54 protein-coding genes and 3 tRNA genes are annotated in these 56,578 nt (G+C 72.3%); 34 read left to right on the forward strand and 23 right to left on the reverse strand.

Annotated features, from left to right (window positions below; all coding sequences use genetic code 11):
- The first annotated feature begins 321 nt into the window (after positions 1–321).
- The 11 genes from dnaA (at position 322) to BCAV_RS00050 (ending at position 12,522) form a co-directional block, all read left to right on the forward strand.
- Positions 322–1,791, forward strand: coding sequence for a chromosomal replication initiator protein DnaA (dnaA, locus tag BCAV_RS00005; protein ID WP_012725047.1), 1,470 nt, complete (start codon positions 322–324; stop codon positions 1,789–1,791).
- A gap of 539 nt (positions 1,792–2,330) precedes the next feature.
- Positions 2,331–3,467 (forward strand): DNA polymerase III subunit beta, encoded by a 1,137-nt coding sequence (dnaN, locus tag BCAV_RS00010; protein ID WP_012725048.1) that lies wholly within the window; start codon positions 2,331–2,333, stop codon positions 3,465–3,467.
- 57 nt (positions 3,468–3,524) lie between these two features.
- On the forward strand, positions 3,525–4,418 hold the full coding sequence (gene gnd, locus BCAV_RS00015; RefSeq protein WP_012725049.1) for a phosphogluconate dehydrogenase (NAD(+)-dependent, decarboxylating): 894 nt from the start codon (positions 3,525–3,527) through the stop codon (positions 4,416–4,418).
- Positions 4,419–4,428: 10 nt separating this feature from the next.
- The gene (gene recF / locus BCAV_RS00020; RefSeq protein WP_012725050.1) at positions 4,429–5,622 is read left to right on the forward strand and encodes a DNA replication/repair protein RecF; all 1,194 of its coding nucleotides are present in this window, start codon (positions 4,429–4,431) and stop codon (positions 5,620–5,622) included.
- A complete protein-coding gene (locus tag BCAV_RS00025) occupies positions 5,612–6,133 on the forward strand; it encodes a DciA family protein (protein ID WP_012725051.1) in 522 nt (173 codons plus the stop codon). The genes recF and BCAV_RS00025 overlap by 11 nt, the downstream gene beginning before the upstream one ends.
- A 328-nt stretch (positions 6,134–6,461) precedes the next feature.
- A complete protein-coding gene (gene gyrB, locus BCAV_RS00030) occupies positions 6,462–8,519 on the forward strand; it encodes a DNA topoisomerase (ATP-hydrolyzing) subunit B (RefSeq protein ID WP_012725052.1) in 2,058 nt (685 codons plus the stop codon).
- A gap of 90 nt (positions 8,520–8,609) precedes the next feature.
- Positions 8,610–11,267: a DNA gyrase subunit A gene (gyrA, locus tag BCAV_RS00035; protein ID WP_012725053.1), complete on the forward strand. Its 2,658-nt coding sequence runs from the start codon at positions 8,610–8,612 to the stop codon at positions 11,265–11,267.
- The gene (locus tag BCAV_RS21955; RefSeq protein ID WP_012725054.1) at positions 11,264–11,980 is read left to right on the forward strand and encodes a DUF3566 domain-containing protein; all 717 of its coding nucleotides are present in this window, start codon (positions 11,264–11,266) and stop codon (positions 11,978–11,980) included. Before gyrA ends, BCAV_RS21955 begins: the two co-directional genes overlap by 4 nt.
- A 130-nt stretch (positions 11,981–12,110) precedes the next feature.
- Positions 12,111–12,184: transfer RNA gene (locus tag BCAV_RS00045), tRNA-Ile, on the forward strand.
- A gap of 28 nt (positions 12,185–12,212) precedes the next feature.
- The gene (locus tag BCAV_RS23095) at positions 12,213–12,335 is read left to right on the forward strand and encodes a DLW-39 family protein (RefSeq protein WP_012725055.1); all 123 of its coding nucleotides are present in this window, start codon (positions 12,213–12,215) and stop codon (positions 12,333–12,335) included.
- Between the two features lie 111 nt (positions 12,336–12,446).
- Positions 12,447–12,522: transfer RNA gene (locus BCAV_RS00050), tRNA-Ala, on the forward strand.
- A gap of 79 nt (positions 12,523–12,601) precedes the next feature.
- Here the strand turns inward: BCAV_RS00050 and BCAV_RS00055 are convergent.
- The gene (locus BCAV_RS00055) at positions 12,602–12,961 is read right to left on the reverse strand and encodes a YciI family protein (RefSeq protein ID WP_012725056.1); all 360 of its coding nucleotides are present in this window, start codon (positions 12,959–12,961) and stop codon (positions 12,602–12,604) included.
- A gap of 135 nt (positions 12,962–13,096) precedes the next feature.
- On the opposite strand from BCAV_RS00055, the gene BCAV_RS00060 reads away from it, so the two are divergent.
- Positions 13,097–13,498: a VOC family protein gene (locus BCAV_RS00060; RefSeq protein ID WP_012725057.1), complete on the forward strand. Its 402-nt coding sequence runs from the start codon at positions 13,097–13,099 to the stop codon at positions 13,496–13,498.
- Between the two features lie 10 nt (positions 13,499–13,508).
- On the opposite strand, the gene BCAV_RS00065 is transcribed toward BCAV_RS00060, so the two are convergent.
- The gene (locus BCAV_RS00065; RefSeq protein WP_012725058.1) at positions 13,509–13,895 is read right to left on the reverse strand and encodes a cupin domain-containing protein; all 387 of its coding nucleotides are present in this window, start codon (positions 13,893–13,895) and stop codon (positions 13,509–13,511) included.
- Between the two features lie 150 nt (positions 13,896–14,045).
- On the reverse strand, positions 14,046–14,252 hold the full coding sequence (locus BCAV_RS00070) for a hypothetical protein (RefSeq protein ID WP_012725059.1): 207 nt from the start codon (positions 14,250–14,252) through the stop codon (positions 14,046–14,048).
- A gap of 38 nt (positions 14,253–14,290) precedes the next feature.
- On the opposite strand from BCAV_RS00070, the gene BCAV_RS00075 reads away from it, so the two are divergent.
- The 4 genes from BCAV_RS00075 (at position 14,291) to BCAV_RS00090 (ending at position 18,963) form a co-directional block, all read left to right on the forward strand.
- Positions 14,291–15,325, forward strand: coding sequence for a LacI family DNA-binding transcriptional regulator (locus tag BCAV_RS00075; RefSeq protein ID WP_012725060.1), 1,035 nt, complete (start codon positions 14,291–14,293; stop codon positions 15,323–15,325).
- 317 nt (positions 15,326–15,642) lie between these two features.
- Positions 15,643–17,055, forward strand: coding sequence for an extracellular solute-binding protein (locus tag BCAV_RS00080; protein WP_012725061.1), 1,413 nt, complete (start codon positions 15,643–15,645; stop codon positions 17,053–17,055).
- Between the two features lie 70 nt (positions 17,056–17,125).
- Entirely contained in the window at positions 17,126–18,061 is a 936-nt protein-coding gene (locus BCAV_RS00085) for a carbohydrate ABC transporter permease (protein WP_012725062.1), read from the forward strand.
- Positions 18,061–18,963: a carbohydrate ABC transporter permease gene (locus tag BCAV_RS00090; protein ID WP_012725063.1), complete on the forward strand. Its 903-nt coding sequence runs from the start codon at positions 18,061–18,063 to the stop codon at positions 18,961–18,963. Before BCAV_RS00085 ends, BCAV_RS00090 begins: the two co-directional genes overlap by 1 nt.
- A gap of 153 nt (positions 18,964–19,116) precedes the next feature.
- Here the strand turns inward: BCAV_RS00090 and BCAV_RS21275 are convergent, their stop codons facing one another.
- Positions 19,117–19,905 (reverse strand): hypothetical protein, encoded by a 789-nt coding sequence (locus tag BCAV_RS21275; protein WP_012725064.1) that lies wholly within the window; start codon positions 19,903–19,905, stop codon positions 19,117–19,119.
- Positions 19,906–20,056: 151 nt separating this feature from the next.
- On the opposite strand from BCAV_RS21275, the gene BCAV_RS00100 reads away from it, so the two are divergent.
- Entirely contained in the window at positions 20,057–20,578 is a 522-nt protein-coding gene (locus BCAV_RS00100; protein WP_012725065.1) for a peptidylprolyl isomerase, read from the forward strand.
- Between the two features lie 150 nt (positions 20,579–20,728).
- On the opposite strand, the gene BCAV_RS23560 is transcribed toward BCAV_RS00100, so the two are convergent.
- Positions 20,729–20,908: a hypothetical protein gene (locus BCAV_RS23560; protein WP_342617033.1), complete on the reverse strand. Its 180-nt coding sequence runs from the start codon at positions 20,906–20,908 to the stop codon at positions 20,729–20,731.
- A 40-nt stretch (positions 20,909–20,948) separates the two neighbouring features.
- Here BCAV_RS23560 and BCAV_RS00105 point away from each other — a divergent pair, with 40 nt between their 5' ends.
- Positions 20,949–21,578 carry a rhomboid family intramembrane serine protease gene (locus tag BCAV_RS00105; protein WP_342617035.1) on the forward strand — a complete coding sequence of 210 codons (630 nt, stop codon included), beginning with the start codon at positions 20,949–20,951 and terminating at the stop codon, positions 21,576–21,578.
- 578 nt (positions 21,579–22,156) lie between these two features.
- On the opposite strand, the gene BCAV_RS00110 is transcribed toward BCAV_RS00105, so the two are convergent.
- A complete protein-coding gene (locus BCAV_RS00110; RefSeq protein ID WP_012725067.1) occupies positions 22,157–22,402 on the reverse strand; it encodes a cell division protein CrgA in 246 nt (81 codons plus the stop codon).
- A gap of 123 nt (positions 22,403–22,525) precedes the next feature.
- Between BCAV_RS00110 and BCAV_RS00115 the strand changes: the two genes are divergently transcribed.
- The 4 genes from BCAV_RS00115 to BCAV_RS00130 are packed head-to-tail and all read left to right on the forward strand — an operon-like array spanning position 22,526 to position 24,885.
- Positions 22,526–23,257 carry a DUF881 domain-containing protein gene (locus tag BCAV_RS00115; RefSeq protein ID WP_012725068.1) on the forward strand — a complete coding sequence of 244 codons (732 nt, stop codon included), beginning with the start codon at positions 22,526–22,528 and terminating at the stop codon, positions 23,255–23,257.
- The gene (locus BCAV_RS00120) at positions 23,244–24,074 is read left to right on the forward strand and encodes a class E sortase (protein ID WP_012725069.1); all 831 of its coding nucleotides are present in this window, start codon (positions 23,244–23,246) and stop codon (positions 24,072–24,074) included. The genes BCAV_RS00115 and BCAV_RS00120 overlap by 14 nt, the downstream gene beginning before the upstream one ends.
- Before the next feature lie 2 nt (positions 24,075–24,076).
- Positions 24,077–24,241, forward strand: a complete 165-nt coding sequence (locus BCAV_RS22830; protein ID WP_012725070.1) for a hypothetical protein — start codon at positions 24,077–24,079, stop codon at positions 24,239–24,241.
- On the forward strand, positions 24,238–24,885 hold the full coding sequence (locus tag BCAV_RS00130) for an anthranilate synthase component II (RefSeq protein WP_012725071.1): 648 nt from the start codon (positions 24,238–24,240) through the stop codon (positions 24,883–24,885). Before BCAV_RS22830 ends, BCAV_RS00130 begins: the two co-directional genes overlap by 4 nt.
- 113 nt (positions 24,886–24,998) lie before the next feature.
- On the opposite strand, the gene pknB is transcribed toward BCAV_RS00130, so the two are convergent.
- Genes pknB through BCAV_RS00165 form a run of 7 tightly spaced genes read right to left on the reverse strand, consistent with a single transcriptional unit; the run spans position 24,999 to position 33,813 of the window.
- On the reverse strand, positions 24,999–26,804 hold the full coding sequence (gene pknB, locus BCAV_RS00135; RefSeq protein ID WP_012725072.1) for a Stk1 family PASTA domain-containing Ser/Thr kinase: 1,806 nt from the start codon (positions 26,802–26,804) through the stop codon (positions 24,999–25,001).
- A gap of 2 nt (positions 26,805–26,806) precedes the next feature.
- Complete coding sequence (locus tag BCAV_RS00140) at positions 26,807–28,246, reverse strand: serine/threonine-protein kinase (RefSeq protein ID WP_043346324.1); 1,440 nt, start codon at positions 28,244–28,246, stop codon at positions 26,807–26,809.
- Positions 28,243–29,724: a peptidoglycan D,D-transpeptidase FtsI family protein gene (locus tag BCAV_RS00145; protein WP_012725074.1), complete on the reverse strand. Its 1,482-nt coding sequence runs from the start codon at positions 29,722–29,724 to the stop codon at positions 28,243–28,245. The genes BCAV_RS00140 and BCAV_RS00145 overlap by 4 nt, the downstream gene beginning before the upstream one ends.
- The gene (locus BCAV_RS00150; RefSeq protein ID WP_012725075.1) at positions 29,721–31,205 is read right to left on the reverse strand and encodes an FtsW/RodA/SpoVE family cell cycle protein; all 1,485 of its coding nucleotides are present in this window, start codon (positions 31,203–31,205) and stop codon (positions 29,721–29,723) included. The genes BCAV_RS00145 and BCAV_RS00150 overlap by 4 nt, the downstream gene beginning before the upstream one ends.
- Positions 31,205–32,593: a PP2C family protein-serine/threonine phosphatase gene (locus BCAV_RS00155; RefSeq protein ID WP_012725076.1), complete on the reverse strand. Its 1,389-nt coding sequence runs from the start codon at positions 32,591–32,593 to the stop codon at positions 31,205–31,207. Before BCAV_RS00155 ends, BCAV_RS00150 begins: the two co-directional genes overlap by 1 nt.
- A gap of 4 nt (positions 32,594–32,597) precedes the next feature.
- The gene (locus BCAV_RS00160) at positions 32,598–33,083 is read right to left on the reverse strand and encodes an FHA domain-containing protein FhaB/FipA (protein WP_012725077.1); all 486 of its coding nucleotides are present in this window, start codon (positions 33,081–33,083) and stop codon (positions 32,598–32,600) included.
- A 22-nt stretch (positions 33,084–33,105) separates the two neighbouring features.
- A complete protein-coding gene (locus BCAV_RS00165) occupies positions 33,106–33,813 on the reverse strand; it encodes an FHA domain-containing protein (protein ID WP_012725078.1) in 708 nt (235 codons plus the stop codon).
- Positions 33,814–34,238: 425 nt separating this feature from the next.
- Here BCAV_RS00165 and BCAV_RS00170 point away from each other — a divergent pair.
- Positions 34,239–34,325, forward strand: a tRNA-Leu gene (locus BCAV_RS00170).
- A gap of 90 nt (positions 34,326–34,415) precedes the next feature.
- Here the strand turns inward: BCAV_RS00170 and BCAV_RS00175 are convergent.
- The 5 genes from BCAV_RS00175 to BCAV_RS00195 form a co-directional block, all read right to left on the reverse strand.
- Positions 34,416–34,676: a helix-turn-helix domain-containing protein gene (locus tag BCAV_RS00175; RefSeq protein ID WP_012725079.1), complete on the reverse strand. Its 261-nt coding sequence runs from the start codon at positions 34,674–34,676 to the stop codon at positions 34,416–34,418.
- A complete protein-coding gene (locus tag BCAV_RS00180) occupies positions 34,676–35,173 on the reverse strand; it encodes a DUF2975 domain-containing protein (RefSeq protein WP_012725080.1) in 498 nt (165 codons plus the stop codon). The genes BCAV_RS00175 and BCAV_RS00180 overlap by 1 nt, the downstream gene beginning before the upstream one ends.
- 70 nt (positions 35,174–35,243) lie before the next feature.
- Positions 35,244–35,966 (reverse strand): class E sortase, encoded by a 723-nt coding sequence (locus BCAV_RS21280; protein ID WP_050761524.1) that lies wholly within the window; start codon positions 35,964–35,966, stop codon positions 35,244–35,246.
- 117 nt (positions 35,967–36,083) lie between these two features.
- The gene (locus BCAV_RS00190; protein WP_144016658.1) at positions 36,084–36,929 is read right to left on the reverse strand and encodes a LacI family DNA-binding transcriptional regulator; all 846 of its coding nucleotides are present in this window, start codon (positions 36,927–36,929) and stop codon (positions 36,084–36,086) included.
- Positions 36,930–36,934: 5 nt separating this feature from the next.
- Positions 36,935–39,430 carry a glycoside hydrolase family 2 protein gene (locus tag BCAV_RS00195; RefSeq protein ID WP_012725083.1) on the reverse strand — a complete coding sequence of 832 codons (2,496 nt, stop codon included), beginning with the start codon at positions 39,428–39,430 and terminating at the stop codon, positions 36,935–36,937.
- 367 nt (positions 39,431–39,797) lie between these two features.
- Between BCAV_RS00195 and BCAV_RS00200 the strand changes: the two genes are divergently transcribed.
- From BCAV_RS00200 to BCAV_RS00225, 6 genes are all read left to right on the forward strand, one after another.
- A complete protein-coding gene (locus BCAV_RS00200) occupies positions 39,798–41,504 on the forward strand; it encodes an ABC transporter substrate-binding protein (RefSeq protein WP_012725084.1) in 1,707 nt (568 codons plus the stop codon).
- A gap of 109 nt (positions 41,505–41,613) precedes the next feature.
- Positions 41,614–42,603, forward strand: coding sequence for an ABC transporter permease (locus BCAV_RS00205; RefSeq protein WP_012725085.1), 990 nt, complete (start codon positions 41,614–41,616; stop codon positions 42,601–42,603).
- A gap of 10 nt (positions 42,604–42,613) precedes the next feature.
- On the forward strand, positions 42,614–43,576 hold the full coding sequence (locus BCAV_RS00210; RefSeq protein WP_012725086.1) for an ABC transporter permease: 963 nt from the start codon (positions 42,614–42,616) through the stop codon (positions 43,574–43,576).
- Positions 43,573–44,448, forward strand: coding sequence for an ABC transporter ATP-binding protein (locus BCAV_RS00215; RefSeq protein ID WP_012725087.1), 876 nt, complete (start codon positions 43,573–43,575; stop codon positions 44,446–44,448). Before BCAV_RS00210 ends, BCAV_RS00215 begins: the two co-directional genes overlap by 4 nt.
- A complete protein-coding gene (locus tag BCAV_RS00220) occupies positions 44,445–45,248 on the forward strand; it encodes an ABC transporter ATP-binding protein (RefSeq protein ID WP_012725088.1) in 804 nt (267 codons plus the stop codon). Before BCAV_RS00215 ends, BCAV_RS00220 begins: the two co-directional genes overlap by 4 nt.
- 6 nt (positions 45,249–45,254) lie before the next feature.
- On the forward strand, positions 45,255–46,520 hold the full coding sequence (locus BCAV_RS00225; protein ID WP_012725089.1) for an ROK family transcriptional regulator: 1,266 nt from the start codon (positions 45,255–45,257) through the stop codon (positions 46,518–46,520).
- Positions 46,521–46,562: 42 nt separating this feature from the next.
- Here the strand turns inward: BCAV_RS00225 and pdxR are convergent, their stop codons facing one another.
- The gene (pdxR, locus tag BCAV_RS00230; protein WP_012725090.1) at positions 46,563–47,999 is read right to left on the reverse strand and encodes a MocR-like pyridoxine biosynthesis transcription factor PdxR; all 1,437 of its coding nucleotides are present in this window, start codon (positions 47,997–47,999) and stop codon (positions 46,563–46,565) included.
- 68 nt (positions 48,000–48,067) lie between these two features.
- Between pdxR and BCAV_RS00235 the strand changes: the two genes are divergently transcribed.
- The gene (locus tag BCAV_RS00235) at positions 48,068–49,036 is read left to right on the forward strand and encodes an aldo/keto reductase (RefSeq protein ID WP_012725091.1); all 969 of its coding nucleotides are present in this window, start codon (positions 48,068–48,070) and stop codon (positions 49,034–49,036) included.
- Between the two features lie 183 nt (positions 49,037–49,219).
- A complete protein-coding gene (locus BCAV_RS00240; protein ID WP_012725092.1) occupies positions 49,220–49,780 on the forward strand; it encodes a nitroreductase family protein in 561 nt (186 codons plus the stop codon).
- Here the strand turns inward: BCAV_RS00240 and BCAV_RS00245 are convergent.
- Complete coding sequence (locus BCAV_RS00245) at positions 49,746–50,270, reverse strand: GNAT family N-acetyltransferase (RefSeq protein WP_012725093.1); 525 nt, start codon at positions 50,268–50,270, stop codon at positions 49,746–49,748. The genes BCAV_RS00240 and BCAV_RS00245 overlap by 35 nt on opposite strands.
- A gap of 71 nt (positions 50,271–50,341) precedes the next feature.
- On the opposite strand from BCAV_RS00245, the gene BCAV_RS00250 reads away from it, so the two are divergent.
- The gene (locus tag BCAV_RS00250) at positions 50,342–51,277 is read left to right on the forward strand and encodes a S66 peptidase family protein (protein WP_245528913.1); all 936 of its coding nucleotides are present in this window, start codon (positions 50,342–50,344) and stop codon (positions 51,275–51,277) included.
- 48 nt (positions 51,278–51,325) lie between these two features.
- Positions 51,326–52,558 (forward strand): MFS transporter, encoded by a 1,233-nt coding sequence (locus tag BCAV_RS00255; protein ID WP_012725095.1) that lies wholly within the window; start codon positions 51,326–51,328, stop codon positions 52,556–52,558.
- Positions 52,559–52,567: 9 nt separating this feature from the next.
- Here the strand turns inward: BCAV_RS00255 and BCAV_RS00260 are convergent, their stop codons facing one another.
- Positions 52,568–53,443 (reverse strand): hypothetical protein, encoded by an 876-nt coding sequence (locus tag BCAV_RS00260; RefSeq protein ID WP_012725096.1) that lies wholly within the window; start codon positions 53,441–53,443, stop codon positions 52,568–52,570.
- 144 nt (positions 53,444–53,587) lie between these two features.
- Between BCAV_RS00260 and BCAV_RS00265 the strand changes: the two genes are divergently transcribed.
- Complete coding sequence (locus BCAV_RS00265; RefSeq protein ID WP_083769896.1) at positions 53,588–54,091, forward strand: DUF4232 domain-containing protein; 504 nt, start codon at positions 53,588–53,590, stop codon at positions 54,089–54,091.
- 3 nt (positions 54,092–54,094) lie between these two features.
- Here BCAV_RS00265 and BCAV_RS00270 read toward each other — a convergent pair whose 3' ends face one another.
- A complete protein-coding gene (locus BCAV_RS00270) occupies positions 54,095–54,709 on the reverse strand; it encodes a GyrI-like domain-containing protein (RefSeq protein ID WP_043346339.1) in 615 nt (204 codons plus the stop codon).
- A 206-nt stretch (positions 54,710–54,915) separates the two neighbouring features.
- A complete protein-coding gene (locus tag BCAV_RS00275; protein ID WP_012725099.1) occupies positions 54,916–56,190 on the reverse strand; it encodes a glycoside hydrolase family 27 protein in 1,275 nt (424 codons plus the stop codon).
- Positions 56,191–56,578: the final 388 nt, after the last annotated feature.

Consider the following 56,578-nt stretch of genomic DNA (forward strand, 5'->3'; position numbering starts at 1 on the left):
TCGCTGGTTCCGAGGCCCCCGACGCCGGCATCCCGTTCACCTGACGGCGGTCGCCGTGGGAACGCCGCGGCACGACGGGCGAGATCGCTCGCTGTCTCCTACGGTGCTCGGAAGACCACCGGAACCACTCGAGTTCGACCCGCAGGGATGTGTACATGACCGGACAGCCCCCTCTCATGGGCGGGCCGCTCGACGGCGCTACGCCCCTCCTCGGGTCTGGTCCGGTGGCGCGTGTCGTGCCTCTGTGTTACGGGCAGGTCGCGTTGTGCGCACAGTCTGTGGACAACGGTGTGGACAAGCTCCGGATCGAGGGCTGAGACAGTGGCGGCGGCCGACTCCTCCAACGGCGACGTCCCTGGTGAGGACTCCCTCGAGGGCAACTGGGCCCGTACGGTCACCGTGCTCGGAGAGTCCGGCTCGCTCGGCGCGCCGCAGCTGGCGTTCGTCCGGCTGACCCGGCCTCTGGGGCTCATCGACGAGACGCTTCTCCTCGCCGTGCCGAGCGATTTCGCGAAGGAGTTCCTCGAGACCCGGGCACGCGAACAGATCATGCGGGCGCTCGCGGCGTCGTTCGGCCGCACGCTCCGCTTCGCCGTGACCGTCGATCCGAGCCTGCAGGACGCCGTCCCGGCCGAGTCGAGCGCCGAGGAGATGCGCGACGCCGAGGCCGCCGCTCCGGAGCCGATCGAGCGCTCCGCCCGCGCGCAGCAACGCGCCGACGCGCTGGCGTCGCAGGCCCGCACCGCCGGATCGGACGGCGCCCGGCTCAACGCCACCTACACGTTCGACACGTTCGTCATCGGCTCGAGCAACCGGTTCGCGCATGCCGCCGCGACCGCCGTCGCCGAGGCCCCGGCGAAGGCCTACAACCCGCTGTTCATCTACGGGGACTCCGGCCTCGGCAAGACGCACCTCCTGCACGCGATCGGCCACTACGCGCAGCGCCTCTACCCGGGGATCGCCGTCCGCTACGTGAACTCGGAGGAGTTCACCAACGACTTCATCAACTCGATCCGCGACGACAAGGCCGAGGCGTTCCAGCGCCGGTACCGCAGCGTCGAGGTCCTCCTGGTCGACGACATCCAGTTCCTGCAGGGCAAGGAACAGACGATGGAGGAGTTCTTCCACACGTTCAACACCCTGCACAACGCGAACAAGCAGGTCGTCATCACGTCCGATGTCGCACCGAAGTACCTCGAGGGCTTCGCCGACCGCATGCGCTCGAGGTTCGAGTGGGGCCTCATCACCGACATCCAGCCGCCCGACCTCGAGACGCGGATCGCGATCCTGCGCAAGAAGGCCGGCAGCGAGCGACTCTCCGCCCCCGACGACGTGCTCGAGTACATCGCGTCCCGCATCTCGACGAACATCCGCGAGCTCGAGGGCGCGCTCATCCGCGTGACGGCGTTCGCGAACCTCAACGAGCAACAGGTCGATCTCGCGCTCGCCGAGATGGTGCTGAAGGACCTCATCACCGACGACGACACGACCGAGATCACGCCGGCCGTCATCATGGCGCAGACGGCGAACTACTTCGGGGTCTCGATCGACGCGCTGTGCAGCGCCGACCGCACCCGCGTGCTCGTCAACGCCCGCCAGATCGCCATGTACCTGTGCCGCGAGCTCACGGACCTCTCGCTCCCGAAGATCGGGCAGATCTTCGGCGGCCGCGACCACACCACGGTCATGCACGCGAACCGGAAGATCCGCGAGCTCATGGCGAAGCAGCGCTCGACGTTCAACCAGGTCACCGAGCTCACGAACCGCATCAAGCAGCAGAACCGCGCCTGATCGCCGTCGTGGCGGACGACGTCGTCCGCGTCTCCTGTGTCCGCCGACGGTCCGCCCTGCCGCACCCACAGCGGCGACACGCGCCATCCGGCGCGCCCACCTCAACCTTCAGCGTCTCGTTGAGGGTTGAAGTCTTCACAGGTGTGCACAACCCTGTGGATCACCGTGGAAACCTCACGTCCGCTCGTGGACGGCCGCACCTGTTCCGGTGGACGGCCGGCGAACCACAGATGACGATCCACGCACACCCGGCGTCGACGCGCAGGTGACCTCACAGCTCGTCCACACGTCGAAACGCGGCGCGACCTGCGCCGTCGTCGGTCATCCACACGATCCACACTGCCGACAACAACGACGAGTCCTTCCTCGAGATGATGATGTGGATACCGACCAGTGCCGGCCGGTCCGACTCCTCGAATCTCACGCGCCTCTCGCGGGGCAGGACGTCGCCTGCCTCGCGTAGGGTTGGCCCGCTGCCACCGTGACGAGCTCGTCAGGGTGCGCAACCGCCGTCGCGTGAGCAGAGAGGGCCACAGATCGTGAAGTTCAGGGTTGACCGAGACGTCCTGGCCGACGCGGTGACGTGGACCGCCCGGACGTTGCCCACCCGGCCCTCCATCCCGGTGCTCGCCGGCGTGCGGATCGAGGCAGATCCGCAGGGCGCGCTCCGCTTGTCGAGCTTCGACTACGAGGTCTCCGCGCTGTCGGAGATCGCGGCGGACGTCCCCGACGCCGGCACGGTGCTCGTCTCCGGCCGGCTCCTCGCCGAGATCTCGCGGGCGCTGCCCGGCAAGCCGGTGGACGTCGAGCTGGACGGCACGCGGGTCGTGCTGACGTGCGGGTCCAGCCGGTTCACGTTGCTGACGATGCCGCTCGACGACTACCCGTCGCTGCCGGCGATGCCGCCGGCGTCCGGCACCGTCGACGCCGGCACGCTGGCCGAGGCCGTGGCGCAGGTGACGATCGCCGCGAGCCGCGACGAGACGCTCCCGCTGCTCACGGGTGTGCGCGTGGAGATCGAGGGCGACAAGCTCACGCTCCTCGCAACCGACCGGTACCGGCTCGCGATGCGCGAACTTTCCTGGAACCCGGCGTCCCCGGGCCTGGAGGCGACGGCGCTCGTGCGGGCACGGACCCTCTCCGAGGTCGCGAAGTCGCTCACGAGCGCCGGCGCGGTGAGCATCTCGCTGCCGAACGGCGACGGCAAGGATCTCGTCGGGTTCGAGGCCGGCGGCCGCCGGACGACGTCGCTGCTGGTCGAGGGTGACTACCCGCCCGTGCGGCGGCTGTTCCCGGAGGCCACGACGTCGCACGCCGTCGCGTCCACCAACGAGCTCGTCGAGGCGGCGCGGCGCGTGTCGCTCGTCGCCGAGCGCAACACACCGATCCGCCTGACCTTCAGCGAGGGCCAGGTCGTGCTCGAGGCCGGCCAGGGTGACGACGCGCAGGCGTCCGAGGCCATCGAGTCGACGCTGACCGGCGAGCCGATCACGACGGCGTTCAACCCCGGGTACCTGCTCGACGGGCTCGGCGTCGTGGGGACGGAGTTCACGCGCCTGTCGTTCACGCACGGCACGAAGCCGGCCGTGCTCACCGGGCAGCCGAAGCTCGAGGACGACGACGCCGACCGGGACGTGTTCCGCTACCTGATCCAACCCATCCGTTTCGCGAGCTGACGCCCGTCGACGGCGAGCGCCGTCGTCGACGTGCCCACCGACCACCAGGAGGACGGCATGCACATCGGACTCGTCGGGATCGGTCGGATGGGCGCGAACATGCAGGAGCGCCTGCGCGAGCACGGCCACGAGGTGACGGGCTACGACCAGGACCCGGGCGTGTCCGACGTCGCCAGCCTGGAGCAGCTGGTGGCCGCGCTCCCAGCACCGCGGGTGGTGTGGGTGATGGTGCCGGCGGGCGAGATCACGCACGCGGTGATCGGCGACCTCCGAGGCCTCCTCGCCGCCGGTGACCTCGTGATCGACGGCGGCAACTCCAACTTCCGCGAGGACAAGGTGCACGCCGACGACCTCGCGGGTCACGGCATCCGCTACCTCGACGTCGGCGTCTCCGGTGGTGTCTGGGGCCGCGAGAACGGGTACGGGCTCATGGTCGGCGGAGCACCGGACGACGTCGCCGAGGTGATGCCGGTCTTCGACGCGCTCCGCCCGGAGGGCGATCGTGACGAGGGCTTCGTCCACGTGGGGCCGGTGGGCGCGGGGCACTACGCGAAGATGGTGCACAACGGCATCGAGTACGGCCTCATGCAGTCCTACGCCGAGGGCTACGAGATCCTGGCGGCGCGGGACGACCTCGTGGCCGACGTCGGCGGGGTGTTCAAGGCGTGGCAGCGCGGCACGGTGGTGCGGTCCTGGCTCCTCGAGCTCATGGTGCGCGCGCTGGAGCAGGACCCGGACCTGGAGCAGATCTCCGGCTGGACGGCGGACTCCGGCGAGGGCCGGTGGACGGTGCAGGAGGCGGTGGAGCACGCCGTCCCGGCGCCGGTGATCAGCGCGGCCCTGTTCGCCCGGTTCGCGTCCCGGCAGGAGGACTCGCCGGCGATGAAGGCCGTCGCGGCGTTGCGGCAGCAGTTCGGCGGGCACGCCACGAAGCCCGCCGCGGACGGCTGATCCGCCGCACGTGTACGTCTCCGACCTCGCCCTCACGGACTTCCGCTCCTACGCCGACCTCGTCATCGGCCTGGAGCCGGGCATCACGGCGTTCGTCGGACCGAACGGCCAGGGCAAGACGAACCTCGTCGAGGCCATCGGGTACCTGGGCACGTTCTCGAGCCACCGCGTCTCCGGCGACGCCGCCCTGGTGCGGTGGGGCGCGGAGCGCGCCGTGGTCCGGGCGAAGGTGGTGAGGCGTGCCCGCCCGACGTTGGTCGAGCTCGAGATCGTCGCCGGGCGCGCCAACCGCGCCCGGGTGGACCGGTCGCCGGTCTCGCGAGTGCGGGAGGCCGCAGGGATCGCCCGCTCGGTGATCTTCGCCCCCGAGGACCTCGCCCTGGTCAAGGGAGATCCGGACGGCCGCCGCCGGTTCCTCGACGACCTGCTCGTGCAGCTCAGCCCACGGCTGGCCGGGGTGCGGTCGGAGTACGAGCGGGTGCTGCGCCAGCGCACCGCGCTGCTGAAGTCGGCGGGTCCGGCGCGGCGCAGGTCCGGCGACGGTGAGCCGGCGGCGCTGCGCACGCTCGACGTGTGGGACGGTCACCTGGCTCGGGCCGGCGCCGAGCTCGTCGCGGCCCGGGTGCGCCTCGTCCAGGACCTGCGGCCCCATGTCGGCGCCACGTACGAGCAGGTGAGCGCGGCCCAGAGCGAGGCCCGGATCTCCTATCGCGCGAGCGTCGAGGAGGCGCGGCCCGACGACGCCCCCACGGAGGTCGTGGAGTCCGTCGAGACCGAGCTCACCCGCGCGGATCTCGTCGAGGCGCGCCTGCTCGAGGCGATGGCGCGCCTGCGGACGCGGGAGATCGAACGCGGCGTCAGCCTCGTGGGACCGCATCGCGACGACCTCGTGCTCACGCTCGCCGACATGCCCGCGAAGGGATACGCGTCGCACGGCGAGTCCTGGTCGTATGCGCTGGCCTTGCGCCTCGCCTCGTACGCGCTGCTGCGCGACGACGGCGAGGCGGGCGGGGGCGGTGAACCGGTCCTCGTCCTCGACGACGTGTTCGCGGAGCTGGACGCCCGACGTCGCACCCGCCTCGCGTCGATCGTCGCGTCCGCCGAGCAGGTTCTGGTCACGGCCGCGGTCGCGGAGGACGTGCCGGAGGAGCTCGAGGGCGCGAGGATGGACGTCATGGGCGGGGAGGTCCTGCGTGTCCGGTGAGGGAGAGGACGCCGCTCCCGACGACGGCGTGGAGGCGGCAGCGGCGGCTCTCGGCCGCGCGCGCCGGGCGGCCGAGGAGCGCGGCATCCGTCCCGGGACCCGGCCCCGGCCGAGGCGTGGCGGGGCGAGCCTCCCGGGTGCGACGTCCCGCGATGCCCGCGACCCCGAGCTCGTCGCCTCGACGCTGGGACGGGTCCTCGCGGAGCGCGGCTGGACGGCGTCGCTCTCCGTCGGCTCGGTGGTCGGCCGCTGGCGCGAGGTCGTCGGTGACCAGATCGCCGACCACTGCGCACCGGAGACGTTCGACGGCGGCCGGTTGGTCGTCCGGACCACGTCGACGGCGTGGGCCACGCAGCTCAAGCTGCTCCTGCCGCAGCTCGAGCGCCGCCTCGCGGCCGAGGTCGGTGAAGGCGTGGTCGAGGAGATCACGGTGCTCGGGCCGGGCGGACCGTCGTGGCGCCGGGGGCCGCGCTCCGTTCCGGGGCGAGGTCCGCGCGACACCTACGGGTAGCGCCCCCGGGTGTCGGGCGGCCGGGCGAGAGCCCCGCTCGCGGCGCGGAACGCCCCGCCCCACCATGAATGAACCCGTTGTCCACAAACGGGCGCCAGAGACCCGTTTCCGAGCCCGGAAGGGGTAGGATAGAGCGACCAGTCCCGAGGCCGTAGAACGGCGTGTCTCGCCGGGCATGAGGGCGTGCGGTCGAGGGTCAATCCTCCACCGTCGTCGTGCTCGACGTGCGCCTGCCTACGCGCGCGGGACTCCACGTCGGCGCGTGCCGGCACGGGGGCGCACGTCCCCGGGCCGCCCGTGCAGGCCGGAGCACGAGGAGCGCACCCGAGTGGCAGACACGCACGAGACCGTCGAGGACACGATCGACACCACGAACGGTTCGGCATCCGGGTACGACGCCAGCAACATCACCGTCCTCGAGGGTCTCGAGGCGGTGCGCAAACGCCCCGGCATGTACATCGGCTCCACGGGCGAGCGCGGGCTCCACCACCTGGTCTCCGAGGTCGTCGACAACTCCGTGGACGAGGCCCTGGCCGGGTACGCGACGAGGATCGACGTCACGCTCACCGAGGACGGCGGGGTCCGGGTCGTCGACGACGGCCGCGGCATCCCGGTCGACATCGTCGAGTCCGAGGGCAAGCCGGCCGTCGAGGTCGTGCTGACGGTGCTGCACGCGGGCGGGAAGTTCGGCGGCGGCGGGTACGCCGTCTCCGGCGGGCTGCACGGCGTCGGCGTCTCGGTGGTCAACGCGCTCTCGCACCGCCTCGAGGTCGAGGTCCGGGTGCAGGGCAGCGTGTGGCGCCAGTCCTACACCGACGGCGTCCCGGACGCCCCGCTCGAGCGGGGCGAGGCCACCGACGTCACCGGCACCACCGTGACGTTCTGGCCGAACGGCGACATCTTCGAGACCACCGTCTTCGACTTCGAGACCCTGCGTGGCCGCTTCCAGCAGTACGCGTTCCTCAACAAGGGCCTGGAGATCTCGCTGACGGACGAGCGCCGCGAGTCCGGCACCGGTGACGAGGTCGCCGGCGAGCACGCGGACGAGGAGACGTCGGTCCAGCTGCGCGACGAGTCCCACGAGCGCACCGTGACCTACCGCTACGACGACGGTCTCGTGGACTACGTGCGCCACATCAACGCGGCGAAGCGCGCCGACCTCGTGCACCCGGAGATCATCGACTTCGAGGCGGAGGACGTCGAGCGCACGATCTCGCTCGAGATCGCGATGCAGTGGACGAGCGCCTACAGCGAGAGCGTCCACACGTACGCGAACACGATCAACACGTCCGAGGGAGGCACGCACGAGGAGGGGTTCCGGGCGGCGCTGACGACGCTCGTCAACCGGTACGCGCGCGAGAAGAACCTGCTCAAGGAGAAGGACGACAACCTCACGGGCGAGGACGTCCGCGAGGGACTGACCGCCGTCCTGTCCATCAAGCTCGGCGAACCGCAGTTCGAGGGTCAGACCAAGACGAAGCTCGGGAACACCGAGGCGCGGACGTTCACCCAGAAGGTCGTCTTCGACCAGCTCGGCGACTGGCTGGCCTCCCACCCGAACGAGGCGCGGGAGATCGTCCGGAAGGCGATCCAGGCGTCGGCGGCACGGATGGCGGCCCGCAAGGCCCGCGAGGCGACCCGGCGCAAGGGGCTGCTCGAGGGCGTCGGGATGCCCGGCAAGCTCAAGGACTGCTCGAGCCGCGACGCGAGCGTGTCCGAGGTCTTCATCGTCGAGGGTGACTCCGCCGGCGGCTCGGCCGTGCAGGGCCGCAACCCGGAGACGCAGGCGATCCTGCCGATCCGCGGGAAGATCCTCAACGTCGAGAAGGCGCGGCTGGACAAGGCCCTGGGCAACCAGGAGGTCCAGGCGCTCATCACGGCGTTCGGGACCGGCATCGGCGAGGACTTCGACCTCAGCAAGCTCAGGTACCACAAGATCGTGCTGATGGCGGATGCCGACGTCGACGGTCAGCACATCTGCACGCTGCTGCTCACCCTGCTGTTCCGGTACATGCGGCCGCTCGTCGAGCACGGGCACGTCTACCTGGCGATGCCGCCGCTGTACAAGCTCAAGTGGACGAACGGCCCGCACGACTACGTGTATTCCGACCGGGAGCGCGACGCGCTGCTCGAGGCCGGGCGGGCCGCTGGCCGGCGCCTGCCGAAGGACGGCGGGATCCAGCGGTACAAGGGTCTCGGCGAGATGGACTACCGGGAGCTCTGGGAGACCACGATGGACCCTGACACGCGCACGCTCAAGCAGGTGACGATCGGCGAGGCGGCCATGGCCGACGAGATCTTCGCCGTCCTCATGGGTGAGGACGTGGAGTCCCGCCGCTCGTTCATCCAGCGCAACGCCCGCGACGTCCGCTTCCTCGACATCTAGCCCGGCGACGACGGCGCCGCCCACCGCGGCAGGGCGCCGTCGGCTCCGCCCGGAGCGCGGCCCTCACGACCCCCACCCGAAGGCAGGACAGTGACCCAGCCCCCCGAGACCCCCGACGAACGAGACGCCGAGACGACCGACGCCGTCGTCTCCGCAGCCGGGGCGAGCGCCCTGCGGGACCGCGTCGAGCAGGTCGACCTCCAGCTGGAGATGCAGCGCAGCTACCTCGACTACGCGATGAGCGTGATCGTCGGCCGCGCGCTGCCCGAGGTGCGTGACGGCCTCAAGCCCGTGCACCGCCGCGTGCTCTACGCGATGTTCGACGGCGGCTACCGGCCGGACTCCGCGTTCAGCAAGTGCGCGCGCGTCGTCGGCGACGTCATGGGCAACTACCACCCGCACGGTGACACGGCGATCTACGACGCGCTGGTCCGCCTCGTGCAGCCGTGGTCGATGCGGTACCCGCTGGTCGCGGGCCAGGGGAACTTCGGCTCGCCCGGCGACGACTCGGCGGCCGCCCCGCGGTACACCGAGTGCAAGATGGCCCCGCTCGCCATGGAGATGGTGCGGGACATCGACAAGGACACCGTCGACTTCGGCGACAACTACGACGGCCGCACGCAGGAGCCGCTGATCCTGCCGGCGCGGTTCCCGAACCTGCTGGTCAACGGCAGCGCCGGCATCGCCGTCGGCATGGCCACGAACATCCCCCCGCATAACCTGCGCGAGGTCGCCGAGGGCGTCGAGTGGTTCCTCGAGCACCCGGACGCGACGAACGAGGAGCTCCTCGGCGCGCTGCTGCTGCGGATCAAGGGCCCGGACTTCCCGACCGGCGCCCAGATCCTGGGCCACCGCGGCATCGAGGACGCGTACCGCACCGGCCGCGGGTCGATCACGATGCGCGCCGTCGTCGAGGTCGAGGAGATCCAGGGGCGGCAGTGCCTCGTGGTCACGGAGCTCCCGTACCAGGTGAACCCGGACCGGCTCGCGGCGAAGATCGGCGAGATGGTGCGCGAGGGCCGCATCTCCGGGATCGCGGACCTGCGTGACGAGACGTCGGGGCGCGCCGGGCAGCGCCTCGTCATCGTGCTGAAGCGGGACGCCGTCGCGAAGGTCGTCCTCAACAACCTGTACAAGCACACCCAGCTGCAGGACACGTTCGGCGCGAACATGCTCGCGCTCGTCGACGGCGTCCCGCGCACCCTGAGCCTCGACGCGTTCGTCCGGCACTGGACGATGCACCAGATCGACGTGATCGTCCGTCGCACCCGGTACCTGCTCGCCGAGGACGAGCGCCGGATCCACATCCTGCGCGGCCTGCTCAAGGCGCTCAACGCCCTCGACGAGGTCATCGCGCTGATCCGGCGCTCGCCGTCGTCGGACGAGGCCCGCACCGGCCTGATGGAGCTGCTCGAGATCGACGAGGTCCAGGCCACGGCGATCCTCGACATGCAGCTGCGCCGGCTCGCCGCCCTCGAGCAGCAGCGGATCATGGACGAGCACGCCGCCATCGAGGCCCGGATCCTCGACTACCAGGACATCCTCGCGAGCGAGGAGCGGCAGCGGAGCATCGTCCGCAGCGAGCTCGGCGCGATCGTCGAGCGGTACGGCGACGAGCGGCGCACCACGATCCTGCCGTTCGACGGGGAGATGAGCGTCGAGGACCTCATCCCCGAGGAGGACGTGGTCGTCACGATCACGCGGGGCGGCTACGCGAAGCGCACGCGGACGGACAACTACCGGGCGCAGCGCCGTGGCGGCAAGGGCGTGCGCGGCGCCCAGCTGCGGGAGGACGACGTCGTCGACCACTTCTTCGTGACGACGACGCACCACTGGCTGCTGTTCTTCACGAACCTCGGGCGCGTGTACCGGGCGAAGGGGTACGAGCTGCCCGAGGGCGGCCGCGACGCGAAGGGCCAGCACGTCGCGAACCTGCTCGCGTTCCAGCCGGGCGAGAAGATCGCGCAGGTGCTCGCGCTGCGCGACTACGACCAGGCCGACTACCTCGTGCTCGCCACGAAGCGCGGGCTGGTGAAGAAGACGCGCCTGGCGGAGTACGACTCGTCCCGCACCGGCGGCGTCATCGCGATCAACCTGCGGACCGACGACGGCGGTGCGGTGGACGAGGTCGTCTCGGCCCGGATCGTGGGGGCGGAGGACGACCTGCTGCTCGTCTCCCGCAAGGGCCAGTCGATCCGGTTCACCGCGACGGACGAGGCGCTGCGCCCCATGGCGCGGGCGACGTCGGGCGTGACGGGCATGAAGTTCCGCGCGGACGACGAGCTGCTCGCCATGGACGTGGTGGAGACCGACGCCGACCTCTTCGTCGTCACCGAGGGCGGCTTCGCCAAGCGGACGGCGCTCGGGGAGTACCGCGTCCAGGGGCGCGGAGGCCTGGGGATCAAGGTCGCGAACCTCGTGGAGGCGCGGGGCGACCTCGTGGGGGCGCTCGTCGTCGACTCCGACGACGAGGTGCTCGTCATCATGGAGCGCGGGAAGATCGTGCGCTCCGCCGTCGACGAGGTCACCCGCACCGGCCGCAACACGCAGGGCGTCACGTTCGCCAAGCCCGACGCCGGCGACCGCATCATCGCCATCGCCCTCGGCGAGGAGCGGGCGGTCGCCGACGCAGGTGAGGAGCCTGTGGAGGAATCGGCCGAAGGCGCCCCGACCACAGACCCGGCGGAGGGTGATGGCGTACCGTCGTCCCCTGAGGCCGCGCCCGAGGCCGAGGAAGGACAGGCATGAGCAGCGAGACGTCCCGGAACGACGCCGCGCGGGCGCAGTCCTACCCGCCGGCGCACCCGCCCGCGCAACGCCCGAGCCAGAACGGGCAGGTCCCCGCCCGGAAGCCGGTCCGTCAGTCGGCGACGGCGCGCGGCGCCGCACCGGCGCCCGTCACCCAGGCTCCCGCCACCCAGGCTCCCGCCACTCGGGCGCCCGCCGCCGCGCCGTCAGCTCAGACCACCACCGACTCCACCCGCGTGCGCGCCACCGAGGCACCGGCCGCCGTGCCACCCGCGGCGGAGACCTCCGCGCCGTCGTCTGCCCGACCGGGGAGGCCGCCCGTGACGAAGCCCGGCACCACGAAGGGCGGCGGCCCGCGGCGCGTCCGCCTGTCGGTGTCGCGCGTCGACCCGTGGTCGACGATGAAGCTCGCGTTCCTGCTCTCCGTGGCCATCGGCATCGGGATCGTCGTCGCCGCCGCCGTGTCGTGGCAGGTGCTCGACTCGATGCAGGTGTTCTCCGACCTGGACAGCCTCGTCACCGACCTCGGTGCGCAGGACCAGTTCGGCGACCTGCTCGAGTACCTGCAGTTCCGGAACGTCATCTCCGCCGCCACGATCATCGCCATCGCCGACGTCGCGATCATCACCGCGCTCGCGACCCTCGGAGCGTTCCTCTACAACATCGTGGCGTCGCTCGTGGGCGGCCTGCACCTCACGCTCACGGACGACTGAGCGGAGGACTCCGGAGCGAGCGCCAGCGAGCCCAGGAGGATCGCGATCGAGGGGCCGGAGCCGCCCGATCCGGTTTGGGAGCGCCGCCTCTCCTGGGGTACTCTCGTGCGGCGCGTGGGGCCGCCCACCCGGGCCTATAGCTCAGTCGGTTAGAGCGCTTCCCTGATAAGGAAGAGGTCGCTGGTTCGAGTCCAGCTAGGCCCACGCAACCCGTCTGACCCGGGAGGTCGGGATGAAGAAGCTGCTCCTGCTCGCCGCGATCGCGGCCGTGGGGTACGTCGTCTGGCGCAAGGCCGCTGAGGAGCGCGCCGAGCGCGATCTCTGGGCCGAGGTGACGGACCCGCTCGAGGGCTGAGCCTCCGCGGTCGGTGCCGGGGACGACGGCGGTTCGCTCGTCCGTCGTCCGGTTCGACAGGTTCGGTGCCCGACGGCGGCACGCACCACCCGCGGGGGTCCGCCTCCGCACGGGGCCATGGCGCAATTGGTAGCGCACCTGCTTTGCAAGCAGGGGGTTGCGGGTTCGAGTCCCGCTGGCTCCACCAGATGGATCCGCCGCGACGGCGCGCGACGTGGAAGATCGCTGCGGTGGCGGCCGGGTCCCGCCCGGCCGCCGTCGCCATGTCAGTCGGGTGATCCGTACGGCTTGAAGCGGCGGACCTCCATCGGCCAGCCGCACCCCTCTGCGATCTTGCCGGCCCACATCCTGGCAGTCGCCTCGTCGGGCACGTCCACGATGGTGAACCCGCCGAGGTACTCCTTGGTCTCGACGTACGGGCCGTCGGTGAACGCCAGCGTGCCGCTGGTGGCATCGGCGCTGAAGGCCTCGTCGAGGTCCTCCTCCAGCCCTCCAGCGAAGACGTACGCGCCGGCGGCCTTGATCTCCTCGATGACGGCCACCGAGGGCTCCACGCGCGAGCGGAACCACTCCGCGCTGTGCTCACCCACCCACTGCTGGTTGAAGAAGATGAGGTACTGGGTCATGTCTGCTCCCTGTGTCAGGTGCGGGCCCGTGCCCACGTCAACCTTTCCACGAACGGGATCGGGCGGATACGACAGCGGCAGGCAGGAAACGTGCGCACCCGGTCCCGGCGGCGTCGGCTCTGCCAGGATCGGTTCGTGGATACACCCGGCGGCCTCGGTGCGCTCCGCTCACTCGACTACACGATGCTCCTCTGCGACGACGTGGCGATGATGCGAGCGTTCTACGCAGACGTGCTCGGGCTCGACGTCCAGCGCGAGGTCCCCGGCCGTTACGTCGAGCTCCGGGTGGGGTCGGCGACGCTGGCGCTGCGGCGACGAGGGCGGCCCTATGACGGTCCTGCGCCGCTGGCCGCCAGCGCCTCCGTCCAGCTCGCGTTCCGGGTTCCACCGAACGACGTCGACATCGCGGCCGCCCAGCTGGTGGCGGGTGGGGCCGAGCTGCTCGAACCGGTGAGGAGCTTCCCAGAGTTCGGACATCGCGCCGTGTTCTTCGCCGACCCCGAGCAGAACGTCATCGAGATCTACGCCGAGGTCTGACGACTCCTCGTCACCGCCTGCCGACGGGTCGCACCGTGGGGCGCAGGACGGTCGGCTCCTTGCGCAGGTGGACCGTCAGGTAGCGGACGCCGTCCGGTCCTGGCACGACGCCGCGCCGGCTACCGCTCGGCAGCCACACGATGGCCCCGGGCAGCATCTCCACGACGGTCGTGCCGGACGTGAGGTGCGCCTCGCCGTCGAGCACCACCCACAGGATGTCGAGGTCGGGGCCAGCGAACTCCTCGATCCGCTCGCCAGGTGGGATCCGGATGACGTTCGCGTCGAGGTCCCGGTCCGGCACGTCCAGGGCCCAGACGGCGCCGACGGCGTCCGGCGGGCGCGTCCACGCGCGTCGTGTGTCGCCCACCAGCCGCGGGACGTCGCGTTCCTGGTCCATCCGTGCCTCCCGGGGTCCGGCTTCGACCGTACGTGATGGCGCGGACCGGCCGCCGGGACCTAGGTCACGTGCGCCGAGTCAGACCCGAGGGGTCGACTCAGACCCGCGGGAAGGTCTGACTCGACCGCTCGAGTCTGAATCGGCGTGGGCTCAGTCCGCGCTCGACGTGCGCCCGGCGAGGAACTCCTCGAGCCCCGGGTCGGCGGACGTGAAGCGCGCCATCTCCTCGCCGTCGTCGCATCGGCACATCGCGACGGTGACGCCGTCGGGCCCGCGTCCGAGCACCCGCCAGACGGCACCGAACGCCTCCCAACGGCGCAGGGCCGCCACCGCGTCGTCGTCGTGCACGCCCACCATCGTCGCACTCCCGCGCCCGGGGCCTACGATCCATCCCCATGACCACCGTGCGGCCGCAGGGCGCCCGTCGAGCCACCGTGAAGGAGGTGGCGGCGCTCGCCGGCGTCTCGCCGAAGACCGTCTCGAACGTCCTCAACGACTTCGAGGGCGTGCGCCCCCAGACGCGGGAGCGCGTCCAGGCGGCGATGGTCGAGCTGGACTTCGTGCCGAACCTCGCCGCGCGTGGCCTGCGGAACGGGCGGTCGGGGATCATCGGGCTCGCGCTCCCCGACCTGTCGACGCCGTACTCGGCGATGGCCCTGCAGCACGTGGTCGAGGCGGCGCGTCGGGCGGGATGGGGTGTCCAGGTCGAGGAGACGGGCGCGGAGCCGTCCCGGGAGCACGAGCTCGTGGCGCGGGCGCGCGACCGGCTCGTCGACGGCCTCATCCTCAACCCGATCGTGCTCGAGCGGAGCATCGTGCGGTTCGGCTCCGACCTGCCGCCGGTGGTGCTCATCGGCGAGGTCGAGGACCAGCACGTCGACCACGTCGGCGTCGACTCGCGCGCGGCGGCAGCTGACGTCACGGCGTTCCTCGTCTCCTCCGGGCACCGGCGGATCCTCGCGCTGGGCACAGCTCCGCGCGCCGAGGCGGCGACGGCGCACCTGCGCCTCGAGGGGTACCGGGACGCGCTCGCGGCCGCCGGCCTCGACGAGGACGTGCGGCTCGAGGTGCACGTGCCGGCCTGGTCGCCGCAGGCGGCCGAGGCGGCCGTCGAGCGGGTGGTGGCCGACGACGTCCGGTTCGACGCCGTGTTCGCCTTCACCGACTCCATGGCGATCGGGGCGCTCCGGGCGCTGACCCGCGCGGGGCTGCGCGTGCCCGACGACGTCAGCCTCGTCGGGTTCGACGACGTCCCGCTGGCGGCGAGCCTCGTGCCGTCGCTGACCACCGTGGCCGGCGACTACGACGACCTCGCGGCGACCTCGGTGCGGTTCCTCGGCGAGCGGGTGGCGGGGGCGACCGTGCCTCCACGGACCCACTTCATCGCGCACCGGATCGTCGATCGCGAGTCGACGCGTTCTCGCCTCTGAGGGCGCTCCGCAACAGCCGCCACCGGCGTCGGCGCACCGTTCGCCGCAGCGGCGCCGTGGCGCGTGGCGGCGGACATCGCGCCGGTCAGAGACGCGGATTGCCACCTCGTGACCCGAGACGGCGGCACGTCGGGTTGTGACCGTTCACATCCGGGTTGACCCTCGCCGATACATCGATGTACTTTGCCGGAACGCGTGCCACGACCAGGGAACGCGACCCCGTCCCTTGACCCGGGCCGGATCGACCCGCGGACCTCAGGACGCGCCGCACGACCGCGAGCCGGGCGATCGAGCCCGACCACGAAGGAGTGGAGCACATGCCCCCACGCAACACCCCGACCGGGCGAGCGGGCGTCGCGCCCGCAGGCCCGAACCCCCACGGAACCGCACCCGAGAGCGCAGGCCGCGCGACGCCGTCGTCCCTCACCCGACGACGTCTGCTGACCGGCGGCGCCGGGCTCCTCGGCGCGGGAGCACTCGCCTCGCTGGCGGCGTGCGGCACGCCGAGCGCCTCGGGCGCCACGCAGCAGAATCTCAGCTTCTGGCACCTGCTCTCGGGTCCCGACGGCGTGACGATGGGCTCGCTCGTCGACGGCTTCAACGGCTCGCAGGACGTCGCGAGCCTCACCCAGACCGTGCTCGCCTGGGGCTCGCCGTACTACACGAAGCTCGCGATGGCCTCGGCCGGTGGCCGCGCGCCCGACGTCGCGATCATGCACGCCGCCCGGGTTCCCGGGTACGCGCCCGGTGGCCTGCTGGACTCCTGGGACATGGACCTCTTCGCCGAGCTGGGCATCCGCGAGGAGGACTTCCCGGAGCGGATCTGGGCCAAGAGCCTGCACGACGGCGAGCTGACCGCCGTCTGTCTCGACTCGCACCCGTTCGTCCTGTACTACAACACCGAGATCGCTGAGGCGGCCGGCGCGCTCGGCTCCGACGGCCTGCTGGAGGAGGCGACGACGCCGGAGCAGTTCCGCGATCTCGCCGCCCGCCTCGGCGACGCCAGCGACGGCGGCCACGGCCTCGCGTTCGGCTACCTCGGCGACGGCTCGAACATGTGGCGCATGTTCTCGACGTACTACACGCAGATGGGCGGCACGGTCGAGCTCCCGATCGGCGGGACGATGCAGTACGACGAGGGCCTCGCCGTCGACACCCTCGAGTGGATCCTCTCCCTCATCGACGGCGACATCGGCAACGCCAGCCACGACGGCGGCACAGCGATCTCCGAGTTCATCACCGGCAAGGCCGGGATGTTCTACGGCGGCGTCTGGGAGACCGGCAACTACAAGGCGCAGGGCGTGCCGTTCGACATCAGCCTCGTGCCCAACGTGTTCGGAACGCCCGCCGCGTACGCCGACTCGCACGCGTTCGTCCTGCCGCACCAGACGAACCCGGACCCTGAGCGGCGTCGCCTCGTGCACGAGTTCGTGGCGTACGTGCTCAAGAACTCGCTCGACTGGGCCGCCGCCGGCCACATCCCGGCCTACAGCCCCGTGGTCGACGACCCGGCGTACGACGACCTCGTCCCCCAGTCGCACTACGCCGACGCCACCGACTACCTCGTCTACGACCCCGAGGCCTGGTTCTCCGGCTCCGGGTCGGACTTCCACCGGTACTTCGGCGACCACATGCAGAACGTGTTCATGCGCACGGTCCCGCCGATCGACGGCCTCAACGGGTTCGTCGAGCGGATCAATGCGCTCCTCGCCAAGCCGAGCCCGGTATGAGGCGCCCCGTGACCACCCACCCTCGGGCCGCCGTCGTCGGCCACGTCCCCAGCGCCGAAGGAGTCGCGCGATGACCGCACAGCTCGGCACGCCCCCGCGTGCCCTCACCGAGGCGGTGCGCCCCGAGCGCACCCGCCGCCGACGCACCGAGAACCTGCGCGGCTGGATCTACTGCGCGCCGTTCGCGCTCGCGTTCATCCTGTTCCTCGTCTGGCCCACGATCTACGGCCTGTGGATGAGCTTCACGGGTCGCAGCCTCACGGGCGCGAACAGCTCGTGGCTCGGCGTCGAGAACTACGTCGAGGCGTTCGCCGACCCCGAGGTGTGGAGCTCGCTCGGCAACACCGTGTGGTTCACGGTGCTCTCGACGATCCCGCTCGTGCTCATCGCCCTCGGCATCGCGGTGCTCGTGAACCTCGGCATCCCGGGCCAGTGGTTCTGGCGGCTGTCGTTCTTCCTGCCGTTCCTGCTGGCGTCGACCGTCGTGTCGCTGTTCTGGAAGTGGTTGTTCAACCCGCAGCTCGGACTCATCAACGACATGCTCGGGAACTTCGGGATCCCGCCCGTCGCCTGGCTGAACGACCCGAACACGGCGATGCACGCCGTCGTCATCACCACCGTGTGGTGGACGATCGGCTTCAACTTCCTGCTGTACCTCGCGGCCCTGCAGAACATCCCCGACCAGCTGTACGAGGCGGCGTCGCTCGACGGCGCCGGATCGTGGCGGAAGTTCGTCTCCATCACGCTGCCGCAGCTCGCGCCGACGACGGTGCTCGTCGGGGTGCTGCAGATCCTCGCCTCGCTCAAGGTCTTCGACCAGATCTACCAGATGACCGGCGGCGGACCCGCGGGCGCGACCCGCCCGATCCTCCAGTACGTGTACGAGGTCGGGTTCACGGGCTACCGGCTCGGATACGCCTCGGCGATCTCCTACATCTTCTTCTTCCTCATCATCGCCGTGTCGATCGTGTACTCGGTGATCGCGGCCCGTCGGACGGTGAAGTGATGACTGCGCAGACCCTCTCCCACCCCGCCGCCACCTCCCAGGCGGGCGCTCCCTCCGGCACGGCTCGACGACGCCGCGGCGTGCGTCCGGCCCGCGTGGTCGCCTTCGCGATCCTCGTGGTGCTCGCTCTCGCCTGGCTCATCCCGGTGCTGTGGGCGGTGCTCACCTCGTTCAAGACCGAGGCGGACGCCGCGGCGTTCCCGATCTCGATCTGGCCGACGCAGGGCTTCACGCTCGAGGCCTTCCGCACCACCCTCGCCGAGGGCATGGTGCCGCGCTGGGCGTGGAACAGCCTGCTCACGTCGACGGCGGTCACGGTGATCACCGTAGTGATCTCGTCGCTCGCCGGCTACGCGATGTCGCGGTTCGACTTCGCCGGCCGGAGGATGCTGCTCGCCGTCACCGTCGCGTCGATCATGATCCCCGGCCAGATCCTCATCGTGCCGCTGTTCCAGCAGATGCTGACGTTCAACCTCGTCGACACCTACTGGGGCATCATCCTCCCGCAGGTCATCGCGGCGCCGATGGTGTTCATCCTCAAGAAGTTCTTCGACCAGATCCCGCGGGAGCTGGAGGAGGCGGCGCTCATGGACGGCGCGAGCCGGCTGCGGATCCTGTGGCAGATCGTGGTGCCGCTGTCGCGCCCGATCCTCGGGGCCGTGTCGATCTTCGTGTTCATCGGCGCATGGAACAACTTCCTGTGGCCGTTCATCGTCGTCAACAAGGCCGAGCTCATGACGCTCCCGGTCGGTCTGCAGACTGTCATCAGCGCCTACGGCATCCAGTACGCGCAGAACATGGCTCAGGCGGTCCTCGCGGCCCTGCCGCTGATCGTGGTGTTCCTGTTCTTCCAGCGGCAGATCATCAAGGGCATCTCCACCACCGGGATCGCCGGCGCCTGACGCGCAGACGGCGCGCGGCGTCGTCGTCCGTGGAGGATCGGTTGCCCGTGCGGCAACCGATCCTCCACGGGACGCGCCGGAGCGGCTGCACTTCACGCACGAGGGCCCGGACCGCTTCGCGCGGTCCGGGCCCTCGTGCGTGTCGGCTCGAGCTCAGCCGGCGTCGTCAGCCTTCTTCGTGGTGCGCCGACGCGTGGGCTTCGCGGCGGCGTCCTTGGCCTCGGCCACGACGTCCTCGACCTCACCGGCCGCGGCGTCGACCTTCTCGGCAGCGGTGTCGGCGGCATCCTTCGCGGTGTCGGCGACGGCGTCGGCCGCGTCCTCGACCTTGTCCTTCGCGGCCCCGGTGGTCTCGGCGGCCGCGTCGGTGACGGTGGACGTGCCGCTGGCGAACGCGTCGTCGACAGCTGCCTGCGCGTCGTCGCCGGCCGCGTCCTCCCAGTACTCCTCGGCCCACGGGTCGTCGAGCGGCTGCGTGCGGCGCCAGACGGCGTAGCCGGCGACGGCGACGGCGCCACCGACGGCGATCCAGCCGATGGTGCGGCCGACGTGGCTCTTCTTCGGGGGCTCGACGAACTCGACGACGGCCGCCGTCGCGGCCTTGGCCTTGTCAGCGGCGCCGTTCGCCCCGGCGGCGGCGGCGTCGGCGGCCTCCTGCATCGCCGCGACGATCTTCGGGATGACGACGTCGACGAGCGTGTCGTGCGCGGAGTCGGTGGCGTCCTTCGCCTTCTCGGCGGCCTGCTCGACCTTCGGGGCCGCGGCGAGGACACCTGCCCGCCACGCCTTCTCGATCCGCGGAGCAGCCCAGTCGATGGCGGCCTCGACGCGCGGCGTGGCCCAGTCCTTGCCCTGCTCCGCGAGGTGCAGCGCCGACTTGCCGGCCTCGGTGGCCTGCTCCTTGATCTGCTCCGGGTCGACGTGCTTCTTCTTGCGCGACATCTGCACTCCCTCTGGCTGGTCGATCCGCCCACTCCGCGATGCCCTCGGGGCCGAGTTCCCTATCGTGCCACTGCGGCCGGACGAGCGCGATCCGCCTCCGGGAGGATTCTGCGTCGCACGGGCCGCCGGGCCGGCATGGGAGGATCGGGCCATGGACGCGATCATCCACACCAGCGCGGGCGACATCCGCGTCGAGCTCCTCCCGAACCACGCCCCGAAGACCGTCGCGAACTTCACCGGTCTCGCGACGGGCACGAAGGAGTGGACCGACCCCGAGACCGGACAGCCGGCGAACCGGCCTCTGTACGACGGCGTCGTCTTCCACCGCGTGATCCCGAACTTCATGATCCAGGGCGGCGACCCGCTCGGCACGGGCCGCGGCGGCCCCGGCTACCAGTTCGACGACGAGATCCACCCCGAGCTGAACTTCACGCAGCCCTACGTGCTCGCGATGGCGAACGCCGGCAAGATCGCCGGCCGCGGTACGAACGGCTCCCAGTTCTTCATCACGACCGGCCCGACCACATGGCTCCAGGGCAAGCACACCATCTTCGGCCGCGTGACCGACGAGGCGAGCGTCGCCGTCGTCGACGCCATCGGCACCACCGCCACCGGCGCGCAGGACCGGCCGCTCGAGGACGTCGTCATCAGCTCGATCGAGATCGTCGAGTAGGCACCTTCGTGAGGGCACGACGGCGTCCGGCGCGTTCCGCGGCCCGGCTCACGTGAGCGGGTTCGGCGGGTACGGCGCCGCGCCGCCGCCCGGTGGCACGCCCCCGCCCGGGGGGTACGGCGCCGTACCCCCGGGCGAACAGCCGCCGGGTCAGGGTGTGCCGTCGTACGGGGTGTCGGCGCCGGTGTGCCCGCGCCACCCCGACCGGATCTCGTACGTCACGTGCCAGCGCTGCGGGCGACCGGTGTGCCCCGAGTGCCAGCGGCCCGCAGCCGTGGGTGTGCAGTGCGTGGACTGCGTGCGCGAGGCGCGGTCCCGGACCCCGCGCACGCGGACCCCTCTCGGCGGGCGGGCGCGCGCGGGGCGGCCGGTGATCACGCTGACGATCATCGTCATCTGCGCGGCGATCGAGCTGCTGCGGTACGTGGCGCCGGGGCTGTACTCCGAGGTGTACCAGGCGATGGCGTTCTCGGCGGCCATCGGCGAGGTGCAGCCGTACCGGTTCCTCTCCGCCGCGTTCCTGCACGGCGGGCTGCTCCACCTGGCGTTCAACATGTACGCGCTCTGGATCGTGGGCGGCTTCCTCGAGCAGATGCTCGGCCGCTGGCGGTACGCGGCCCTGTTCCTGCTGAGCGCGATCGGTGGGTCGGTCGGGTACCTGCTGCTCGCCGACCCCTTGTCCCGTGCGTGGACGATCCCGGTGGTCGGGGCGTCCGGCGCCGTGTTCGGGCTGTTCGCCGCGATCGTGTTCGTGCTGCGCAGCACGGGCCGGAATGCGTCGCAGATCCTCGTGCTCATCGCGATCAACGTGGTCATCGGCTTCGTCGTGCCGGGCATCGCATGGCAGGCGCACCTCGGCGGCATGGTGACGGGCGCGCTGCTCGCCGTCGCGTTCGTGTACGCGCCGCCGCGGATCCGGTCGTGGTCGAGTCCCGCGGCGTGCGTGGCGGTGGCGGTGCTGCTGGTCGTTGCGTCGTTCGCGAAGTACGCCGCCGTCTGAGGGGCCTACCCGCCCGTCTGGGGTTTGGGCTTGAGGCGTGGGGCCCTGAGGCCTAGGAGCCGTGAGCCCTGAGGCCCTGAGGCGCGGGCCCGTCGGCTCGGCGTCGTGGGCGTCCAAGCCCTCAGCTGTGTGCGCTTCCGCCCGGCCGGGCCGTGCCCCCTCCCGCGAGGGCCGAGTCCGGCCGGATGACCTCGAGGTAGTACCGGGCGCGTGAGGTAGTACGCCCGAACCCCTTCTTCGGGCGCTGGGTCCTTCCTCAGCGCCCGCTCGCAGGCTGTCTCGTGGCGACGGCCGAGTTATCCACAGCTGTGGGGAAGTCCTGCGTGTCATCCACAGCCGTGTTCACACGTGTGGAATTACACCCGTGTAGTTTTCCACAGGGCACTCCACACCTGGGGACGAGAGGAGCTCCCGGCGGTGGAAGGTGTCGCAGGTGTCGCGCCGGTGGAAGTCGCGGCCGGTGGAAGGGTGGCGCGCCGACCCTCGCACTCCACGTCGAGGTTCGTACCTCCGGGGTGCGAGGTTCGACGGCTAGTGCGAGGTTCGGCGCGTGCCGCGGGGGTGAAGCAGGGCCGGCGTCAGCGCCAGCGCATCGTCATGACGAACCCGACCAGGATGAAGGCGAAGCCGATGGCCAGGTTGAAGTTGCCGATCCCCGGCACGGGGTAGTTCGACTGCGAGATGTAGGTGACGACCACCCACACGAGGCCGACGATGAGGAGCGTGAGGAAGGTGGGCACGTACCAGGCCGGGTTCGGCTTGGCCTCCGCAGACTTCGGCGGCGGCGTGTAGGCGGGCTTCTTGCGCGACTTCGACTCGGGCACGGGTGACTCCTCGGACGACGGTTCCTGCGCCCAGGGTAGTGGCCGGAACCGTGAGCGGGGTCCCCGACGTAGAATCGGCGGACAGCAGGCGCCGCTCGGCGCACGCCGCCCCGGAGGATCCCCGTGACCGAGAAGCCCGCCCGAGCGCGCACGTCGCTCGCCGTCGGCGTCGTCGCGGCAGTGGCGGGAGTCCTCTTCGCGACGAGCGCGTCGGTGTTCGCCGACGACGGCGAACGTCGACCCCAGGACCTGCGCGGCCTCGTGGCCGAGGAGAACTCCCGACTGGGGGACATCAACGCCGACGTCGAGGCGCTCCGGAGCGAGGTGGCCGAGCTCGAGGCCGAGGTGGGCGCGCCGCCCCAGCCCGCCGACGCCGACACCGCGATGGGCGCGGGGTTCGTCGCGGTGACAGGGCCGGGGCTCGTCGTCGAGCTCTCCGACGCCCCGACCGGCGGCACGCTCCCCCAGGGGGCCCGCGCCGACGACCTCGTGGTCCACCAGCAGGACCTCGAGGCCGTCGTCAACGCGCTGTGGGCCGGTGGCGCCGAGGCCATGACGATCCAGGGTCAACGCGTGACGTCGACGACGGCGGTCCGGTGCGTGGGGAACGTGCTGCTGCTGCAGGGCAAGACGTACTCGCCGCCGTACCGCGTCGCGGCGATCGGCGACCCCGCCGAGCTGCGCGACGCCGTCGACGACTCCCCCACCGTGCAGGTGTACCTGGAGTACGTGGAGGCCTACCACCTCGGGTGGAGCGTCACGCAGCAGGCCGAGATCGAGATGCCGGCGTACGACGGCGATCGCACCCTGACGTACTCGACGGTCCCTGGTGAGGGTGGCGATGGCGACTCCTGAGATCGACTCGTGGGACGCCGTCGTCGGGACCGACGACCGCGCCCGGCCGGCACGACGTGCCCGGCAGGATCCCGCGCGACGCCGACGGCGCCCGGTCAAGCAGTCGTTCGGGTCGCGGCTCGTGGGGTTCGTCGGCGAGCTGCTCATCACGGTGGGTGTGCTGCTCGGCCTGTTCGTGGTGTGGCAGCTGTGGTGGACGGACGTCGAGGCGATCCGCGAGCAAGGACACCTGATCGCCGAGCTCGAGGAGACGTTCACGCCGTCGCCGGAGCAGGCGGGCGAGGTCCGTACCGACGAGCCGCCGGTGATGACGGCGCCGCCGCTGGGCGAGACGTTCGCCGAGCTGTGGGTGCCTCGCTGGGACGCCGACGACCCGTACCGGCGCACGATCGCCGAGGGGGTCGACCGGGCCACGGTGCTCGACGTCATCGGCATCGGCCACTACCCGGACACGGCGATGCCGGGCGACGTCGGGAACTTCGCCACGGCCGGCCACCGCCAGACGTTCGGCAGGCCGTTCTTCGCCGTCGACCAGCTCCAGACGGGCGACTCCCTCATCGTGTCGACCGCTGAGGCGTGGTACGTCTACACAGTCACGGAGACGGCGATCGTGGCGCCGACCCAGGTGAGCGTCATCGCCCCGAACCCCTCCGACCCGAGCGCGGAGCCGACGGAGCGCCTCATCACGCTCACGACGTGCCACCCGCTCTTCTCCACCCGTGAGCGGTTCATCGTGCACGGGGTGCTGGACCACTGGGTGCCGCGCGAGAGCGGTCGCCCCGCCGAGCTCATCGCCGCAGAGGAAGGAACGGGCTGAGGATGTACGGATGGATCTGGCGTGTGCTGCCCGGGCCGGCGTGGTTCAAGGCGGTCGAGGCGCTCGTGCTCGTCGCGGCGGTGGTCGCCGTCCTGTTCCTGTGGGTGTTCCCCGAGATCGCCCCGCACCTGCCGATCAACCAGCAGACGGTCGGGGAGGACGGATGAGTCGCATCCTCGTCATCGACAACTACGACAGCTTCGTCTACACGATCGTCGGCTACCTGCAACAGCTCGGCGCCGAGACGGTCGTGCTCCGCAACGACGCGACGGGCGACGTGCCCGAGGACCTGGCCGGCTACGACGGCGTCCTGGTCTCCCCCGGCCCCGGCACCCCGCACGAGGCCGGCACGAGCATGGAGATCATCCGGCGGTGCGCGTCGAACGGCGTCCCGATGCTCGGCGTGTGCCTCGGCCACCAAGCGCTCGCGGAGGTGTACGGCGGCGTCGTCACGCACGCGGCGGAGCTCATGCACGGCAAGACGTCGCGCGTGGAGCACGACGGCGCCGGGGTCCTCGCGGGGTTGGACTCGCCGTTCACCGCGACCCGGTACCACTCGCTCGCGGTCGTCACCGAGTCGGTGCCCGCAGAGCTGAGCGTCACGGCCTGGACCGGCGCCGGGACGACGCCGATCGTCATGGGTGTACAGCACCGGGAGCTGCCGTTGTACGGCGTCCAGTTCCATCCGGAGTCCGTGCTCACGGAGGGTGGCCACCGGCTTCTCGCGAACTGGCTCGCGATCACCGGCGACGCCGACGCCGTGGACCGCAGCCGTGGTCTGGCGCCGCTCGCGCCCGTCAGCCCTCGCTGACCCGCGCGCCGCTACACACTCTGCGACACGCCGCCCGGCAAAGGCTCGTTGTGAGTGTGAGTTCCGGGCCCTGTGAACGCTCACGGCCCCCGGAACTCACACCCACAACGAGGTCAGGGCTCTTCGTCCGGCGGCTCGGTCGGGCCTTCGGTCGCTGACGGCGTCTCCGTGGGCGTCGGCGTCGGCTCCGGCGGTGCGATCGCGATCGACACCGTGATCGTCGAGAAGCGGGGCACGATGGTGTTCGGCGTCCAGTCGACCACGATGCCCGGGTCGATGTCGCCGGTCGGCTGCTCGACACGAGCGAACACGAGGTTGTTGTCCTGGAGCAGCTGCTGCGCTTCCGCCTCGGTCAGGCCGGTGAGGTCAGGCACCGCCACGTTCCCGGTGGCGATCTGGAGCACGATCGTCGCGTTGGGGGCGACCTCCTGACCGGCTGCCGGATCGGTGCCCGCGGCCTGGTTCTGGGCCAGGTCGGCGTCGTCCACCGGCGCGGTGCTGATGTTGGCCGCGTCGAAGCCCGCCTCGATCAACGTGTCCCGCGCTTGTTGCTGCGTCTGGTTGCGGACCTCCGGCACCGTGATCGTGTCCGGCCCGGCCGAGATGTACACGTACACGGTGGTCCCGGGGTCGACCTGGGTCTCGGCCGCAGGGTCGGACCGGATCGCCAGATCCTGCTCGATGGTGTCGCTCGCCTCGGTGCGGCTGAAGTCAGGTTCGAGCTCGAGCGCTTCGAGCGCCTCCCGGGCGTCGTCCTGCGTCATCCCCTCGACGTTCGGAACGGCCACCTGCGTCGGCGTCGGCGTCTCGTTCCCACCGGGATCGTCGCCACGGTTGAGGAGCGCCCAGATGATCGCGCCGATGAGCAGCACCCCGAGGATCGCGAGGACCCAGATCCACCACTTCCGCGGTCCGCCGCCCTCGTCCTCGCCGGCACCGTCGTCCGCGAGGACAGCCGCCGTCGCCGCCGCGGCAGCCGGCGCGCCGAGCACCTGCGTCGCCTCGGTGGCCGGCCCGGCGTTGGCCGCGCGGATCGCGCCGACGGACGGCGCCCCCACCACACCACCGGCGCGCGCGGCCTCGAGGTCGGAGCGGAACTCGGCGGCGCTCTGGTAGCGCACGTCGCGGTCCTTGGCGAGCGCCGTGAGCACGATGCGGTCGAGCTCCTCCGGCACGTCCGGAGCGATTGACGACGGCGTCGGCGCCTCCTCCCGCACGTGCTGGTACGCGACGGAGACCGGTGAGTCGCCGATGAACGGCGGCCGACCGGTGAGGAGCTCGAACAGGAGCGCGCCGGTCGAGTAGACGTCCGAACGCGCGTCGACGACCTCACCGCGCGCCTGCTCCGGGGAGAGGTACTGCGCGGTGCCGACGACGGCCTGGGTCTGCGTCATCGTGGCCGCGGAGTCGGCCATCGCCCGCGCGATGCCGAAGTCCATGACCTTGACGTCGCCCGTCGGCGTGATCATGACGTTGGCGGGCTTGATGTCGCGGTGCACGATCCCCGCGTGGTGGGAGTACTCGAGGGCGGACAGCACACCCGAGACGATGTCGACAGCCTCGTCGATCGGCAGCGCGGCGCCGTCGCGCAGGAGGTCGCGGACGGTGTGCCCCTCGACGTACTCCATGACGATGAACGGCAGGTGGGTCTCGACGCCGGTCGGGGACATGACGATGTCCTCGCCGGTGTCGTAGACGGAGACGATCGCCGGGTGGTTGAGGGCGGCCGCCGACTGGGCCTCGCGGCGGAACCGCGCCTGGAAGGTGGGGTCGCGTGCCAGGTCGGAGCGCAGCACCTTGATCGCGACACGCCTGGACAGGCGGTTGTCGCGGCCGATGTGCACCTCGGCCATGCCGCCGCGCCCGATCAGCTCGCCGACCTCGTAACGGCCCGCGAGGACGCGTGGGAGCTCGTCCACGTCTAGAGACCCTCCACTCTGCTGCCACCCACCGCGTCCGCGGCGAGCTCCGCACCGTGCGCCTCCTCCGCGGCCACGCCCCCGATCGGGCGCACCCCGGTGGCGCCGCTGCCCAGGGACGTCGGCGTGCCAAGAGTACCGATCGCCAGGACCAGCAGTGTCAGCACGGCCACGACGGCGATCACGGCGCCGGCCAGCAGCCACCTGTTCTCGGTCCAGTCCGGCCAGGAGATGCGCCGGAACCACGCCACGACGCGCCCGAGCGGCTCGGCCAGCCACGCGGGTAGCTGCGGCTCGGACGCCGCCCGCCCGCGTCGCGGACCGGCGCGATGCGCCGAGCGCGCCGTCGCCCGCCCGAGGGGACCGGGCGCCGTCGTCCCGGCGGCAGCGGCCGCGGCGGGCACGTCGTGAGCCGGCGGCCGACCCCGCCGAGCCCGCCGCGTCTGCGCTTCCGCTCCCGTTCCCGCGCCGGCCGCGCGCGGGGAGGCTGCGGCGGCGTCGGCGCCTGCGCCGTCGGACCCCGGGGCCTCGCCGTCCGCCGGCAGCTCACGCTGACGACGCCGGTCCGCAGCCGTCGGGCGCCAGCGGCCCTGGACGGCGTCCGGGTTCCACTCCTCGGCGCCGATGGCCGCGGCGATCTCGTCGAGGCGCACGGCGAGCTCCGCCGCGGAGGCCGGCCGCCGGCCCGGCTCCTTCTCGAGCATCGACATGACGAGCTCGCGGAGCTCGGCGTGGACGAACTGCGGGAGCGGCGGCACCGGCTCGCTGACGTGGGCGAACGCGATGTCCACCTGCGTCGTCCCCGTGAACGGGCGCTGGCCGGCGAGCGCCTCGTAGGCGATGATCCCGAGCGCGTAGATGTCCCCGGCGGGGGTGGCGGCCCGCCCCATGGCCTGCTCGGGCGGGAGGTACTGCGCCGTGCCCATGACCATCCCGGCCGCCGTCATGGGCGCCTGGTTCGCGCCGAGCGAGATGCCGAAGTCGGTGATCTTGACCCGCGAGTCGGCGGTGATGAGCAGGTTCGACGGCTTGACGTCGCGGTGCACGACGCCGGCCGCGTGCGCCACCTGCAGCGCCCGGGCGGTCTGGGCGAGGATCGGCAGGAGCTGGTCGGGCGGGAGCGTCCGACGGCGTTCCAGCAGGTCGGAGAGCGGCTCCCCGGCAACCAGCTCCATCACGAGGTACCCGACGCCGTCGACCTCGCCGTAGTCGTGCAGCATCGCGATGTTCGGGTGCGCGAGGTTCGCCGAGTTGCGTGCCTCGGTGCGCAGGCGCTCGAGGAACATCTCGTCGCCGGCGAACTCCTCGCGCAGCACCTTCGCGGCGACCTGCCGGCCGAGGTGCGTGTCGACGGCGGACCACACCTCGCCCATGCCACCCATGGCGATGCGCTCGCGCAGCTCGTACCGGCCGCCGAGCAGCACTCCAGCCTCCGGTCTCACTGGTCGATCACCGCCTGCATGATCGAGCGCGCGATCGGTGCGGCGAGCTGGGCGCCGGTGTACTCGCTGGACAGCGAGCCGCCGTTCTCGACGACGACGGCGACGGCCACCTGCGGGTCGTCGGCCGGCGCGAACGCGGTGAACCACGCGTGCGGGTTGGCCTCGGGTCCGTCACCCTCGATGCCCGACTCCGCGGTTCCGGTCTTGCCGGCGACGGCGACGCCGGGGATCTGCGCCGTCTGCCCGGTGCCGTTCTCGACGACGTTCGTCATCAGCTGCGTCATCGTCTCCGCGACGTCCGCGGACATCGGCTGGGAGAACTCGCTCGGCGTGGTCTGGGACAACACTCCCAGGTCAGGACCGCGCTCCGTGGCGATCGTGTACGGCGTCATGAGCACGCCGTCGTTGGCGATCGCCGCGGACACCATCGCCATCTGCAGCGGCGTCACGCGCACGTCGTACTGCCCGATCGCGGCGAGGGCCAGGAACGCGGGGTCGAGCTCTCCGTCGACGCCCTGCGGGAACCGGCTCGGGGTCACCGTCATCGGGACGTGGAGCTCCTGCCCGAACCCGAACGCCTCGGCCTGCTCGCGCAACGCCTCGTCGCCGAGCTCCTCGACGGCGAGCTGCGCGAACGGCGTGTTGCACGACTCCTGGAGCGCGTACTCGAGCGTGACGGTGTCGCCGCCGCACGTCCCGCCGCCGGGGTTGCGGATGTCCGCGCCCGCGCCGGGGGCGCGGTACGTCGTCGGCGCGGGGACCTGCGTGTCTGGAGCGAAGTCGCCGGTGGCGAGCAGCGCCACGGTGTCGACGAGCTTGAACGTCGAACCCGGCGCGTACTGGTTGCCCGCGATCGCGCGGTTGTCCAGAGGCCGGGCCGGGTCGGCGAGCAGGGCGTCCCACGCCTCGTTCACGGCGGACGAGCTGTGCGCCGCGAGCGTGTTCGGGTCGTAGCTCGGGGTCGACACCATCGCCAGGATGGCCCCGGTGCGCGGGTCGATGGCCACGGCGGCGCCGGCTCGGCCGGCGAGCGCATCCCAGGCCGCCTGCTGCGCGACCGGGTCGATCGTCAGCTCCACGGAGCCGCCGCGGGGCTGGCGACCCGTGACGAGCGACTGGAGCCGCTCGAGCCACAGCGACGACGCCGTCCCGTTGAGGACGTCGTTCGCCGCGTCCTCGATCATCGAGGAGCCGAAGACGATCGAGTGGTACCCCGTGAGCGGCGCGTAGACGTCGCCCTGCACGTACGTGCGCTGGAACCCGAACGGGTCGTCGACGGGCACGGACTCCGCGACGGGGGTGCCCGCGACGACGATGGGCCCGCGGTCGCGACCGTACTCCCGATACGTGGTGCGGACGTTGCGCGGGTCGTCGTTGAGGCCGGGCGCCTGGACGTACTGCACCCACGTCACGCCCACCATGAGCACGAGGAACATCGACATGACGACGGCGGAGAGGCGCCGCAGCGGGGCGTTCACTCGGTCCTCACCACCTCGGTGACGGCCGTGTCGGCGCCGTCGGCGTCATCCGCGGAGCCGGCCCCGCGGGCGGTGACGCGCTCGCCGTCGTCCGCCGCGGCGTCGTCCACGCCGGGAAGGTCGTCCGGGACGGGCTCGGCGGCGACGGCCGGCCGCCGGGCGGCGTCGGAGATCCGCAGCAGCAGCGCGAGCACGATCCAGTTCGACACCAGCGACGACCCGCCGGCCGCGAGGAACGGCATGGTGAGACCGGTGAGCGGGATGAGGCGCGTGACGCCGCCCACGACCACGAAGCACTGGAAGGCGATCGTGAACGCGAGCCCGGAGGCGAGGAGCTTGCCGAACCCGTCGCGCACGCCGATCGCCGTCCGCAGCCCGCGCTGCGCGAGCAGGAGGTAGCACAGCAGCAGGGCCAGCAGGCCGGTGAGGCCGAGCTCCTCCCCGAGCGAGGCCACGATGAAGTCCGAGTTCGCGTACGGCACGAGGATCGGGTGCCCCAGCCCCCAGCCCGTGCCGAACAGCCCGCCGCTCGCCATGCCAAACAGCCCGCGCACGAGCTGTCCCGAGCCGCCTGGGTCCCGGTTGTAGATCTCGGGGTCGAAGGCGTGGAGCCAGACCGTGAAGCGCGCGAGGACGTACGGGGACGCGACGGCTGCTGCGACGGCGCCGCCCCCGAACAGGAGCGCGCCGATGATCACCCAGGAGAGACGCTCGGTGGCGACGTAGAGCATCGCGACGAACATCCCGAACAGCAGCAGCGACGTCCCGAGGTCGCTCTGCTGCACCAGGACCCCGATGCTGACGATCCACGCGAGCACGATCGGGCCCATGTCGCGCAGCCGGGGCAGCTGCAGGCCGAGGACGCGCGGTCCGGCGAGCGTGAGCGTGTCCCGGTTCGTCACGAGGTACCCGGCGAAGAACACGGCGAGGCAGATCTTCGCGAGCTCCGCGGGCTGGAACGTGAACGGCCCGACGCTGATCCAGATCGTGGCGCCGTTGATGTTGAGGCCGAGGCCCGGCACGAGCGGCAGGAGGAGCAGGCCGAGCGCCACCACCATGGCCGTGTACGTGAACCGGCGCAGCGTCCGGTGGTCCCGCAGGAACAGCAGGACGGCCGCCGCCAGCACCATGCCGAGGATCATCCAGACGAGCTGGCGGTTCGCCGCCGTCCCGGCGTTCCCCCGCAGCTGCTCGGCGATGTCGATGCGGGCGATCATCGCGAGGCCGATGCCGCCGAGCGCGACGGCGAGCGGGAGCATGATCGGGTCGGCGTACGGCGCGCGCCAGCGCAGCAGCAGGTGCAGGCCGAGCGTGAGGAGCGTGAACACGACCGAGTCGCGCAACGTGTTCGCCGGGATCACGCCGGACGTGTTCAGCCCGACCTGGACGTAGGCGTAGATCCCGAGCGCCAGCGCGGGCACGAGGAGGGCGAGCTCGGCCCAGCGACGGTTCGGCGCGGCCTCCGGTGCGATCGTCGCCATCAGGCGCTCCCGACGACGGCCGGCACGTCGCCGGTCGGGCCGGCCGGGGCGCCCGTCGTGTCGTCCGGGGGCTCGGTGGGAGCCGGTGAGGCGGGCGGGAGCGACGGCGCCGGCGTGCCGCCCTGGCCCGGCGCCGTGGGCGACGGACTCGGCGTCGGAGTCGGGCTCGCCGTCGGATCCTCGGGGGCGGTGCTCTGCTCCTCGAGCCCGCGGACGATGCCCCGTGCGCTCTCGAACGAACCGGTGACGATCGTCTCGGTGAGCCGGTCCTGGGCGAACGGCGGCAGGTCCTCCACCCGCAGGTCGGTCGTGACGACGACGTGCGAGAGCCGGACCGGGCCGATCTCCTGCGGGATGCCCTGGTAGATCGCCACGTAGTCGCCGGACGCGGCCACGTAGTACTGGGTCTGGGTCCACCGGGAGAAGCCGTATCCCGCGCCGGCAAGGATCGCGAGGACGAGGGCGACGACGAGCACGGGACGCACCCACCGCCGTCGTGCCGGCTTCGGGTCCTCGTCCGGCTCGACGTCGGCCGCCGGGTTCAGGGCGGCCGCCCGCGCCGCCGCGCCCGACCCGCCGCGGGTGGGCCGGTGCCGGTCGGTGGCTGCCGCGCCGACGACCTGCGGCGTCGGATCCGGCGCCGCGCCGTCGGGCAGCGCGTCGACGTCGACCACGTCCGCGACGACGCACGTCACGTTGTCGGGTGCACCGGCACGCAGCGCGAGCTCGATGAGCGCCTCCGCGCACGCCGCGGGGTCGCGCACCTCGCCGACGGTCGTCGTGATCGTGTCCGCGCTGACGTACGACGAGAGGCCGTCGGAGCACAGCAGGTACCGGTCCCCGACCCGGGCCTCGCGGACGGACTCGTCGAGCACGACGTCCGGTCCGGAGTCGCCGAGGACCCGCAGGAGCACCGACCGCTGCGGGTGGTGCTCGGCCTCCTCCTCGGTGAGCCGGCCGATGTCGACCAGGTGCTGGACGAACGTGTGGTCGCTCGTGATGCGCTCGAGCCGCGCGTCGCGGAACACGTACGCGCGGGAGTCCCCGACGTGCACCATCGCCAGCTTGTTGCCGGAGCGGAGCATGGCGATGAGCGTCGTGCCGAGCCCGGCGAGCTCCGGGTCCTCCGCCGCGAGGTCGCGCAGCTCCTCGTGAGCGTCCTGGACGGCCCGGTCGAGGTGGTCGAGCAGGTCGTCGGCCCCGTGCGACTCGCCGTCGAGCCCGGCGAGGTGGGCGATCGCGACCGACGACGCGATGTCGCCGCCGGCCGGGCCGCCCATGCCGTCCGCGAGGACCAGCAGGTGCGGGCCCGCGTACCCCGAGTCCTGGTTGACGGAACGGACCAGGCCCACGTCGGAGCGCGCGGCGTAGCGCAGAGCGATCGTCACGCGGTTACCTCTGCAGCTCGATGACGGTCTGGCCGATCCGCAACGGCATGCCGAGCTCCATCGGCTCGGGGCCGCCGATGCGGTGGTCGGCGAGGTAGGTGCCGTTCGTGGAACCCAGGTCCTCGACGAGCCAGCGGCCGTCGTGCGGGAAGATCCGCGCGTGCCGCCCGGAGGCGTAGTCGTCGTCGAGCACGAGGGTGCACCCCGGCGAGCGCCCGATGAGCACCGCGGAGGAACTCAGGGAGAGCCGGGTGCCGGCGAGCGGGCCGGCGAGCACGGCGAGCGTGACCGGCCGCGCCCGGGCGCCGTGCGGCGGCTCCGCGGGGGCGGCGTCGCGGGCGTCGGCGCCTCGCGAGCGACGGGCGGTGAGGCGGGCCACCACGCGCGTGCCGAAGATGTCCTTGCGCAGCACGGAGATCGCGGAGAGCACGAGCAGCCAGAGGAGCGCGAGGTAGCTCAGGCGCAGCAACGTGACGACGAGCTCGCTCATGGTCCGGCGTTCTCCCCAGGGCTCACGCGGCGCCGTCGGCGTCGCCGGACCAGAAGAGGATGCGCGTGCGGCCGAGCGTGATCGTGTTGCCGTCGACGAGCGTGGCCGCGGTGATCTGGTGCCCCTCGACGTACGTGCCGTTCGTCGAGCCGAGATCCGTCGCGACGACGCCGTCGGGGGTGATCCGGATCTCGAGGTGCCGGCGGGAGACGCCCGTGTCGTCGACGATGATGTCGGACTCCGACCCGCGGCCGATGACGGTCACGGGCCCGGTGAGCAGGTAGCGCTGGCCGTCGATGTCGACGATGGGGTGGCGCTGGCTCGGGGCAGCGGGTGCGGTGGCCGGGGCGACGGCGCCACGGACGGTCTCGGAGCGGACGCGGAAGCGGCCGGTCTCGAGCTCGTCGTCCTGCGAGAACCCGACGGTCACCGGGCCGACGAGCGTGTAGCCCTGGTCGGCGGCGTGGTCGGCGGCGGCGGAGACCATCTCGTCGGCGAGCGCCTCCTCGCCCCAGTCGACCACGCGCTGCAGGTCACCCGGGCTGAGCTCGATCTCGAACTCGTTCGGCACGAGGGTGCGGCCGCGGGCGACGACGGCGGTGCGGTCGTCCATCGCGCGGCGGATCGCGCTCGCGATCTCCACGGGCTTGACCTCGGCACGGAAGGCCTTCGCGAAGGCGCCGGAGACGACGCGCTCGACGCCGCGCTCGAAGCGGTCGATGACGCCCATCCCGCACCTCCTCCCGGCTTCTGCTCGCACCCGCCGTCCGGGTGCGGTGCCCTGCCTCCGCTCTCGGGCGACGGCGGTCGTCACCTCGGGCGCACGCGGCGCCACGTTCATCGTAGCGATGAGGGTTTGTGCAGGTCGTGGACGAGGGTGCGTGCCGTGTGAAACGTTCGCCGGCGACGGCGGCCCGCACCTGCGCGATCCGGTGGACGGAGAGGCTCGCGACGACCGGGCGGCGCCCGAGGGTGGGGTGAGCGTCCGAGTGTGGTGCGTGCCGGCCCGCACTCGGGCGCTCACCCCGCACCCGGCGCCGCGAGGCACGCGCTGGGCGGGCTGACCGAGGGGCCCGGCAGCGCGCCAGGGCGTTCGGTCGGGGCGTCTCCTGCGTGCTAATCTGCATGGCGCCGAGCGGCACGTCCGCGCGGCATGCGCGAGTGGCGGAATAGGCAGACGCGCACGGTTCAGGTCCGTGTGCCCGAAAGGGCGTGGGGGTTCAACTCCCCCCTCGCGCACCACCTCGAAGCGGCGGGATCCCGAGCGGATCCCGCCGCTTCGTGCATGTGGGCCGGCCCCTGCCATCGGGGTCGACTCGCGGGGTGCGGACCTCAGGTGCTCGGGTCGTCCCGAGCTGAGGTGACGGGCGACGGCGGGTCGCCGTTCGTCGTCGCCTCCCAGCGCAGCAGGTCACCCGGCTGGCACTCGAGGACCTCGCACAGCGCCTCGAGCGTGGTGAACCGCACCGCCTTCGCGCGACCGTTCTTCAGCACGGCGAGGTTCGCGGGGGTGATGCCGACGCGCTCGGCCAGCTCCCCGACCGACAGCTTGCGCCGGGCGAGCATCACGTCGACGTCGACGACGATCGGCATCAGATCACCTCGTCGAGCTCGGCGCGCAGCGTCGTCGCCGTCGTGTCGAGCGCGACGGCCTTCGCGAGCAGCACCCGCAGGACCAGGACGAGCAGCGCGATGCCGGCGCACCCGGCGGCTGCGGTTCCGAGCATGAGGACCATGCCTGGCGGGACGGCCTCGCCCGGGGCGAGGATCACTCCCAGAGCGAGTGCCAGCAGGGTCGCGACGACGGCGGTTCCGATGATGACGTCGACGTAGCGGAACGCGGCGCGCGAGAACACGGTGTCGCGGCGCACCATCGTGAGCAGCTGCCAGACGCAGACGAGCGCCACCTCGATCGTGGTGAGCCCCGCGATGCCGATGCCGGCGACCACCCACGGCAAGGCGCCGGCGTCGGGCACCTCCTCGGAGATGTCCACAGCCATCAGCGGCGCGATGACGATCTGCCCGAACAGCAGGCCGGCGAAGAGCCCCACGATCACGACGCGCAGCGCGCGGATCGCCAGAACGCCCATGACGCTACCTCCGCTTCCTATCGATAAACGATAGAAACCTATCGCGGAACGGGCGGACTGACAAGCGGCGTCAGCCTGAGGCTCCGCCGGTCAGCGGCTCCGAGCCCACGAGCGTCGCGTACGTGATCCACCGGAACTCGACCGATCCCTTGGGGTGGCAGGCGACGAGCGTGAGGATCGCCTGGGTGGCCGGCGCGCCGGGGTTCTGCGGGTCGGGTCCGACGACGCGCATCGCGTCGGGCGTCACGATCTCCGAGGAGCTGACGGCGTAGGTGTACCGGCCGGTCTCGGTCGTCACGACGATCTCGTCGCCGACGGCGAGCAGGTCGATGTCGTACAGCGGAGCGAAGCTCAGGGTGCGGTGCCCGGCGAGCGCGAAGTTGCCGACCTCACCGGCGAGCGCGCTGTCGGGGAAGTGCCCGACGCCGTCGCGGTCCAGGATCGGGTCGGTGATGCCCTCGTGGACGGGGACCGACCAGTCGGCGCCGAACCGCGGGACGGTGAGGGTGGCGAACGTCGCGCCCTCCACCTGCGGCGCCTCGGCCGCGAGCTCCGGCGTGGGCTCCTCGGCGGGGAGGGTCGGGAGGGTCTGCGGGGGCGACGACGCCGGGGCGGGGACCGTCGCGAGCTCGCGCGCGGCGGGCGCACATCCCGCGAGCAGCGCACCGGCGACGACGACGCCCGCGGCCGCCGTCAGCCAGCGCCGCGCGCGGGTGCGCCCCGCCGCGGCGGCGTGACCAGGGCGAGGGACGTGGGCGTTCGCGTGCTCACCGTCGGGGACGGCCGGCTCCATGAGGCAACGGTAGATCGCGCCCGGGCGCGCCACCAGGCAGCGCCCGCTCCGAGAGGGGTTCCCGTGCAGCCGTGGATGGTCATCACAGTCGCTGCTCGAGTGCGAACCTGATGGCGCTCAGGCGGCGGGCGGCGCCGTCGACCCGCGCGGCACGAGGTGCGGCTGCGGCGCCGTGTGCGACACGACCGGCCCGCCTGCGAGCACGTTGAGCACGCAGTCCGCCGCGAGCGCGCCCATGCCGTGCACGTCCAGGCTCATCACCGACAGTGGCGGGTTCGCCAGCCGGCACAGGGTCGAGTCGTCCCAGGCCAGCAGCGACAGGTTCGCCGGCACGGCGACGCCCATCTCGGCCGCGACGCCGAGCCCGGCCACGGCCATGACGTCGTTGTCGTAGACGATCGCCGACGGCGTCCCGGCCCGCCCGAGCAGCGACCGGGTGGCCCGCGCGCCGCCCTCCTCCGTGTAGTCGGACTCGACGACGACGCCGGTCAGCCCCCGCTCGGCGCACTCCTGGCGGAACGTCTCGACCCGGGACTGCGTGTGCGCGAGCCCGCTCGGCCCGCTGATCTGCGCGAGCGAGCGGTGGCCGAGACCGGCGAGGTAGGCGACGGCGTCCCGCATCGCGTGCGCGTTGTCGATCCACACGTTCGTGAACGGCAGGTCCCGGCGCGGTCCCCCGACCACGACGGTCGGGAGGCCGATCTCCGCCAGCACCTCGAGCCGGCGGTCGTCGCGGCCGAGGTTCGTGACGATGACGGCGTCGACCAGCTGGCCCTCCGCCCACCGGCGGTACGTGGCGATCTCGGCGTCCGCGTCCGGCACCACGTGCAGCAGCAGGGAGTGGCCTTCGCCCGAGAGGCGGCCTTCGATCCCGGCGATGAGCTCCATGTGGAACGGCTCCACGCCCAGCATCCAGGCCGGGCGCGCCAGGACGAATCCGACGGCCCCAGCGCCTCGCGTCACGTCGCTCACACTAGTGCTGACCCGCTTCTCCCCAGGGCGGCTCCGACGACGTCGTTCGCCGTCCGCAGCACTGGCGCCGACGTGAGCGCGGCGGAGTCGAGCGCGACGGCGGTCCTCACGTGGAACGTGACGGACTCTCCGGCGGGCAGCGTGACGAGCGCGTCGTCGACGCTCGCCGCGGGGTCCAGCCGGTCCACGAGCAACGCCACGTCGCGCGTGAGCGAGCGCGCCCGCACCTCCACCCGGTACCCGCCCTCGACGGGCGTGACCTCGGCGGAGATCGACGCCGGGTCGAGCGCCGCGTCGACGTCCTCGACGAACAGGTGCACCGTGCGCTCGTCGCCGAACCGCACGACCACCGCCTCGGCGGCGGCGTCCAGCGGCGTACGCAGCGCCGTCGGCAACGGCACGAGCGCCACGGACCGCGGGGCGACGACGACGTCGAACGCCTCCTCGGCGAGGACCTCACCGGCGAACGTCTCACGGGTCGCGCGTGCGGCGCCCGACCACGGCGCGGCCGTGTCGTTGACGAGCGCGACGACCGGGACGCCGTCGCGCTCGACGACACGCACGAGCCGGTCGGCGAACGCATGCCGGAGGGCGAACCACAGGGGCTTGACCCGCTCGTCCGAGTCGACGGCCGCCCAGGACGTCACGGGCCAGCAGTCGTTGAGCTGCCACACGATCGCGCCGGCGGTGCGCGGCCACCACGAGCGGTAGTGCTCGATCGCGAACGCGACGGCGCGGGCCTGGTTGAGCTGTGTGGCCCAGTGCCAGTCGGCGAAGTCCTCCGGGACGCCGAGGTGCGGGGCGAGCCCGGCGTCGAGCTTGGCGTTGCCGTCGGCCGCCTTCTGGTGCAGCAGGAACGCGGCGTCCTCCGTCGACCAGACGCCGTCCGCCGGCCGCACGGCCCGCTCCAGCGTGGCCCACGCCGGCGGACCCTGGAACCCGAACTCGGAGCAGAACCGGGGGATCTCGGAGGCGTAGTGGGTGTAGTCGAGGCGGTTCCACACCTCCCACTGGTGGTGCGTGCCGTGGTCGGGGTCGTTGGGGTGCCGCTCGTCGAGCGCGAAGCCGGGTGACGACGGGCTGTTCCACGAGTACGGGCGCGTCGGGTCCAGCTCCGCCACGACGCGCGGCAGCAGCTCCGTCGCGTACCCGTACCCCCACGTGGCGCCGTCGAGCTCCGCACGCCAGCCCCAGTCGAGGAAGCCCCAGACGTTCTCGTTGCCGCCGTTCCAGACGACGAGGCTCGGGTGCGGAGTCAGGCGGGCGACGTTCTCACGGGCCTCCGCCTCGAGCTCTCCAGCCAGCGGCTCCTCCTCCGGGTACGCCGCGCACGCCAGGAGGAAGTCCTGCCAGACGAGCACGCCGCGCTCGTCGCACAGCTCGTAGAAGTCCCGCGACTCGTAGATCCCGCCGCCCCACACGCGCAGCAGGTTGAGGTTCGCGCCGAGCGCCTGGTCGATCCGGCGCTCGAGGCGCTCGCGGGTGATCCGCGTGAGGAGGTGGTCGTCCGGGATCCAGTTCGCGCCCTTGACGAAGATCGGCGTCCCGTTGACGCGGAGCGTCCACGGCGTGCCGTGCTCGTCCGGCGTCTCGTCGACGTCGACGGTGCGGAAGCCGATGCGGCGCTGCCAGGTGTCGCGCACCTCGCCGTCGACCAGCTCGACGTCGAGCTCGTACAGCGGCTGCTCGCCGTGGCCCACCGGCCACCACAGCTCGGCCTCCGGCGCGGCGATCTCGACGACGGCGGTGCTCGCGTCCGCGGGGATCGTCACCTCGCGCGCGGCGCCGGCGACGGCGGCCCGGATCGTCAGCGGACCGGCGTCCGTGAGCCCGGACCGCTCGACGTCGACGTGCACGCGCACGTACGGGACGCCGTCGAGCCGGATCCCGACCAGCGGCCGGACGCTCGCGAGCCGCGCCACGCGCCAGCGCTCGACGTGCACCGGTCGCCAGAGCCCGGCGGTCTGGAGGTCCGGCCCCCAGTCCCACCCGAAGCTGCACGCCATCTTGCGCACCATGTTGAGCGGGTGCGGATAGGCGGCCGGGCGCGCGCCCAGCCGGTCGCGCTCCGCCTCGCCGTAGCTCAGAGCCGAGCGCACGTCGACGACGAGGTCGTGCGCTCCGCCGTCCGCCAGGTCCCGGACGTCGAACCGGTACGACCGGTGCATGTTCGCCGTGCGGCCGAGCTCGCGGCCGCCGAGGCTCACCGTCGCGACCGTGTCGATCCCGGCGAACACGAGGTCCACGCGCTCGTCGGCCGCGGCCCCCGCCTCGTCGAACGTCGTCGTGAAGCGCCAGTCGGCGCGGTGCATCCAGGCGACGTCGAGCTCGTGCGTGCCGATGTACGGGTCCGGGATGAGCCCGGCGTCGAGCAGGGCCGTGTGTGACGTCCCCGGCACGGTGACCGGGATCTCGGCGTCGGCGACGGCGTCGGGCACCTCGGCACCGTGCGCGTGGATCGTCCAGCCGTCGTGCAGGTCGCGAGAGTGCAAGGGTGCTCCAGGATGCGTGGTGTGGCGGCGTCGCCACGGTAGTCGCTGCGGTCGGGCCTGTGCTCGGAGATTCTTAGGGCTCCGAACGAAGCGCGTCAACTCAGAGGCGTGGCCGGGACCAGCGAGCGGCTGCCCCAGACGCGCCGACTCCTGGCCCGCGATCGGGCGATCCGTTGCGGTAGCGCGCTCCGAGCGCGACGGACCCGCACGCCCGGTGGAGGGGTGCTTCGTTCCGGCTCGATCCGCTGACGGCTCTTGACGCGTCTAACTTCGCTCGACTACAAAAGTCCTGCGTCGATCCCGCCAGCGCAGGTGGACGCGCCCCATCGCCATGACGTAGTGGCGATCCGACCGAGGGAAGTCAACGATGAGCTTTCGGACCCGGCGCCGCTATCGGCGTCCAGCACTCCTGGCGGGCGCGGCCGTCGCCGCGATCGCCCTCGGCCTCACGGCCTGCTCCTCCGGCGAGGACCCGGAAGGCGACGCGTCCGGCGACACCGGTGACGACGGCGCCACGACGTCGATCAGCGTCGCCTTCGGCGAGATCATCGAGAACTGGAACCCGTTCTCGCCCACGGCGCTGCAGCCCACGCGCGGCGTCATCTTCGAGACGCTGTACTGGTACAACCTGGCGTCCGAGGCCGACCCGACGGAGATGCTCGGCGCGGGCTTCGAGTGGAACGAGGACGGCACCCAGCTGACCATCACGACGCGTGAGGACGTCCAGTGGTCCGACGGCGCGCCGTTCACCGCGAACGACGTCGCGTTCACGTTCAACCTGATCGCCGAGACGCCGGAGCTCAACACCTCGGGCACGGCCGCCACCGCCGAGGTGGTCGACGACACCACCGTGGTGCTCACGTTCCCCGAGACGTCGTTCATGCAGGAGCCGAGCATCCTCGGCAACACGGCCATCGTGCCGGAGCACATCTGGTCCCAGATCACCGACCCGACCACGAACGTCAACTCCGACGCGATCGGGACCGGTCCGTTCACCCTGTCCGAGTTCTCCACGCAGAGCTTCGTCCTGACGGCCAACGAGAACTACTGGAACGGCGCCCCCGCTGTCGACGAGGTGCGCTACATCCCGCTCGAGTCGGCCGACGCGAACGCCGCCGCGCTCGTGGCCGGCGAGATCGACTGGATGAGCGCCTTCATCCCCGGGCTCGAGCAGCTGCTCACCGACGACGAGACCCTGAGCTACGTCAACACCCCGGCGCTGACGGCGTCGATCTTCACCTGCTCGAACGCCGACCTCGGCTGCACGGGACCGCAGACCGATCCGGCCGTGCGCCAGGCCATCTACTGGGCCATCGACCGTACCCAGCTCAACGAGCTGGCCGGGGGCGGATTCGCCGAGACGGCGTCGCCCACGCTGCTCATCCCCGCGCGTGACGAGTCCTGGATCGCCGACGGCGAGAACGTCACCACCCCCGAGGGCGCTGACGTGGACCAGGCCAACCAGATCCTCGACGACGCCGGCTGGGTGCTCGGCTCCGACGGCATCCGGGAGAAGGACGGCGAGCGGTTGTCGATGACGATCCAGACCGTCTCGGGCTGGAGCGACTTCATCTCGCTCAACGACGCGATGACGCAGCAGCTCGCCGAGGTCGGCATCGAGCTTCAGCCGACGCAGGTCGCGTGGAACGAGTGGAACAACAACCAGACCATGGGGACGTTCCAGCTCTCGCTCGACTCGATCGGGCTCGGCGCCTCGAGCAACCCGTACTTCACCTACAACGGGAAGTACCACACGGCGAACACGCTCCCGGTGGGAGAGGGAGCGATCGGCGGAAACTCCGCCCGGTACTCCAACCCCGTCGTGGACGAGGCGCTGGACGCTGCCGCGCGGACGGCGGACGAGGCCGAGCAGGCCGAGCAGTACGCGATCGTCCAGACCGAGATCGTGCGCGACCTGCCGTACATCCCGATCTACGTGAACTCGATGCTCACGGAGTTCAACACCTCCCGCGCCACGGGCTGGCCGACCGACGACGACCGGTACGCGATGCCGGCCACGTGGAAGGCCTGGGACAACGGGATCGTCCTGCACCGGATCGTCCCCGCCGAGTGACGCACGGCCGAGAGCCCGGACGGCGCCGGCTCGCTCGCACAGCGCGGCGAGCCGGCACCGCCCGGCGGCCGCCGTCGTCCGCCCCTGACGCGACGAGAAGGACTCGCCCGTGAGATATCTCCTGCAGAAGCTCGGCTTCTACGTCATCGCCCTGTGGGCGGCCCTGACGCTCAACTTCTTCCTGCCCCGCTGGATGCCGGGCAACCCGGTCGACATCCTGGTGTCGAAGCTCGCGCAGCGCGGCGAGGTGACGCCCGCAACCCGCCAGGCGATCGCGCTCCTCCTCGGGATGGACGAGGAGAAGCCGCTGTGGGAGCAGTACATCGGGTACCTCCAGCAGGTCTTCAGCGGTGACCTGGGCGTGTCCGTGGCGTTCTTCCCGACGCCGGTGAGCGAGGTGATCGCGCAGACGATCCCCTGGACGATCGGCCTCGTCGGCATCTCGACGTTGCTGTCCTTCATCCTCGGCGTCGGCCTCGGGATGATCGCCGGCTGGAAGCGCGGCTCCTGGATCGACAACCTGATCCCCGCCACCACGCTCCTGCAGTCCGTGCCGTACTTCTGGCTCGCGCTCGTCCTGCTCTTCCTGTTCGGCAGCGTGTGGCAGATCTTCCCGCTCTACGGCGGCTACGACGTCACGTCCACCTCACCCGCGTTCAGCTGGGAGTTCCTCAGCTCGATCGTCTACTACGGGACCCTGCCGGCGCTGACGATCGTCGTCTCGTCGATCGGCGGCTGGATGCTCGGGATGCGCAACATGATGGTCTCGACGATGTCGGAGGACTACATCCTCACCGCCGAGGCCAAAGGGCTGCGGTCGTCCCGGATCCGGTTCACGTACGCGGCGCGCAACGCCGTCCTGCCGTCGGTGGCCGGGTTCGCGATCTCGCTCGGGTTCGTCGTCGCCGGCTCCGTGGTGACGGAGTCGGTGTTCTCCTACCCCGGGATCGGATCCGCCCTCATCTCGTCCGTGAACAACGCGGACTACGCGCTCATGCAGGGCATCTTCCTCGTCATCACGCTCTCGGTGCTCGGCGCGAACCTGCTCGTCGACCTTCTCTACTCCGTCATCGACCCGCGCACGCGGGCGCGCGCCTAGGAGGCCTCCCGTGTCGATCGCCACCCAGGACCCGGAGCTCGCCGCCGCCGAGGCGGCCGCGCTCCCGCGCAAGAAGGCGCGCATCCTTCCGCCGATGACGCCGAAGCTCGCCGTCGGCCTCGTCATCGCCGGCCTCATCACGATCTTCGGGCTCGTCGGGCCGTGGTTCGTGGGCGACCCGTCCACCGTCAACGACGTCGGCCTCGCGCCGCCGTCGTCGGAGTTCTGGCTCGGGACGACGCAGACGGGCCAGGACGTGTTCGCCCAGCTCGCCTACGCCACCCGCGGTTCCCTGATCATCGGCGTGATCGTGGGAGCCCTGACGCTTGTGATGTCGGCGTTCTTCGGCGTGGTCGGAGCGTTCGCCGGCGGCTGGACGGACGAGGCCTTCTCCCTCGTCACCAACGTGATGCTCGTGATCCCCGGCCTGCCGCTCGTCATCGTCATCTCGAGCTACGTGAGCGAGAAGAGCGTGCTGCTCGTCGCCGTCGTCCTCGCACTGACCAGCTGGGCCGGGTCGGCTCGCGTGCTGCGCGGCTTCACGCTCAGCGTGCGGAACCGGGACTACGTGCTCGCCGCCCGCGTCAGCGGCGAACCGTCCTGGCGCATCCTCGCCGTCGAGATCCTGCCCAACCTCATCCCGCTGCTCGCCTCCCAGGTGGTGTTCGCCGTCATCTTCGGGATCCTCGGCGAGGCCGGGCTGTCGTTCCTGGGGCTCGGCGCCACCGGGTCGTTCACGTGGGGGACGATGCTGTACTACGCGCAGAACGGCCTCGCGCTCCGCCTCGGCGCCTGGTGGTGGTTCGTGCCACCGGGCCTCCTGCTCGCCGTGTTCGGCGCGGCCCTGTCGCTCATCAACTTCTCGATCGACACGATCATCAACCCGAAGCTCCGGGACTCGACACGTGAGGTCCGCAAGGGGTGGCGCATGACGCGGCAGCAGCTGCGCAAGGCCGAGGAGGAGGTCGTATGAGCCACCCCGTGCTCGAGATCTCCTCGATGAGCGTCGACTACCTCGTCGACCCCGTCGTGCACGCCGTCCGCGACGTGTCGCTGACCCTGGCGCGCGGCGAGGTGCTCGGCCTCGCGGGCGAGAGCGGGTGCGGCAAGAGCACGCTCGCCTACGCCGTCACCCGCCTGCTCAAGCCGCCGGCCTCGATCGTCGGCGGGCGCGCCCTGTTCCACTCGCGCGAGGGCTACGCCATCGACCTCGGCGAGCTCCACGGCGAGGAGCTGCGCGCGTTCCGCTGGGACAAGGTCGCCATGGTGTTCCAGGGCGCGATGAACTCGCTCAACCCGGTCATCCGCATCCGGGACCAGCTGGAGGACGTGTTCACGACGCACCGCCCGGACGTCGACAAGCGACGGCGTCGCGAGCGCTGCGCGGAGCTCCTCACGCGGGTGGGGGTCGACCCCGGCAGGCTCAACGCGTACCCGCACGAGCTGTCCGGCGGGATGCGGCAGCGCGTGATGATCGCGATGGCGCTCGCGCTCGACCCGCAGGTGCTCATCATGGACGAGCCGACGACGGCGCTCGACGTCGTCGTCCAGCGCGAGATCCTGCAGGAGATCACGAGGCTGCGGGCCGAGCTCGGCTTCGCCGTCGTCTTCATCACGCACGACCTGCCGCTGCTGCTCGAGATCAGCGACCGCATCGCCGTCATGCGCGAGGGCCGGATCGTGGAGCTCGCCGACGCCCGCACGCTGTACACCGCGCCGACGCACGAGTACACCCGGCAGCTGCTCGACTCGTTCCCGAGCCTCACCGGGACGCGCGGCGGGTTCGTGCGCGACGGCTCACAGGCATCGCCGGCAGCCCCGGCCCGGACGGAGGTGGCCTCATGACCACGCTCGACCTGCGCAACGTCGTCAAGACCTATCGGCTGCGGCACGGGCTGCGGCACACGGACCTGCGCGCCGTCGACGACGTCAGCTTCACTCTCGAACCGGGCCGGACGACGGCGCTCGTCGGTCAGTCCGGGAGCGGCAAGTCGACCGTGGCGAAGCTGCTGCTGCAGCTCGAGCGGCCGACGTCGGGCGAGATTCTCGTCGACGGCGTCTCGCTCCACGGGTCACGGGCGGCGACGAAGGCGTACCGCAGCGCCGTGCAGATGGTGTTCCAGGACCCGTTCGCGTCGCTGAACCCGTATCACTCGGTCGCACACCACCTCGCCCGGCCCGTGAAGCTGCACCACCCCGGGCTCACGGGCGCGCAGGTGGAGGAGCGGGTGCTCTCGCTCCTGAGCCGGGTGCGGCTCGACCCGCCGGAGGAGTTCGCGCGGAGACGTCCGCACGAGCTGTCGGGCGGGCAGCGGCAGCGGGTCGCGATCGCGCGGGCGCTCGCACCCGGTCCGGGCATCCTCATCGCGGACGAGCCGGTGTCGATGCTCGACGTGTCGATCCGGCTCGGCATCCTCAACCTGCTGTCCGAGCTGCAGCGCGAGGAGAATCTCGGCGTCCTGTACATCACGCACGACCTCGCGACCGCGCGGCACTTCTCCGACGAGATCCTCGTGATGTACCGCGGGGTGATCGTCGAGCGCGGCCCCGCCGACGACGTCATCCTCAACCCCCAGCACGAGTACACGAAGCTCCTGCGGGAGGCGGCTCCCGACCCGGAGCGACGCCTGCGCGAGCTGGCATAGGCGAGGATGACCCGGGTGAGCACGGAGAGCGCCGGCGCGCAGCAGACGCGGAGCCGGTCGGCGATCCTCGACGTCGTCCGGGCGGCGGGGACGATCAGTCGCGTCGAGCTGACGCGCGCCACCGGGCTCACCGGGGCGACGGTCTCGACGGTCGTGCGGCGCCTCATCGACGAGGGGCTCATCGTCGAGGTCGGCCGCGCGGAGTCGACCGGCGGGAAGCCCCGCACCCTGCTGCGGCTGGAGCCCCGCGCCCGGTTCGCCGTCGGCGTCCATCTCGACGTCGCCGGCATCACCTACGTGCTCGCGAACCTCGGGGGCGGGGTCGTGGCGCGGTGGCGCACGGCCGGGACGGCGGGCGACGGCCCTGAGGACGTCGTCGCGCGCGTCGTGGCCGAGATCGGCGACATGTTCTCGCGCGTCGGGGTGGAGAAGGACCGCCTGCTGGGCGTCGGGCTCGTCGGGCCGGGGCCGCTGTCCGGCGGCACCGCCGTGACGTGGGTGGCGGACCCGGCGTCGTCGGGGATGGCGCCGTTCCCGTTCGGCGAGGCGATCGAGGCCGCGCTCGACATGCCGGTGCTGCTCGACAACGACGCGACGGCGGCCGCGGTCGGCGAGTACTGGGCGGGCGGGATCGAGTCGACGTCGGCGCTCGGTGCGCTCTACATGGGCGCCGGGATCGGCGGCGGCGTGGTCGTGGGGGGCGTCGCGTTCCGCGGGGCGAGCTCCAACGCCGCCGAGATCGGGCACGTGTGCGTGGACCTCGCGGGCCCGGAGTGCTGGTGCGGGGCGCGGGGGTGCGTCGAGGCGGTCGCCGGACCGGCCGCCGTCGTGGCCGCCGCCCGCGCCCGGGGTGTGGACCTCGGGCCGGCCGGCCGCCCCGCCGCCGAGGACTTCGCGACCCTCGCCCGCGCCGCTCTGCGCGGCGACGCCGTCGCCTCCTCCATCCTCGAGTTCTCGGCCCGGTACGTGGCCGTGGCGGCGCAGACGTTCGCGAACCTCATGGACCTCGACCTCATCGTGCTCACCGGCCCGGCGTTCGGGATCGCCGGGTCCCTGTACCTGCCGGTCGTCACCGAGCACCTCGAGCGGGCGTTCTTCGCGCGGGACAGCCACCCCGTCCACGTGCGGATCTCCTCGAGCGCGCACGAGGCGGCGGCCATCGGCGCGGCCGCGCTCGTGCTGCAGAGCGAGCTCGCGCCGCGCCCCACCACCGTGCGGATGCCGGCGGAGCGGCACGTCGCGTCCGTGGCTGTGCCGGCGCCCGGCGCCTGACCTCTGGGGGCGTGTGGAAGACGACGGCCGCGCCGCCGGTCGTCATCCCCGAGATCTGACGGCGACCGCGAGGCGGGCGACGGCGTCCTCCACCCGCGAGTCGGCGAGGTTCCCGTAGCCGAGGACGAGCTGGTCGGACCGGGCGACGCCGCCGTGCCCGGCCACGCCGCCGCCGAGATAGCGCGACATGGGGACGACGCCGACGTCGAGCTCGGCGGCGCGGGCGACGACGTCGGCGGCTCGGACGTCCGCCGGGAGCCGCAGGACGAGATGCATGCCGGCGGCGAGCCCGGAGACCGGGCAGTCGGGGAGACGCCGTCCCAGAGCCGCGACGAGTGCGTCGCGGCGGCGCCGCAGACCCGTCCGCACGGAGCGCAGGTGCCGCTCGTACCAGCCGCGCTCGATCATCTCGGCGACGATCTGCTCGGTCAGGACTCCCGGCGTCGGCGGCGCCCCGCCCGGTTCGGCGACGTCCGCCAGCAGCGCCGTCGGACCGACGAGCCACCCCAGCCCGACCGCCGAGGAGAGCGACTTCGACAGGGAGCCGAGCAGCACCACGTGCTGCGGGTCCAGCGCCTGCAGCGCGGCGACGGGCTTGCGGTCGTAGCGGAACTCGGCGTCGTAGTCGTCCTCGATGACGACGCCGTCGCGCTCGCGCGCCCACGCCGTCACCTCGGCACGGCGCACGGGCGACATCGCGGCCCCCGTGGGGAACTGGTGTGCCGGGGTGAGGAGGACGGCGCGGACGTCGGGGTGCGCGCGGAGGTCGTCGACGCACAGTCCGTCGTCGTCGACGGCGATCGGCACCGTCTCGAGACCCGCCCGCCGCGCGAGGTCCGGCAGCACGGGCCAGCTCGGCTCCTCGACGGCGAGCCGGGTGTGCCCGGCAGCGACGAGGCGCCGGGCGAGCCAGCCCATCGCGCTGCCCGCGCCGGCCGTGACGACGAGCGCAGCCGCCCCCGTGTCGACGGCGCGCGAGCGCCGAAGGTACTCGGCGAGCAGGCGGCGCGTCCGTGGGTGCCCACCCGGGACGGCGCGGGCGAGGTCGTCGGCCGGGAGAGCGCTCAGCACCGTGCGCGTGGCCTCGACCCAGCGGTGACGCGGGAACGCGCGGAGGTCCGCAACACCCGGGGCGAGATCGTACGGCGCGCGGCGGGCGACGTCGTCGAGCATCGCGGCAGGTGGCGAGGCGGGCGGGGCGACGCCGGACCGGACGCGCGTGACCGACCCCGACCGGGCGGTGAGGTACCCCTCGACGGCGAGCTGCGCGTACGCCTCGGTCACCGCCCAGCGCGAGCAGCCGAGGTCGCGGGCGAGCGTGCGGCTCGGTGGGAGCGCCGCCCCGTCGGGGACCACGCCTGACGCGATGAGCGAGCGCAGCGCCGACGTGAGCCGGACGTGCAGGGGCCCGGTGTCACCGCCAGCGGGGGCCAGGTCGACAAGCGTGTCCCAGGCAAGATCGGTCTGGGATGCGCCCATGGAAGTGGACCGTAGCACCAGACCGTTTCGCCCCTAACGTGGTGTCGACACACAGCGAGAGGACCCTCATGCGCGAGCTCACCCTGACCAGCGGCGACACCCACCTGTCCGTGAGTGCACTGTGCCTCGGCACGATGCTCATGGGCACACAGACCGACGCGGAGACGTCGTTCGCGATCCTCGACCGGTACTACGAGGCCGGCGGGCGGTTCCTCGACACCGCCAACAACTACAACCACTGGGGCGACGGGCACGGCCGGGACAGCGAGGAGCTCCTCGGCCGGTGGCTCGCCGCGCGTGGCACTGCCGGCGAGATGGTCGTCGCGACGAAGGCCGGCGCGGCGAAGAAGGATCCGGCGCTGCCGTTGTCCACGACGCCGCCCACGAACTACCAGGGCCTCGAGGCGTCGATCGTGCGGCGCGAGGCGGAGCAGAGCCTGCGCACGCTCGGCGTCGAACGGCTCGACGTGTACTACGGGCACGTCGACGACCGCGACCTCGGCGTCGAGGAGATTGCCCAGACCTTTGGGGAGCTCGCCAAGGCCGGCACGATCGGCGTGCCCGGGCTGAGCAACACCACCACGTGGCGGTTCGCCGAGGCCCGGGCGGCGGCGGCACGGGTCGGGCTGCCGGAGTTCGGCGCGATCCAGCAGGAGAGCACGTACCTGCAGCCGCGTCCCGGCTCCCGGGCGGCGAACTACGTGAACGGGGAGCTGCTCGACTACGCGGACTCGCATCCGGACGTGACGATCCTGGCGTACGCGCCGCAGTCACAGGGCGTGTACGCGAACCCGGCGAAGTCGCTTCGGCCGGAGCTCGACCATCCCGCGACGCCGTCGCGCTGGGCTGTGCTGCGGGACGTCGCCGAGGAGCTCGGCGCGACCCAGAACCAGGTGGTCCTCGCGTGGCTGCTCGGCGGCGACGTGCCACAGCTCCCGGTGTTCGGGGCCAGCAGCGTGGCCCAGCTGGACGAGGCGCTCGGCGCGCTGACGCTGGAGATCCCGGCGGAGCTGCGGGCGCGGCTCGACGCGGCCTAACCCCGGTTCACGAGAGGCTCGTGGCCCGGCTCCGAGAGGTTTGTGGTCGGGCCACGAACCTCTCGCGGTGCGGCCACGAACCTCTCGCGGTGCGGCCACGAACCTCTCGCGACGTGGGTCCCGGGCCTCGGGACGCGCCGCGCACTGCGAGCGCCGGCCCGGGCCGGGCTGCAGGATGGGGGCATGTCCACCCCCACCGAGCCCGCGCCGTCGTCCGACGAGTTCCTCCCTGAGCTGCGCGCGCTGCGCCAGTCACGGTTCTTCACGGACCGTCCGGTGCCGCGCGAGGACCTGGAACGCATCCTCGACATTGCCCGGTGGACCGGCAGCGCGAAGAACAGTCAGCCGTGGCACCTGGTGGTCGTCGAGGACCGCGAGACCAACGCGGAGCTCGCCACCTACGGCGCGTTCACGCAGTTCCTCGCCGGCGTCGCGGCGTCGATCGTCATCGTGCTCGACGGCGACGGGCGCAGCCAGGCGTACGACGAGGGACGGCTGTCGGAGCGGGCCATGCTCGCGGCCGCGCACCTCGGGCTCGGGAGTGGGACGGCGTGGTTCGGTACGTCCGAGGCGCGTGCGCAGGTCCGCGAGCTGCTCGGCATCCCGGAGCACCTGCATCCGTACTCGGCCGTGGGCCTCGGGTACACGGACGCGAGCCGGGCGCAGGCGGCCCCCGCGCTGCGCGGCCGCAAGCCGTTCGAGGAGATCGTCAGCTGGGGCCGGTACTCAGGTCCCGCCACATGACGTGCAGCCCGACGGGTCCGGCGCTCGGGTGATCGAAAGCCCGTGGCACCGTCGCGAGGACGTCGAAGCCCAGGGAACGCCACAGCCGGACCGCCGCGGTGTTCGTCTCGACCACCGCGTTGAACTGCATCGCGCGGTAACCCTCCTGGCACGCCGCTCCCAGGACGTGCTGGGCGAGCGCTCGGCCGATCCCGCGACCGGCGTGCGCCGGGTCGACCATGAAGCCGGCGTTCGCGACGTGGGCGCCGGCGGCCGGCTGGTTGGGGTGCAGCTCCGCCGTGCCGACCACGAGAGGGACCGGGACGTCGTCGTCCACGCGCTCGTCGACGGCGACGAACACCCGGCCGCCCGGCTTGCCCGTCCACCAGGCTCGGGCGGCCTCCTCGCTCGTGTCGCGGGGCCAGCAGTACGCCTCGCCGGCCGCGACGATCTCGCGGAGGAACGGCCAGATCGCCGGCCAGTCGGCGGCCGTCGCGTCGCGGATGATCACGACGCCGACGCTAGCCGCTCGCCGGAGGGTCGTCGGCCCCGATGTGGGTGGCAGGCCGTACGGTGCGGCGGGTGAGCCTGCCGACGCCGATCGCCACCGCCCGCCCGGACGCATCCCTCCTCCCGCGGCGCCTCGTCCCCGGCGACGCCGTCGCCCTCGTCTCGCCGGCGAGCACGCCGTCGGCCGAGTGGATCGACTGGAGCGTCGGCACGCTCGAGTCGTGGGGGCTCGAGGTGCGCGTCGGGGCGCACGCGCTCGACGCCCAGGGCATCCTGGCGGGCGACGACGCGGCCCGGCTGGCGGATCTCAACGCCGCGCTGCGGGACCCGGCGGTGCGCGCCGTGCTGACGACGCGCGGCGGCGTCGGCAGCATGCGGCTGATTCCCGGCGTCGACGTCGACGCGCTCGTCAGCGACCCGAAACTGCTCGTGGGGTTCAGCGACATCACGGCCCTGCACCAGGTGTGGCAGGGCGTGGGCGTCCCGTCGCTGCACGGCGCCGTGGCCGGAGCCCACGCGGACGGCGTGCGGCGCCTCCTGATGACCGACGAACCGGCGGTGGTCGGCACCCAGGCGGGGACGCTGACGGCGGAGCTGACGTCCGGCGGCCGGGCGGAGGGGAGCCTCGCGGGTGGCAGCCTCGAACAGCTCGCGCGGTGCGTGGGCGTCGTGGACGTGCCGTGGGACGGGCGGGTGCTGCTGCTCGAGGCGAACCGTGCGTCCGGGCTCGGGATGATCGAGCGTCCCTTGGCGCAGCTCGCACTGTCGGGCGTGCTTTCCCGGGTCGCGGGCGTCGCGCTCGGCAGCTTCGACGAGTTCACTGATCACGTCGACCGCGGCTGGACGGTGCTCGACGTGCTGCGCTCCTGGCTCGACCCGCTCGGCGTCCCGGTGCTCGGTGGGCTCCCGCTCGGGCACCTGGAGGACACACTGACCGTGCCGCTCGGCGTGCCCTGCACGCTGGACGCGGACGCGGGCACGCTCACCGTCTCGCCGGGGGTGCGCTAGCACGCGAGCGGTGCGGGTCACCCTCGACCCAGGGCTACGGTCGTCCGAGTGACCACTCCCCGCTTCTCCGGCGCCCGGTCCGGCGCGGGGCTCCTCCTGCTGGCCGTGCTGCTGTGCGCCCTGAACCTCCGCGCGGCGATCACCGCGCTGCCCCCGGTGGTGGGCGACGTCAGCGCCGAGCTCGGGCTCACCGCCGGACAGGTCGGTCTGCTGACCGGTGTGCCCGTGCTCTGCTTCGCCGTCGCGACGCCGGCCGCGTCGGGCGCGCTCGGCCGGTGGGGCGTCAGCCGCTGCGGCACCGTCGCTCTCGTGGCGATCGCCGTGGGCAGCCTGGTGCGCTCGGTCGACGGCTTCGCGGTCGCGCTCGCCGGCACGGTGCTCATCGGCCTCGGCATCACGATCGGCAACGTCACCCTCCCGTTCCTCATCGGGCGGGACTTTCCGAGCGCCGTCGCCATGGTCACCGGGTTGTACACCGCGGCACTCAACGTCGGTACAACGCTGACGACGTCCCTGACGGCGCCGCTCGCCGGTCTCACCGGGTGGCGGTTCGCGATCGCGTCGTGGTCGCTGCTCGCCGTCGTGGCGCTCGCCGTGTGGTGGCGCGCCTTCGCCCGCCGACCTGCACCCGAGGTGCCGCCACCGCCCGCGGCGGGAACGCCGTCGTCGCCCCCTCCGCAGCAGGGCGAACGATCCGTGCTGCGCCTCGGCATCACATGGCTGCTCGCCGCGACCTTCGCCACCCAGGCGTTCAGCTTCTACGGCGTCACGGCGTGGCTGCCGACGCTGCTGCGCGACACCGTCGGGATCCCGGCCGACTCCGCCGGTGGTGCGGCGGCGGTGTTCCAGGTGTTCGCGATCGTCGGGGGTGTGGGGGTGCCGCTCGCGCTGGCGCGGCGCGCCTCGATCCGAGCCGTGGCGCTGACGATGAGCGCGTTCTGGCTCACCCTGCCGATCGGCCTGCTCCTGCGCCCGGAGTCGTGGGCCTGGTGGGCGTCGATCGCCGGCATCTCGCAGGGCGGCATGTTCGCCGTGATCTTCACGCTCGTGGCCTGGCGCGCGCCGAGCCAGTCCGCGTCGCGGCGCACGTCCGCCACCGTGCAGACGATCGGGTACTCGGTCGCCGCGCTCGCGCCGCCGCTGCTCGGCGTGGTGCACACGGGGACGGATGGCTGGACGGCGCCGCTCGTCGTCGTCCTGTGCGCGCTGCTCGCGATGACGGGGTGTGTCGCCGTCGCCTCCGCTGCACCCTCGGCGCGGGGGCGAGAGAAGCCGGCATGACCGCGCCGGCTAGCCGAGGTCCACGTCCCAGCCGCAGGCCAGCGCGAAGTACTCGCCGAGCGAGCGGCGCGTGGCCTGAGGCAGGTGCACGTAGAACAGGTCCTCGGCGACGCCGTCGACGACGCTGCGGATCGGCACGAACTTGCCGCGCTTGTCGTCCGCGTACGCGTGCTGGTCGCAGCGGACCGCCGTGAACCACAAGGTCACGCGGGCGCCGTCGTCCGGGAGATCGAGCAGCGCCGGGTCGCTCCACACCGGACCTCCGAGCGGCGCCAGCAGCTGTGTGCCGCCCACCTCGGCGACGCTCACCTCCGGCCCGCCGGGCACCGGCACGACGGTCAGCTCGAGGCCCCCGACCAGGTGCCCGTCGCGTTCCTCGATGCGCACGTCGTCACCGAACGTGGCGGTCGCGCCCGCCGCGAACGCCTGCTCGGCGCAGTCCTCGGAGTGGGCGCGGTCGAGGTAGCCGTCGGGGTCGGCGGCCGGCACCTCGACCCGGGCGGCGAGGCCGTCCTCCGTCTCGACGTCGAGAACGGCGTGCGCACCGCCGTCGCCGATCTCCCCGCACAGCGGGACGCCGAGCCGCACGTACATGGCTCGCGTGATACCCGGCCGCAGTGCCACCGTGCGGTCCGCCGTCTTCGGCTCGTTCTGGGCGGTGATCGGCGCCTCGAGGTTCGCACCGGTGACGACGAGCGGGACCTCGCCGTCGTTGGTGATCCGCAGCTCGATCACGCGCTCGCCCCAGTCGATGCGGCCCTGGTACACCTCGACGCTCAGGCCGTCGAGCGCCTCGTGGGGGAACGGCGCCGGCGGCGTGCACGCCGCGGCGGCGAGGCTGGCGGCGAGCGCGCACGCCAGCGCGGCGGCTCGACGTGGGACCACGACACGCGCTCCTTCGCTGACGACGACGTCCCGCACAGTCTCGCCGTGCCCTCCGTGTGCGTCGAGGGGCGGATGCGGTGAAGGTGCCGGCGCGGTGCGGTGAAGCCCGACGACGACGGCGGTGAGTGCGTCTAGCGTGCCGGGGTGCGAGTGCGTCGGGTGGCGGTCGTGGTGCCTCCGGAGGGTGCACCGCCGGCGTGCGATCCGGGCGTCCTCGCGGTGCGGCTGCACGGCGCCGACGCGTTCACCGGGCACCGCCTGCTCGGCCTGGCCGTCCGGAACGCGGGGGACACCGCGTGCTCCCTGTCCGGCTACCCGGACCTGGCCTTCCGGGCAGCCTCGGGGGAGCTCGTCGATGCGTCGGTGCTCGACGGCGACCCGTTCGGCGCACGTGACCTGGGCGCCCGACCGCTCGTGCTCGACCCGGGTGCGGAGGCGTTCGCGGTGGCCGGCTGGGGCGCGATGTCGACGTCGCTCGACCCCGACGTGACGGTCGCCGTGCTGCTCACACCGCCCGGAGGGGCGAACCCCGTGGAGCTCCCGGTGACGTCCATCCCCGGCTACGCGCCCGGTTCCTCCCTCGACGTGCTCGACGGCGGCGAGGTCACGGTCACGGCCTGGGCCGCGCGCTTCGAGGACCTCCTCTGAGCGCTACGGGGCCGGCGCGACCGGCTGCCGGATCACCGTGCGCAGCTTCTCGGGCGCCGTCCGCCGCGGGTCGCCGAGGTAGATCTCGTGGTGGTGACCCGTGGGGACGAGGCCGAGCTGCGGCAGGTAGCGCTCGTGGAGCTCGGCGAGCACGGGTGTCTCGTCGTCGTACGACCCGAGGTGCAGCACCTGCGCGCACAGCCCCTCGTGCATCCGCTCGAGCCGGACGTCGGAGATCGCCGGCAGTCCCTTCTTCGCCTGCGCGGCCGCGGCGGCCTGCGTCACCTGCGCCCCGGTGAGGCGCTCGGGCAGCGTGATGAGCATCCGCCAGTGCCACTTCTCCTTGGCCCGCGCGGTGAACACGGCCGGGTCGGGCGACCACCACAGGCCCTCGAGCGGTCCGACGACGAACTCGAACCCGTCCCGCTTGCTCGCGAACCGGAGCGTGTACGCGACGGCGTAGAGCGCCTCGACCGCGCGCGCGTACGCCTCCGACGTGTTCGGGTCCCCCTCGCCGTCGACCGCGAGGAACTGCTGCGGCGGGACGTCGAGCAGGTCCCAGGCGCGGTTCTTCGGGGCGTAGAGGGCGGGGAGCTCCCGCTTGACGTCGAACGGCACGTCCCCATTCTTGCCCGGCATGCCGGGAGGGGCAGGGTGGTCTCGCGCTGCTACGGCAGTGACCCACGGGGCGGGTCAGTGACGTAGCGCCGCGCTACGGCAGTGACCCACGGGGCGGGTCAGTGACGTAGCTGCGTGAGATGGGGGAAGGCCCTGCGGGTCGTGGACTCGCGGCGTCGCCCGGCGTCGCTCGGAGTCGCCCGGCGTCAGCTCCGCGGCGAGAGGCGGAGCAGGTGCGCGCCGTGGGCCGGGAGGTCGAGCTCGAGCGCGCCGGCGACCGTGGGCACCTGCTCGCCGGACCAGACGTCGACGACGGCGTCCGTCGGGAGTCCGCCGACGTCGCCGAGGGCGAGCCTCACGCGGGTCGGCTCGTCGCCGAGGTGGAACACAGCCGCGTAGCGCACCGGCGCACCCGACGGCACGAGGCGCGTGCCGCCGTCGTCGGCCCCCTCGGCCGTCCACAGCACGAGGTCGCCCTCGCGCAGCACCTCGCGGCTCGCGCGCGAGGTGCGCAGGACGTCGAGGACGGCGTCGTTGGTGAGGAGGGCGATGGTCTCGGGGGACGACGTCGGCAGGTCGCCGCCCATCATGAGCGGCGAGCGGGAGATCACCCACAGGCTGAGGAGCGTGACCTGCTCGGCCGGGGTGAGGCGCGAGTGGCGGTCGTCGCCGCGCTCGGCGCGGATGCCGATCCGGCCGAGGGGGAGCATGTCGGCGTCGGCCCAGCCCTCGGGCGACTGGTGCGGCGCCCAACGCGCCATGCGCGCGAACTGGGCCTCGACGTCGTCCCAGCGGTCCCAGAGGTCGTCGCTGACGCGCCACATCGCCGAGCTCGCGCGCAGGTGGTCCAGGTGCGCGAGCGAGATGTCTCGGCCGGGGGAGAGGCTCAGCTCCATGGGTCGGCCGGACCGCTCGATCGCCCGGGCGTAGGCCTCGATCTCCGCGTGGTGGTAGGGCCAGAGCATGTCGTCGGCCTTGACGAAGTCGACGCCCCACGCGGCGAACTGGGCGACCTGCGCGTCGTAGTACGCCTGCGCGGCGGGATGCGTGTGATCGAGGCCGTAGTTGTCCGGGTTCCAGGGGCAGATCGAGCTGGTGTCGGCGGCGTCGCGGGCCGTCCACCCGGTGCCGGCGATCGGCAGGTCGCGATCGACGGCGAGCCGCGGGATCCCGCGCATGACGTGCAGCCCGAAGCGGAGTCCGAGCTCGTGGACCTTTGCCGCGAGCGGGCCGAAGCCGGCGCCGTCGGCGGCGCTCGGGAAACGGTTCGGGGCGGGGAGCTGGCGGCCGTGGGCGTCCAGCTCGAGCGGGGCGTCGTCGTTGTAGCCGTGGGCCTTCGCGGTGGGGTCGTACCAGGCGATGTCGACGACGACGGTGTCCCAGCCGTGCGCGCGCAGGTGGGTGGCCATGAACTCGGCGTTCGCGACGACCTCGGCCTCCGTGACGGTCGTGCCGTAGCAGTCCCAGCTGTTCCAGCCCATCGGCGGCGTGGTGCGGACCGGCGGCGTGGGCGGCGCGACGGCGGGCTGGTGCGGAACGGATGAGGTCACGACGGCGGACTCCGGTGTCGGTCGGGCGATGTGAGCGTTCACACTAACCCTTGCGGACACGAGCGTGGCGCCAGGGGCGCGGCGGTGCATGGGATCGGCGTGGGTGCGGGGTGGGTGCGGGGTGAGTGCGGGGTGAGCGTCCGAGTGCGGGCCGTGCCGCACCGCACTCGGACGCACGGCCCGCACTCGGACGCCACGCCCGGCACTCGGACGCAGGCTCCGCACCCGGACGCCACGCCCGGCAGCCGGACGCCACGCCCGGCACTCGGACGCCACGGCGGGAACCCGGCGCAGGCTCGCCGCCACCGACGTCGAGGCC

The organism is Beutenbergia cavernae DSM 12333 (assembly GCF_000023105.1).
Taxonomy (GTDB): domain Bacteria; phylum Actinomycetota; class Actinomycetes; order Actinomycetales; family Beutenbergiaceae; genus Beutenbergia; species Beutenbergia cavernae.

Excerpts from the sequence above, each read along its gene's own strand:
- BCAV_RS00130 (WP_012725071.1), top strand. The coding sequence starts at position 24,238 with ATGAGTCGCATCCTCGTCATCGACAACTACGACAGCTTCGTCTACACG.
- BCAV_RS00235 (WP_012725091.1), top strand. The coding sequence starts at position 48,068 with ATGCGCGAGCTCACCCTGACCAGCGGCGACACCCACCTGTCCGTGAGT.
- BCAV_RS00120 (WP_012725069.1), top strand. The coding sequence starts at position 23,244 with ATGGCGACTCCTGAGATCGACTCGTGGGACGCCGTCGTCGGGACCGAC.
- BCAV_RS21955 (WP_012725054.1), top strand. The coding sequence starts at position 11,264 with ATGAGCAGCGAGACGTCCCGGAACGACGCCGCGCGGGCGCAGTCCTAC.
- BCAV_RS21280 (WP_050761524.1), bottom strand. The coding sequence starts at position 35,966 with ATGGAGCCGGCCGTCCCCGACGGTGAGCACGCGAACGCCCACGTCCCT.
- BCAV_RS23095 (WP_012725055.1), top strand. The coding sequence starts at position 12,213 with ATGAAGAAGCTGCTCCTGCTCGCCGCGATCGCGGCCGTGGGGTACGTC.
- BCAV_RS00165 (WP_012725078.1), bottom strand. The coding sequence starts at position 33,813 with ATGGGCGTCATCGACCGCTTCGAGCGCGGCGTCGAGCGCGTCGTCTCC.
- BCAV_RS22830 (WP_012725070.1), top strand. The coding sequence starts at position 24,077 with ATGTACGGATGGATCTGGCGTGTGCTGCCCGGGCCGGCGTGGTTCAAG.
- BCAV_RS00240 (WP_012725092.1), top strand. The coding sequence starts at position 49,220 with ATGTCCACCCCCACCGAGCCCGCGCCGTCGTCCGACGAGTTCCTCCCT.
- BCAV_RS00055 (WP_012725056.1), bottom strand. The coding sequence starts at position 12,961 with ATGACCCAGTACCTCATCTTCTTCAACCAGCAGTGGGTGGGTGAGCAC.
- BCAV_RS00070 (WP_012725059.1), bottom strand. The coding sequence starts at position 14,252 with ATGGTGGGCGTGCACGACGACGACGCGGTGGCGGCCCTGCGCCGTTGG.
- BCAV_RS00200 (WP_012725084.1), top strand. The coding sequence starts at position 39,798 with ATGAGCTTTCGGACCCGGCGCCGCTATCGGCGTCCAGCACTCCTGGCG.
- BCAV_RS00075 (WP_012725060.1), top strand. The coding sequence starts at position 14,291 with ATGACCACCGTGCGGCCGCAGGGCGCCCGTCGAGCCACCGTGAAGGAG.
- BCAV_RS00085 (WP_012725062.1), top strand. The coding sequence starts at position 17,126 with ATGACCGCACAGCTCGGCACGCCCCCGCGTGCCCTCACCGAGGCGGTG.
- BCAV_RS00080 (WP_012725061.1), top strand. The coding sequence starts at position 15,643 with ATGCCCCCACGCAACACCCCGACCGGGCGAGCGGGCGTCGCGCCCGCA.
- BCAV_RS00180 (WP_012725080.1), bottom strand. The coding sequence starts at position 35,173 with ATGGGCGTTCTGGCGATCCGCGCGCTGCGCGTCGTGATCGTGGGGCTC.
- BCAV_RS00225 (WP_012725089.1), top strand. The coding sequence starts at position 45,255 with ATGACCCGGGTGAGCACGGAGAGCGCCGGCGCGCAGCAGACGCGGAGC.
- BCAV_RS00065 (WP_012725058.1), bottom strand. The coding sequence starts at position 13,895 with ATGGACCAGGAACGCGACGTCCCGCGGCTGGTGGGCGACACACGACGC.
- BCAV_RS00090 (WP_012725063.1), top strand. The coding sequence starts at position 18,061 with ATGACTGCGCAGACCCTCTCCCACCCCGCCGCCACCTCCCAGGCGGGC.
- BCAV_RS21275 (WP_012725064.1), bottom strand. The coding sequence starts at position 19,905 with ATGTCGCGCAAGAAGAAGCACGTCGACCCGGAGCAGATCAAGGAGCAG.
- BCAV_RS00275 (WP_012725099.1), bottom strand. The coding sequence starts at position 56,190 with ATGGGCTGGAACAGCTGGGACTGCTACGGCACGACCGTCACGGAGGCC.
- BCAV_RS00175 (WP_012725079.1), bottom strand. The coding sequence starts at position 34,676 with ATGCCGATCGTCGTCGACGTCGACGTGATGCTCGCCCGGCGCAAGCTG.
- BCAV_RS00160 (WP_012725077.1), bottom strand. The coding sequence starts at position 33,083 with ATGAGCGAGCTCGTCGTCACGTTGCTGCGCCTGAGCTACCTCGCGCTC.
- BCAV_RS00100 (WP_012725065.1), top strand. The coding sequence starts at position 20,057 with ATGGACGCGATCATCCACACCAGCGCGGGCGACATCCGCGTCGAGCTC.
- BCAV_RS00215 (WP_012725087.1), top strand. The coding sequence starts at position 43,573 with ATGAGCCACCCCGTGCTCGAGATCTCCTCGATGAGCGTCGACTACCTC.
- gnd (WP_012725049.1), top strand. The coding sequence starts at position 3,525 with ATGCACATCGGACTCGTCGGGATCGGTCGGATGGGCGCGAACATGCAG.
- BCAV_RS00150 (WP_012725075.1), bottom strand. The coding sequence starts at position 31,205 with ATGGCGACGATCGCACCGGAGGCCGCGCCGAACCGTCGCTGGGCCGAG.
- pdxR (WP_012725090.1), bottom strand. The coding sequence starts at position 47,999 with ATGGGCGCATCCCAGACCGATCTTGCCTGGGACACGCTTGTCGACCTG.
- BCAV_RS00220 (WP_012725088.1), top strand. The coding sequence starts at position 44,445 with ATGACCACGCTCGACCTGCGCAACGTCGTCAAGACCTATCGGCTGCGG.